At 58.3% G+C, this 57671-nt stretch carries 44 protein-coding genes and 15 pseudogenes (1 of these 59 cut by a window edge); 35 read left to right on the top strand and 24 right to left on the bottom strand.

From position 1 onward, the window contains the following. A protein-coding gene (locus P6U29_RS33670) for a hypothetical protein (protein ID WP_407114575.1) crosses the window boundary here: on the bottom strand, positions 1 to 151 show its beginning. 194 nt of this gene lie to the left of the window's left edge; 151 of the gene's 345 nt are visible here — the first part of the coding sequence; the start codon lies at positions 149 to 151; its stop codon lies off the left edge, out of view. Positions 152 to 2055: 1904 nt separating this feature from the next. On the opposite strand from P6U29_RS33670, the gene P6U29_RS33665 reads away from it, so the two are divergent. After that, a complete protein-coding gene (locus P6U29_RS33665) occupies positions 2056 to 2532 on the top strand; it encodes an Lrp/AsnC family transcriptional regulator (RefSeq protein ID WP_407114574.1) in 477 nt (158 codons plus the stop codon). 1348 nt (positions 2533 to 3880) lie between these two features. Here P6U29_RS33665 and P6U29_RS33660 read toward each other — a convergent pair. Further along, positions 3881 to 4264: a hypothetical protein gene (locus P6U29_RS33660; RefSeq protein ID WP_407114573.1), complete on the bottom strand. Its 384-nt coding sequence runs from the start codon at positions 4262 to 4264 to the stop codon at positions 3881 to 3883. A gap of 254 nt (positions 4265 to 4518) precedes the next feature. On the opposite strand from P6U29_RS33660, the gene P6U29_RS33655 reads away from it, so the two are divergent. Beyond that, positions 4519 to 5316, top strand: a complete 798-nt coding sequence (locus tag P6U29_RS33655; protein ID WP_407114572.1) for a methyl-accepting chemotaxis protein — start codon at positions 4519 to 4521, stop codon at positions 5314 to 5316. Between the two features lie 423 nt (positions 5317 to 5739). Here the strand turns inward: P6U29_RS33655 and P6U29_RS33650 are convergent. Beyond that, a pseudogene (locus P6U29_RS33650) lies at positions 5740 to 6481 on the bottom strand (MFS transporter). Here P6U29_RS33650 and P6U29_RS33645 point away from each other — a divergent pair. Next, complete coding sequence (locus P6U29_RS33645) at positions 6387 to 6812, top strand: hypothetical protein (RefSeq protein WP_407119610.1); 426 nt, start codon at positions 6387 to 6389, stop codon at positions 6810 to 6812. The pseudogene P6U29_RS33650 and the gene P6U29_RS33645 sit on opposite strands and share 95 nt — an antisense overlap. A gap of 184 nt (positions 6813 to 6996) precedes the next feature. Continuing rightward, positions 6997 to 7641 carry a hypothetical protein gene (locus P6U29_RS33640; protein ID WP_407114571.1) on the top strand — a complete coding sequence of 215 codons (645 nt, stop codon included), beginning with the start codon at positions 6997 to 6999 and terminating at the stop codon, positions 7639 to 7641. A gap of 152 nt (positions 7642 to 7793) precedes the next feature. Here P6U29_RS33640 and P6U29_RS33635 read toward each other — a convergent pair whose 3' ends face one another. Beyond that, a complete protein-coding gene (locus P6U29_RS33635; RefSeq protein ID WP_407114570.1) occupies positions 7794 to 7997 on the bottom strand; it encodes a hypothetical protein in 204 nt (67 codons plus the stop codon). Positions 7998 to 8040: 43 nt separating this feature from the next. Continuing rightward, positions 8041 to 8238 carry a hypothetical protein gene (locus P6U29_RS33630; RefSeq protein ID WP_407114569.1) on the bottom strand — a complete coding sequence of 66 codons (198 nt, stop codon included), beginning with the start codon at positions 8236 to 8238 and terminating at the stop codon, positions 8041 to 8043. Between the two features lie 442 nt (positions 8239 to 8680). On the opposite strand from P6U29_RS33630, the gene P6U29_RS33625 reads away from it, so the two are divergent. The 6 genes and pseudogenes from P6U29_RS33625 to P6U29_RS33600 all read left to right on the top strand — a co-directional run. Continuing rightward, a complete protein-coding gene (locus P6U29_RS33625) occupies positions 8681 to 8905 on the top strand; it encodes a VirB8/TrbF family protein (RefSeq protein ID WP_407119479.1) in 225 nt (74 codons plus the stop codon). A gap of 2 nt (positions 8906 to 8907) precedes the next feature. Further along, positions 8908 to 9646, top strand: a pseudogene (locus P6U29_RS33620) (TrbG/VirB9 family P-type conjugative transfer protein); the annotation flags it as partial. Next, positions 9630 to 10433: pseudogene (locus P6U29_RS33615) on the top strand (IS3 family transposase); the annotation flags it as partial. The pseudogenes P6U29_RS33620 and P6U29_RS33615, both read left to right, overlap by 17 nt. A 1371-nt stretch (positions 10434 to 11804) precedes the next feature. Then, positions 11805 to 13085: pseudogene (locus tag P6U29_RS33610) on the top strand (NAD(P)/FAD-dependent oxidoreductase). Positions 13086 to 13795: 710 nt separating this feature from the next. Next, positions 13796 to 14812 (top strand): radical SAM protein, encoded by a 1017-nt coding sequence (locus tag P6U29_RS33605; protein ID WP_407114568.1) that lies wholly within the window; start codon positions 13796 to 13798, stop codon positions 14810 to 14812. Positions 14813 to 14853: 41 nt separating this feature from the next. Beyond that, positions 14854 to 15077: pseudogene (locus tag P6U29_RS33600) on the top strand (transposase); the annotation flags it as partial. A gap of 13 nt (positions 15078 to 15090) precedes the next feature. On the opposite strand, the gene P6U29_RS33595 reads toward P6U29_RS33600, so the two are convergent. From P6U29_RS33595 to P6U29_RS33580, 4 genes are all read right to left on the bottom strand, one after another. Beyond that, a complete protein-coding gene (locus tag P6U29_RS33595; RefSeq protein WP_407114567.1) occupies positions 15091 to 15483 on the bottom strand; it encodes a hypothetical protein in 393 nt (130 codons plus the stop codon). Positions 15484 to 15575: 92 nt separating this feature from the next. Continuing rightward, positions 15576 to 15800, bottom strand: coding sequence for a hypothetical protein (locus tag P6U29_RS33590; RefSeq protein WP_407114566.1), 225 nt, complete (start codon positions 15798 to 15800; stop codon positions 15576 to 15578). A 290-nt stretch (positions 15801 to 16090) separates the two neighbouring features. Further along, positions 16091 to 16540, bottom strand: coding sequence for a hypothetical protein (locus P6U29_RS33585; RefSeq protein WP_407114565.1), 450 nt, complete (start codon positions 16538 to 16540; stop codon positions 16091 to 16093). Beyond that, positions 16519 to 16707, bottom strand: a complete 189-nt coding sequence (locus P6U29_RS33580) for a hypothetical protein (protein WP_407114564.1) — start codon at positions 16705 to 16707, stop codon at positions 16519 to 16521. Before P6U29_RS33580 ends, P6U29_RS33585 begins: the two co-directional genes overlap by 22 nt. A gap of 1069 nt (positions 16708 to 17776) precedes the next feature. On the opposite strand from P6U29_RS33580, the gene ectB reads away from it, so the two are divergent. Continuing rightward, positions 17777 to 19021, top strand: coding sequence for a diaminobutyrate--2-oxoglutarate transaminase (gene ectB, locus P6U29_RS33575; protein WP_407114563.1), 1245 nt, complete (start codon positions 17777 to 17779; stop codon positions 19019 to 19021). 4 nt (positions 19022 to 19025) lie between these two features. Beyond that, a complete protein-coding gene (locus P6U29_RS33570) occupies positions 19026 to 19868 on the top strand; it encodes a hypothetical protein (RefSeq protein ID WP_407114562.1) in 843 nt (280 codons plus the stop codon). A 383-nt stretch (positions 19869 to 20251) separates the two neighbouring features. On the opposite strand, the pseudogene P6U29_RS33565 reads toward P6U29_RS33570, so the two are convergent. The 3 genes and pseudogenes from P6U29_RS33565 to P6U29_RS33555 form a co-directional block, all read right to left on the bottom strand. After that, positions 20252 to 20495: pseudogene (locus P6U29_RS33565) on the bottom strand (ATP-binding protein); the annotation flags it as partial. Positions 20496 to 20964: 469 nt separating this feature from the next. Then, complete coding sequence (locus tag P6U29_RS33560) at positions 20965 to 23472, bottom strand: CoA transferase (RefSeq protein ID WP_407119478.1); 2508 nt, start codon at positions 23470 to 23472, stop codon at positions 20965 to 20967. A 1284-nt stretch (positions 23473 to 24756) separates the two neighbouring features. After that, entirely contained in the window at positions 24757 to 24909 is a 153-nt protein-coding gene (locus tag P6U29_RS33555) for a hypothetical protein (protein WP_407114561.1), read from the bottom strand. A gap of 502 nt (positions 24910 to 25411) precedes the next feature. On the opposite strand from P6U29_RS33555, the gene P6U29_RS33550 reads away from it, so the two are divergent. The 5 genes and pseudogenes from P6U29_RS33550 to P6U29_RS33530 form a co-directional block, all read left to right on the top strand. Continuing rightward, positions 25412 to 25654 (top strand): 3-keto-5-aminohexanoate cleavage protein, encoded by a 243-nt coding sequence (locus P6U29_RS33550; protein ID WP_407114560.1) that lies wholly within the window; start codon positions 25412 to 25414, stop codon positions 25652 to 25654. 77 nt (positions 25655 to 25731) lie between these two features. Continuing rightward, on the top strand, positions 25732 to 27207 hold the full coding sequence (locus tag P6U29_RS33545) for a 3-hydroxyacyl-CoA dehydrogenase NAD-binding domain-containing protein (protein ID WP_407114559.1): 1476 nt from the start codon (positions 25732 to 25734) through the stop codon (positions 27205 to 27207). Between the two features lie 68 nt (positions 27208 to 27275). Next, positions 27276 to 28547, top strand: a complete 1272-nt coding sequence (locus P6U29_RS33540) for a Coenzyme F420 hydrogenase/dehydrogenase, beta subunit C-terminal domain (protein ID WP_407114558.1) — start codon at positions 27276 to 27278, stop codon at positions 28545 to 28547. Positions 28548 to 29019: 472 nt separating this feature from the next. Beyond that, a complete protein-coding gene (locus P6U29_RS33535; protein WP_407114557.1) occupies positions 29020 to 30087 on the top strand; it encodes a D-alanine--D-alanine ligase family protein in 1068 nt (355 codons plus the stop codon). 204 nt (positions 30088 to 30291) lie between these two features. After that, positions 30292 to 31211: pseudogene (locus tag P6U29_RS33530) on the top strand (IS3 family transposase); the annotation flags it as partial. 257 nt (positions 31212 to 31468) lie between these two features. On the opposite strand, the gene P6U29_RS33525 reads toward P6U29_RS33530, so the two are convergent. Then, positions 31469 to 32491 carry an IS110 family transposase gene (locus P6U29_RS33525; protein ID WP_407114556.1) on the bottom strand — a complete coding sequence of 341 codons (1023 nt, stop codon included), beginning with the start codon at positions 32489 to 32491 and terminating at the stop codon, positions 31469 to 31471. An 80-nt stretch (positions 32492 to 32571) separates the two neighbouring features. On the opposite strand from P6U29_RS33525, the pseudogene P6U29_RS33520 reads away from it, so the two are divergent. From P6U29_RS33520 to tnpC, 4 genes and pseudogenes are all read left to right on the top strand, one after another. Further along, positions 32572 to 32667, top strand: a pseudogene (locus tag P6U29_RS33520) (integrase core domain-containing protein); the annotation flags it as partial. Positions 32668 to 32751: 84 nt separating this feature from the next. Next, positions 32752 to 33201: an IS66-like element accessory protein TnpA gene (gene tnpA / locus P6U29_RS33515; protein WP_407114555.1), complete on the top strand. Its 450-nt coding sequence runs from the start codon at positions 32752 to 32754 to the stop codon at positions 33199 to 33201. Continuing rightward, entirely contained in the window at positions 33198 to 33548 is a 351-nt protein-coding gene (gene tnpB, locus P6U29_RS33510) for an IS66 family insertion sequence element accessory protein TnpB (RefSeq protein WP_407112426.1), read from the top strand. The genes tnpA and tnpB (P6U29_RS33510) overlap by 4 nt, the downstream gene beginning before the upstream one ends. A 54-nt stretch (positions 33549 to 33602) precedes the next feature. Beyond that, positions 33603 to 35231: an IS66 family transposase gene (tnpC, locus tag P6U29_RS33505; RefSeq protein WP_407112425.1), complete on the top strand. Its 1629-nt coding sequence runs from the start codon at positions 33603 to 33605 to the stop codon at positions 35229 to 35231. Here tnpC and P6U29_RS33500 read toward each other — a convergent pair whose 3' ends face one another. Beyond that, positions 35232 to 35669: a hypothetical protein gene (locus P6U29_RS33500; protein ID WP_407112424.1), complete on the bottom strand. Its 438-nt coding sequence runs from the start codon at positions 35667 to 35669 to the stop codon at positions 35232 to 35234. A 129-nt stretch (positions 35670 to 35798) separates the two neighbouring features. Between P6U29_RS33500 and P6U29_RS33495 the strand changes: the two are divergent. The 3 genes and pseudogenes from P6U29_RS33495 to P6U29_RS33485 form a co-directional block, all read left to right on the top strand. Then, a pseudogene (locus tag P6U29_RS33495) lies at positions 35799 to 35993 on the top strand (IS3 family transposase); the annotation flags it as partial. Between the two features lie 82 nt (positions 35994 to 36075). Continuing rightward, positions 36076 to 37117, top strand: a pseudogene (locus P6U29_RS33490) (IS110 family transposase). A gap of 585 nt (positions 37118 to 37702) precedes the next feature. Next, positions 37703 to 38623 (top strand): TauD/TfdA dioxygenase family protein, encoded by a 921-nt coding sequence (locus P6U29_RS33485; RefSeq protein ID WP_407114554.1) that lies wholly within the window; start codon positions 37703 to 37705, stop codon positions 38621 to 38623. A 213-nt stretch (positions 38624 to 38836) separates the two neighbouring features. On the opposite strand, the pseudogene P6U29_RS33480 reads toward P6U29_RS33485, so the two are convergent. Next, positions 38837 to 39095: pseudogene (locus P6U29_RS33480) on the bottom strand (transposase); the annotation flags it as partial. Between the two features lie 1050 nt (positions 39096 to 40145). Between P6U29_RS33480 and metK the strand changes: the two are divergent. From metK to P6U29_RS33455, 5 genes and pseudogenes are all read left to right on the top strand, one after another. After that, positions 40146 to 41341 (top strand): annotated as a pseudogene (gene metK / locus P6U29_RS33475) (methionine adenosyltransferase). A gap of 340 nt (positions 41342 to 41681) precedes the next feature. After that, the gene (locus P6U29_RS33470; protein WP_407114553.1) at positions 41682 to 42413 is read left to right on the top strand and encodes an AMP-binding protein; all 732 of its coding nucleotides are present in this window, start codon (positions 41682 to 41684) and stop codon (positions 42411 to 42413) included. Then, entirely contained in the window at positions 42358 to 42588 is a 231-nt protein-coding gene (locus P6U29_RS33465; RefSeq protein ID WP_407119609.1) for a hypothetical protein, read from the top strand. The genes P6U29_RS33470 and P6U29_RS33465 overlap by 56 nt, the downstream gene beginning before the upstream one ends. A gap of 21 nt (positions 42589 to 42609) precedes the next feature. Beyond that, positions 42610 to 43383: an SDR family NAD(P)-dependent oxidoreductase gene (locus tag P6U29_RS33460; RefSeq protein ID WP_407114552.1), complete on the top strand. Its 774-nt coding sequence runs from the start codon at positions 42610 to 42612 to the stop codon at positions 43381 to 43383. 45 nt (positions 43384 to 43428) lie between these two features. Beyond that, entirely contained in the window at positions 43429 to 43620 is a 192-nt protein-coding gene (locus tag P6U29_RS33455; RefSeq protein ID WP_407114551.1) for a hypothetical protein, read from the top strand. On the opposite strand, the gene P6U29_RS33450 is transcribed toward P6U29_RS33455, so the two are convergent. The 3 genes from P6U29_RS33450 to tnpB (P6U29_RS33440) all read right to left on the bottom strand — a co-directional run bounded on the left by P6U29_RS33450 (position 43601) and on the right by tnpB (P6U29_RS33440) (position 45095). Then, positions 43601 to 44188 carry a transposase gene (locus P6U29_RS33450; protein ID WP_407114550.1) on the bottom strand — a complete coding sequence of 196 codons (588 nt, stop codon included), beginning with the start codon at positions 44186 to 44188 and terminating at the stop codon, positions 43601 to 43603. The genes P6U29_RS33455 and P6U29_RS33450 overlap by 20 nt on opposite strands. 166 nt (positions 44189 to 44354) lie before the next feature. Further along, positions 44355 to 44702 carry a hypothetical protein gene (locus P6U29_RS33445; RefSeq protein WP_407114549.1) on the bottom strand — a complete coding sequence of 116 codons (348 nt, stop codon included), beginning with the start codon at positions 44700 to 44702 and terminating at the stop codon, positions 44355 to 44357. 126 nt (positions 44703 to 44828) lie between these two features. Then, on the bottom strand, positions 44829 to 45095 hold the full coding sequence (gene tnpB, locus P6U29_RS33440; protein ID WP_407114548.1) for an IS66 family insertion sequence element accessory protein TnpB: 267 nt from the start codon (positions 45093 to 45095) through the stop codon (positions 44829 to 44831). A gap of 538 nt (positions 45096 to 45633) precedes the next feature. On the opposite strand from tnpB (P6U29_RS33440), the gene P6U29_RS33435 reads away from it, so the two are divergent. The 4 genes from P6U29_RS33435 (at position 45634) to P6U29_RS33420 (ending at position 48920) form a co-directional block, all read left to right on the top strand. Continuing rightward, positions 45634 to 45759, top strand: a complete 126-nt coding sequence (locus P6U29_RS33435; protein WP_407114547.1) for a hypothetical protein — start codon at positions 45634 to 45636, stop codon at positions 45757 to 45759. Between the two features lie 980 nt (positions 45760 to 46739). Then, a complete protein-coding gene (locus P6U29_RS33430) occupies positions 46740 to 47159 on the top strand; it encodes an SET domain-containing protein-lysine N-methyltransferase (RefSeq protein WP_407114546.1) in 420 nt (139 codons plus the stop codon). Between the two features lie 290 nt (positions 47160 to 47449). Then, positions 47450 to 47677, top strand: a complete 228-nt coding sequence (locus P6U29_RS33425) for a hypothetical protein (protein ID WP_407114545.1) — start codon at positions 47450 to 47452, stop codon at positions 47675 to 47677. A gap of 538 nt (positions 47678 to 48215) precedes the next feature. Then, positions 48216 to 48920: a hypothetical protein gene (locus tag P6U29_RS33420; protein ID WP_407114544.1), complete on the top strand. Its 705-nt coding sequence runs from the start codon at positions 48216 to 48218 to the stop codon at positions 48918 to 48920. A 579-nt stretch (positions 48921 to 49499) separates the two neighbouring features. Here P6U29_RS33420 and P6U29_RS33415 read toward each other — a convergent pair. From P6U29_RS33415 to P6U29_RS33405, 3 genes and pseudogenes are all read right to left on the bottom strand, one after another. Beyond that, positions 49500 to 49695, bottom strand: a pseudogene (locus P6U29_RS33415) (helix-turn-helix domain-containing protein); the annotation flags it as partial. Between the two features lie 165 nt (positions 49696 to 49860). Beyond that, positions 49861 to 50064 carry a hypothetical protein gene (locus P6U29_RS33410; protein WP_407114543.1) on the bottom strand — a complete coding sequence of 68 codons (204 nt, stop codon included), beginning with the start codon at positions 50062 to 50064 and terminating at the stop codon, positions 49861 to 49863. Positions 50065 to 50940: 876 nt separating this feature from the next. Then, positions 50941 to 51798 (bottom strand): annotated as a pseudogene (locus tag P6U29_RS33405) (transposase); the annotation flags it as partial. An 81-nt stretch (positions 51799 to 51879) separates the two neighbouring features. Here P6U29_RS33405 and P6U29_RS33400 point away from each other — a divergent pair. After that, positions 51880 to 52063: pseudogene (locus P6U29_RS33400) on the top strand (IS5/IS1182 family transposase); the annotation flags it as partial. Between the two features lie 25 nt (positions 52064 to 52088). Here the strand turns inward: P6U29_RS33400 and P6U29_RS33395 are convergent. Then, positions 52089 to 52973 carry a 3-keto-5-aminohexanoate cleavage protein gene (locus P6U29_RS33395; protein WP_407114542.1) on the bottom strand — a complete coding sequence of 295 codons (885 nt, stop codon included), beginning with the start codon at positions 52971 to 52973 and terminating at the stop codon, positions 52089 to 52091. Between the two features lie 228 nt (positions 52974 to 53201). Next, complete coding sequence (locus tag P6U29_RS33390; protein ID WP_407114541.1) at positions 53202 to 54797, bottom strand: AMP-binding protein; 1596 nt, start codon at positions 54795 to 54797, stop codon at positions 53202 to 53204. 481 nt (positions 54798 to 55278) lie between these two features. Here P6U29_RS33390 and P6U29_RS33385 point away from each other — a divergent pair, with 481 nt between their 5' ends. Then, complete coding sequence (locus P6U29_RS33385) at positions 55279 to 55653, top strand: transposase (RefSeq protein WP_407114540.1); 375 nt, start codon at positions 55279 to 55281, stop codon at positions 55651 to 55653. A gap of 551 nt (positions 55654 to 56204) precedes the next feature. On the opposite strand, the gene P6U29_RS33380 is transcribed toward P6U29_RS33385, so the two are convergent. Beyond that, complete coding sequence (locus P6U29_RS33380) at positions 56205 to 57548, bottom strand: LLM class flavin-dependent oxidoreductase (RefSeq protein WP_407114539.1); 1344 nt, start codon at positions 57546 to 57548, stop codon at positions 56205 to 56207. Between the last annotated feature and the right edge of the window lie 123 nt (positions 57549 to 57671).

The raw sequence follows: 57671 nt of genomic DNA, 5'->3' as shown, positions 1-57671 counted from the left end.
AATCGCTTGTGGAAGGCTTACGAAACTGGCGGAGCTTGTCCAAGCGAAAATTGATTGTTCTGATCTCCCACATCAAAAGCCAGACCGCGCCCTGACACTTTGCTGAGCCAACACCGGGCAAACTTGCTGGACTGGGATGATCCGCACGCATCTGTTCTCACGGTCCCGTTCGTTTGTGGCGCGGAACGGTGACAAGGCTGTCCTCGCTCATCGGGCTCGCGTTGGGCAACTCGGATGCGTTAGGGCAGTCGCAGCATCAGTTGCTCATCCCGGTGGTCATGATCATGGACGAGTCGACGCTGTGAAATTCATCGAAATTTTAGCAATCAATTGTTGAATTCCGGCGTTAGTCCCTTCCTTCACGCGTTAATTAGCATCGGTGAACCGTTATTATGAAGTGTACAAGCGCCACGTTTTCACGAGCAGACGATTCCAGATGGAGGCGGTTTGCGCGGAGACCACCTTGTTTCAGAAGGCGTAAGGGCGAGCATGACCAATTATCTTTATCGAATCCGGATGCGCATGTACGCAAATGCCTTGTGCCAGCGCAGCAAGCGGGAAAAGCAGCAAACCATTTGGCTGCAGTACAATTTGATGCTGCTCGGGGTGCGAGCTCTCGCCGCCCGAGCAGCCCGTCCGCTCCGGCCGGCCTGGGCCAGAGAAGCAGCACGAAATTGCCGGCTTGCTGATGTAAGCTGCAGCTGTCCGTGCGGAGCTCGGGAGAGTTTAGGATGGAGCCGGCCAGAAGCCGCGCTGCAGGGCAGTAAACGCTGGTCCAGATCGTCTGAGGCCTGATAAGATCTTAGGTTGCCAGATGTTCTTGATCCACTTGAATTTTGGAACGTCCAGTACGTACTATCCTCCCTGCGAAAGATTGGGGGAGATCTTAAATGGTGAATGGCTGCACTGCCGCGCTGCTGCGCGCCGTCCTTGAAGAAGTCTGCGAGAATGTTTCGCGGGACGAGACCGGCGTCCGCGCCCATGTTGCATCAAAGCTCCTGGAGGCGGCCAGCGGCGGCGAGATGATGCCCGACTACTCGCGACGAGCGGTCGCGACTGGGCTCAGCGCACGAAGAGATTGGGCGCCCGCGTGCCGAACTTAGACATTTTCTCTCAGAGACTCATTGAGCGTGTAAATGGTGGATGGCGTATCACCGATGCTTTCCGTGCTATCCTCGACTTGATGGAGGGGCGGCCGAATCCTGAGCACGCGATACCAGAGACGGAGCCAGCCGCTCCCGAGCAGCTGACGCCGACGATGACTCAACCCCTCGCTATCGAACGGGCTCGGCGGCGTCATGAACGTCAGCAGCAACGTCGCACCGCGAAGCGAACGCGCGACGCTCGCTTTTAGCCGTGCTCCCAGTTTTCTCGTCTGAAGTGGCCCTGCAGAAACTGGTGCGTTCAGCCAATCGGACGTCGATGCGCCGCGTCGCCAATGCGAGCTAATGCACCCGTGCTTAGACATCAGTATGTCGATGTTCATGTTGAATCCTCAACACCACTCCGTAAGACGGGTCAGTGTCGCCCTTGCCGAATTGCATTCACGATATTGCTGCGCGGCTGCTGAAAGGGCGACAGAGACGAGAGGGAGCGACCTGACGCGACTTACGCTCAGACGGCCTGACGATTTTGCGACTCGACGGTGGCGATGGATTCTTCGTGCTACTACCTGCCGAAATGGCCGCGATTTGGGTAGGCTAGATTGAGTTACTGATACTTGGCGTGAGGGCGCGCTCGCGAACGTTTGTATGCTCGTGGAGATGCAGGGCAAATCCCGCGTTAGACGTTGACCTGATGGCCCGCCGAGACCTCTCGCTGCTTGCTCAATTCCAAAGAATGGGGCTATCGAGCACAACTTGAGCGTCTGGTCCGGCGGAGGGCTCCTCCGGATGGTTCCACAGAGTTCTCCTGTCACCGCATGGTTTCGGTGAGCAATGGGCTGCCATCATCAGGCTTTTTTCGTCGAAAACCGTTGCATTTCGCCGCTGTTAGGTTGATTTTCTGCAATGCAGTCGGATTTCGCGGTGGAGTTCACCCCATTGGTAGCAGAAAATGCGATACGATCGAATAGACGCCCGCATCCTCGAGATTGTGCAGAAGAACAACCGTCTGACTTCTGACGTGATCGGAGAAATGGTCGGGCTTTCCGCAACAGCGTGTCAGCGACGACTGAAGCGTCTCCGCTCGGAAGGCATTATCGAGGCCGACATTTCGATCGTTTCTCCGAAGGCGGTCGGCCGGCCGATTCAAATGCTCCTCCTGGTGAGCCTGGAACGGGAAAGTGCAGAGATAGTCGATAGATTCAAGAAAGCGATCAAATCGTCTGCTGAAGTCGTGAATGGATTCTACGTCACTGGGGATGCTGACTTCCTTCTCTACATTACCGCGACGACCATGGAAGATTATGAGCAGTTTACCAGGCGGTTCTTCTATACGAACCCGAACGTTAAGGCGGTCAAAACAATGGTCGTAGTAGACCGCGTAAAGGTGGGGTTTGCCATCCCAGTTGAGGAATCGCTGGAGGACTGACGAAAGTTGTGACGCATGCGGCTGCGTCCAGGCAGCTCCCAAGGCCCCGCCATATGTGCTCGTTACCAAACGTATACGTGTCGCAGAACGTCCTAGTCATCTGCGGGTTGGACTTTCCTGACCAGTGAATGCCTTTCACACCCGGATGTTGTCGTATCGCTTCGCCGCAAGCTTCCGAAAGAGAGGGTCGTTCGCCCGGAACGTAGCAAATCGACAGCATCGGCGATTATCTGTCGATTCCCCAGCGCCGCCGCGATATCAGCAAATGCTATGGATCTAATTGGAAATCAGCCTGAGGTGCGAGGCTTGTAGCCTTCGTCGTAGCGCTACCTAGTCTCCGGACCAACCAGTTATGCGTCGATGACTTCATGTCGGCCAGTTTTGATGTCAAGACGAGACGATGATCCCTCCTTCAGACGTCGAAGCCAATGTCCACGTACTTCAACGCGGCGCTCGACGGACGAAGCTAAACTCTAGATTAGTCTGATCGGCGCGACGAGCCAAGAAAAGTGGCCGTGCAAGGTCCTCGCACGGCCAAGTCAGGGAGGAAAGGCCCCAAAGAGGGCGACTGAAGGGAGTATCTAAGTGAGTAAATCGATCACCCACCTAGTACTCCAAAACTTCGCCGACGTGTCCGCCTGCACAAGTTGTACATCCGAATACACGATGTTTACGGTGATGTCGCATGTTTTGTGCGCAAACGATGCTTTGACCGCGGCGGTTGCTTAGTGCTTGACACATGTCTCTCGAACCGGAACGCGGAGCGAAGTCGTTTTGACTCGAGACAGCAAAATCGATCTCTGCTGCTATCGCGTGCGCCCTTCGTCACGAGTTCAGGATTTCGAAATCAATCTCAACTAGGCAGCGGCTTGTTCTCGATCGCGCGAACCAAACAATGAAGTCTTGCTCAACGTGAATACACACTTAGTGCGCCAACCGGACACCGCCTGCAGGTTCAACTCATGATCAGATGGACAAGAATGAGCAGCATTGCCGCCGAGCCGCGCGCCCCGCGTTGGACTGCGCGAGCAAATGGCACTGCTCAGGCTTTCCGGGGTCCTTGTCACGGCTGCAATATGTATTGGCGCGTGGAACTACGCGAGCCTGGTCCAACGCGAATCGAGCGCTAGCAATCAACTGAAAGCTCTTGTCGTATCGTTGTCACAGAGCTTCGTGGAATCCGGCCAAATCGCGAGTAACTTCCTCCGCAGGCCGTCCGAAACCCTGGTAGAGAGGCATGCAGATCATCAAGAAGGCCAGTTGGCAACCCTATCTCGCCTCCAAACATTGGTGTCCGCGCTGCCAGATGATAGCCCGCTGACGCAGGCCGGCACCCTGCAGCCGATTATCAACCTCTATGCGACGCGCTTTCAGAACGTGGTCTTTGGTCAACGTACTTGGCTTCAATGAAGATGACGGCTTTCAGGGCAAGTTGCGGAAGGCCGTGCACGCCGTCGAGCAACGACTGGGTGAAGCGAACTAGCCGCGCCTCACGATCTTGTTGCTGATGATGCGTCGGCACGAAAGGAACTTCATCCTGCGGGGCGACGACAAATACGGGGATAAATTGACTGATCTCGAGGCAGAATTCGAAACCGAGCTTGCCAAGTCGAGCCTGCCCGAAGGAGCGAAGGGGGACGTTCTCAAGCTCGTCCGCACTTGCAAGGACAATCTTGTGTCGTTCATGGTGACGTAGCAAACCCTGACCGACCAGGTAAGCGATCTGCAACAAATCTATGATCGTATTCGTCCGGCAATCGTGGAATCACGACTGCTGCTGAGCAGAACTGCGGGCGGAAGACATCCGGCAGAAGTTGGTATGGGGGATCGGGCTAGCAACGCTGCTCATAGGCGTGCTCGCCTTCCTGTTCGGTCAGCGCATTGCCAGAACGGTCGCTTTGATGGCGTTGGCGATGCGCCAGCTCGGCCATGGGCAGTTTGATGTGGTTCTGCCAGGTCTTGGGCCGGAGGGACGAGCTTGGCGAAATGGCCGAAGCTGTAGAAGACTTTAAGCTGAGAGCTCGTGAGAGGATACAGCCTGAGCTCGACGCCAAAGCCGAAAGGGACGAGGTTGCCGCCGAGCAGCGCAAAGCCGGGATCTCTCGGTTCGTCGGAGAATTTGAAGCAGCCGTGGGCCAGGTGATCGATACTGTCTCGGCCGCCTCCACACAACTCGAAGCGTCGGCACGAAGCCTTACTGGTTCGGCTGATCAAAGCCGAGAGCTTTCGATACAGGTCGCGTCTTCCTCGAAAGAGGCGTCCGCCAATGTCCAACGTGTTGCGGCCTCGACGGGCGAAATGGCGACAACTATTGCTGATGCCGGTCGCCAGGTTGAGGCGGCGGCCGATATGGCCGGCGAGGCCGTTCGCAAGACCGAAGTTTGCGATCAGCGCATGGTTGATTTGGCCGTCGCAGCCGAGCGGATCGGCAGCGTCGTTCAGCTAATCGCTGCGATCGCGCGGCAGACAAGCTTGCTCGCATTGAATGCAACGATCGAAGCCGCGCGCGCCGGCGATCGCGGCAGAGGTTTTGCTGTTGTCGCCCAGGAAGTAAAATCTCTTGCGACGCAGACCGCACAAGCGACTGTTGAGATTCGTGAGCAAATCGCCGGCATTCAGACCGCGACGACCGAGGCGGTCGATGCAATTACCGAAACAGGCGCACGTTGGCATTTCGGAGATCGCCAAGGGTTTCGTCGCCTCGATCGCGCAGCAGAAGACGACGAGCAAGAAGGTGGCGTTCAATTTGCAGCAAGCTGCTGTCAGGACCAGTCAGGTAGCTGAAAGCGCCAGTGATGTCATCCATCGCGCCAAAGAAACTGGGCTTCGATGCAGGTGCTGAGCGCCGCCGAATTGTTGTCCGAGGAAAGCTGTCGACTCAAGCACGAGCTAGATAATTTCCTAGGAAGAGTGCATGCAGCCTAATGAGAATCTCAACTCGCGCGCCCGCGTAGTTGAATTGTTTTTCTTTACCACTGGACTCGGCTTTCCGGCAAGGCGGGCAGGGGCCTGCTTTGAGGCCTACCGACCTGCCGTAGTACAATCGGATCATCTGCTCGCCCCTGAAGCCGCGATGGTGGCAGCTCGATCTACAGAGGCTCCCCGACGCAGACGTGCGATGCGCCGAGGTGTGGAGAGACGGTTGGGCCGGCTGCGGAAGGGCTTTGAAACTGTCGCGCCTGGATCGCTTCTCCGAGGAGGCCGGCGCTATCGAGTCCCGCCGGGGGTATTTTCGTTGAGTAGGAGGTGGTCCTCGGAGCGGCTGGAATTGTCGTCCTTCGAACGTAATGATCCAAACGGGCGCTCCAGCATGCGACGAACCCGCACAGGGTCGCGGCCGATGTGAAATGCTGCCGCCTTCCGCTCCAGCGCGCGCTCCGATACCGTCGCGCGGTCACGCTGACGCAGGTAGTCGAACCAGGTCGCAGTGATAACGCTCCGTCCACGATTCCAGGTCGGCAATGTCGCGCGCGATTGACCATGGGGAAGCGCCGTTGCGTTGACGGAAGAGCTGGACTGCCAGCATAGCGTTGTGGAACGCAAGCGCATCCTCCTTCGCAACTCTATATTCGATTTCGATGATCAGAGGGCCACTCCGGCCACGCCAGCTGCACGTCGGGATCCGCGAGGAGCTCGGCTTCTTGACCCCGGGCACTACGTACGGCATCGGCGACCAGAGCCCCATCAGAGGCGAGAGCAGCATTAGCACGCCTGACACCAGAAGTGCATTGTCGACACTGGCGTCGTCAGTCAGCCTGCCCCAGCCTCAACTACCGATCGCAATTCCGGCTGATCCCGCTGCCTGATAAGCTGCGAGTGAGCGCCCGGCAACCCAGCGGGGTGCTGACAGCTGTATGACGACGTTGAACAGCACCCACGTCATCATCCATGTGCCTCCCGCCTGCACCAGTGCGGCGGACGTCAACATCAGATCGTGGCTCAATGCCACAGCGACAAGGCGTCCACCCGTCGACAGTGCGCAGGCGCGAATGGCCGCTTCGAGCGATCATCTCAGCGATGAAAACATCGATCGCTTCCAGGTTCCTCACCACGGTGGCCGCCATAACGTTTCGACCGAACTGCTGGATCAGCTCTTGGGTGAAAGGAAGAAGGTGCAGGGCGGTAAAGCGACCTTCACGGCCGTGATCAGCGCGGCCGAAGCCGATGAGAATCATCCGCGCAAGTCAGTTGTCCGGGCTATGCACCATCGCGGAGCGCATGTCATCTCAACCGAAGGGTCAGACAAGCGAACTGCCAAAAATGCCCCCGGAGCGCGATGACTACAGTCTCGCCGAGTGTTTGCCCTATCCGGACGAAGAAGACTGAGACTTGCGTTTGCTTCTTGAAGCACCTCCGTCTTCCCCCTTATGTTGAAAGAGCATCCGTGTTCGAAGAGGGCGAGCCAATACTATCGCTCGTCTGTCGTGCTGCCCGGACCAAGGTCAACCAGATGAGCTAAGAAGAATGACCAAGAAGCACTCGAAAGAGAAATCACTCAAGAATCAAAACACCTCCTCTTTGATCACAATCCTGGTCGTCAACATCGCCATTTTCGCGGTTGCGCTGAAGACTGATCAGCTTGTTGCGGCCGATTATGAGGAAATGCTCAAGCATTGGCAGGCGCTCATACCTGCTGGATTAGGGGTCGTGTTCATCGGCGTGATCAACGGCCTGCTTGATATCCAAACCAAAGCCAGATTGGTATTCTGGCGCTGGCACGATCGCTTGCCTGGATGTCGCGCGTTTTCCTACTACGTCCATCGCGATCCGCGAATCGATATCGCGGCACTCAAGAGCAAAGTGGGGCCGTTTCCCACTGCGCCGAGCGAGCAAAATGCTCTTTGGTATAAGCTTTACAAGTTAGTGGAAGGCGATCCCCGGGTTCTGCAGGTCCACCGTCTGTTCCTGCTGACGCGCGACTATGCCGGCATCGCGTTCATGCTGCTGATCGTCCTTGGCGGAATCGGCACAATGGCTATGCAGACTTATAGGACAGCGCTGGTGTATGCGGGAGCGCTCCTGGCGCAATTTGTCCTGAGCGCAATAGCGGCAAGGAATTATGGCGTTCGCTTTGTAAACACCGTGCTCGCTTTGAAGGCGGCAAGCTGACGCTTAGAACAGATTCGGCAGCGAACAACATTCCCGCAGTACGCTAGTCATCTCTGATGCTCGTCTTTAGCGAACATGGCTGATCGACTTGGCGCCCTAGCAAGCAATTCTCAACTGCGCTCGAGCACTTTGTGCCCTTACTTAAGGGAGCCTCAGCTAATCCTTTCCAAATCGGCCAAGCACTTTTCGAGGTTGCCCTTGGCTTCGTTCAAAAGCCGTCTCGTTTCGCCCAGTCGCTTGAAGTCAGGCTTCACCGGGCTGCCGCCCACCGCGCTCAGGTGATGGCAAACAGTCGAGAGATCGTTCGACATGTCCTCGAGAACGAAAGCGATATTTTCGAGCGGCACCAGCTCCAAAAAAAAAGGTCTTGGATAGGGTGTCGTCCTGGCCGGTGGGTCCCTAGAACTTCACCTCGACCAGTGGGACTAGGACATCGCTATTGTCACGCGCAGCTTTGCCCATACTCATGACCAGCGAGCTGAATGTCGTTGAGATATATGTGAGCCGGTCGACCAGCGCGCTTCCATACAACATGACGGCGTCGGAATCACTCTGCGGCTCATCCGGCTTCGAAGGACCAAGATCGTCATTCAACATGTTCGGTCTCCTCTCCCTGCGGATGCAGCATCCCCACGGGGAATGAGGCGGGTTTGGGACTGTTCATCGGCTCTATAGTGTAGGAGCCGTGAGCTTCGGCCTTTTTTGGCTGCACGACAGTGACGGAAAAGCCTTGGTAGGAGCTTTTCGTCCTCGCCTTCATATATCCGGGCGCGGCAGGTGCTGGCCCGTGAAAATGGAGCAGATAGTCCTCCATTGCTCGCCGGACGCCGACAGCGCTCGCGTTCAGCGACCCAGCTGTGTTGGCGTGCAACGAGCCCTGCATTGCCAGATCAATAAAGGTACGAAGAACCGTGTCTGCATCCGCCGTTACGTGGAGCGGGTGGGCGGCTGCTGGAAATTTGTCTCGCACGAGATGGGCTGACCAGCCACGCTCCTTCGCTTCGCGCTTTTCGCGCCTTTCTAACTCAAGCTCGTCAAAATACAGGTTGCGGTCGAGGTATCGAGTGTCATCAGGGCCTCGCCCGAAAGTTTTCGCTTATCCTGGATCGAACGTCGCTACGACAACGGTCAGCTTGCCGCAACCGAGCGGTGGAGCGCCATCATGTCCATGGTCGTGGAAGGGCTGCGCGATCCTCGATCGCCTGCGCAAAAATCCCTCGGCATCTATGTCAACGTAATCAACCGGTCAAAGGAGCTGGGCTAGCAATGACGTCAGGTCTTGTACTTGTTCTCAAGAGAGCCTGGCCCAGCCTGCGGCTCGCTGTTCTGATCTCCATGTCCGCTCTTGGCGGCTGCACCATCTTTTAGCATCACAAATCAGCTATGATAGCGATGTTCCGAAGACTTGCCGGCGCTTGCCGAGGAGCGTCCGCACCCACTGCATGTTCCGCCCGGCTGCGGCGCGAGCCGGCACAAAAGCGGAAGCAAAGAGCCGATTGAGCGAACCGAAACCGCGAACAGTGCCGCACGGGTACAGCCTCGCAACTCTGGCTACTTCAATGCGGTGCAGGTGTTCTCATTCAGCCCGGGCGCCCTTCACCAGATCTACGCCGCGCCGGGGCAGATCACTGATATTGCGCTGGAGCCTTGCGAGCAACTGATTGGTTCGAGACCGGTGGCCTTAGGAGATACGGTGCGATAGGTGGTTGGCGACGCCGAGAGCGGCAACGGCGACAGGCGACGCATTCACATCATGGTGAAACCCACCCGCCCTGCGCTTGAGACAAACCTCGTCATCAACACCGACAGGCGTGCTTACCTGGTCGAACTGCGCTCTCGCGAAAAGGTCTATATGCCGTCCGTGGCATGGTTCTATCCCGAGGACATGGCCACGCGTGCCAGAGCTCTGCCGCCCGCGCCTGTCATTCCGCATCTGACACAACGGCGCTATCGTTACAGCATTGAGGGGCATAGCCCGCCCTGGCGCCCGGTCAATGCCTATGACGCCGACGGGCTATTACGCTTGGCGCGAGCGTCCGGTGAGCAGCCGCGCAACCTCCAATGCCGCGTTGCTGGCCGAGATCCGGCAGGTCCATCGTGACAGCGGCCAGCGCTATGGCAGCCCCCGGGTTCACGCCGTCCTGCGGGCGAGCGACGTGGGGCCAGTCGCGGCCGGATCGAGCGGCTGATGCGACGGCATGGCATTCGGGCGATCATGACGCCGCCACGTCGGGTCCGCGCCACCGACAGTCGCCACGATCTGCCGATCGCGCCGAACCTGATCGCGCGCGACTTCACCGCCGCAGCCCCAAACCGGCTCTGGTTGGCCGATATCACCTGCATTCCGACAGCCGAGGGCTGGCTGTACCTGGCGGCCATCATGGACCTCTTCAGCCGCAAGATCGTCGGTTGGGCGATGCGCGACCACATGCGCGTCGAACCCGTCTCCTCCGCGCTTTCGATGGCGCTCCGCCAGCAGCGGCCCGCTGCCGGATTGATCCACCATTCCGATTGCGACCTGCAGTACGCTTCGCACGAATATCGCGCGGCCCTTGCCGTCGCCGGCGTCACCGCATCGATGAGCCGCAAGGCCGACTACTACGACAATGCTCCGATGGAGAGTGTCTTCCACACCCTCAAAACCGAGCTCGTTCATCATCGGCAGTATCGGACCCGCACCGAAACCCGGCGTGATATCTTCGGCCTTCATCGAGGGCTTCTACAACCGAACCCGGCTCCATTCCGCCATCGGATATATCCCTCCGATCGAGATGGAGCTAAAAGCCGCTTAAACCCGTCCACTTTGTTGGGGGAAGATCAGTCAGCTCGTCGTACTGGACCGGTGACGCGTCGCAAGACGTCCGAAGTGATCCCGCTACGGTTCAGAAACGCTCCGCCGCGTCGATAGCAGCTCACTGCCGACGCCTGTCGATTTACGGATAGCAAGTTTCCTCACCAAGTTAGGTAGGTTTCGATGCATTGTTCATGCTGTACCATCAGTGCGTAGATGGCGTGCATTAGGACGCAGCTCATCACGATAGGACAAGATGTAGCATGACGAGTGCAGCTAATCTCCTGCCCCTTAGAGGGAATGTCATGAAATGCATCGAAGGGACGCGGGTCGTCACTGACGTGAACTGCAAGCCAACAACACCACCCGTCATCATATCACGAAATACTACCGCTATCAGATTACCAACAGTGGTTACTACGACCAGCTTAAAAACATTGTGGAGCCCTCGGGTGAGAAGTTCGTGGCAGTTTAGATACGAGCGGCTAGCACGATAATATGGTATGTGCGTTGCTTGTAGCAGACCGGTGCGCTTCATATTGCCGCTATTGCTTTCGTAAACGCGTAGTCGGCAAGGAGTCCGATGAACGACTAGCGGGCAAGTGGTGTTGCTCCTTCATTTCGTGAATGATCCAATGCAGTCCATCAGTGGTGGCGCGGTCGGTCCCAGCGTCACGGCCAAGCGCAGTGGTCCCCGCGAGCAAGCGCACAGAAATTACCGTGCCGCTCGGCGTAGCGCTCGCCAGGCTACCGTTGCTGCCGATCTCATCCGTCCTGTAAGAGTTCCTCTTTGCTCGCGAGCTTGCCCTCCAGTTCCAAGTCCGCCTAGAGCGCGTACTGCTCGCCTTACTGGGGACCGCAAGAGATCGAGCTGCTTTGAAGACATAGTCGCGGCCGCAGGTGCGAATCTCAGAAGGAGCGTAGTAATCTTCTCAGCTCGATCATGGGTGTGGTCGCCAACGATGATCTGGTTCGAGCTTGCGGGTCTCGTCAGGAATGCCGCTCTCGAAGCCGAGCCGGAATATCCGGGGGGGGGATTGTTTCACAAAAGTCTCCGTTCCGGCTGGTGATAAGTATCCCAGAATTCGACCTCTTGGCGAGAAGGGCCTGCAGTGTGTCGATGAAGCATTTGCAACCGCCAAGCCGCCGAGGATGTTTTCAAGTACACACGGTTCCTGAGCGCTGGTTGAGCTCTGGCCACTGCAAGGGGCGCGGCTGGGGCTTAGCTTCGCGCGCGAGTGGCCGGATGGCCTCGAATGTCTTGCCTATGCTGAGTAACGAAACACGTTGCGGACAGACTCATGCTTGACTGTTGCGGGGGCGATCACAGACTGAGAGCAGTGAGGGCGATATCCTAAGGAGAGGGCTGCATATGCGAAACGAACTGAGATCGCACGGATTGTGGGAGATGACTGCTCCACCCGCGCCTTATACCGGCAGTCTTGTGGGCGACGCAGAGGCCGATGTCGTTGTGATTGGGGGAGGATATACCGGCCTTTCTTCCGCCGTTCATCTTGCTGAGAGAGGTGCGCGGGTCGCCGTGCTAGAAGCATCCGAAATAGGGTTTGGTGGTTCGGGGCGGAACGTTGGGCTGGTTAACGGGGGCATGTGGAGCATGCCCAATACCGCAGCAGAAGTGCTTGGTTCGCAATTCGGCGAACGACTGATCGAACGACTCAGTTATGGACCAAAAAAGGTGTTCGAACTGATCGAGAAGTATAGCATCGAATGCGAAGCTGAGCGCACCGGCACTCTGCATTGCCTCGGACGCAGGGGGTTGCAGGAAATCGAGACCCGCGCCGAACAATGGGAGAAGCGCGGTGCTGCGGTAGTTGTGCTCAAAGCCGACGAGACGCGCAAAAAGATCGGCGGCGGCAATTACACAGGTGCGCTGCTCGACAAACGCGCGGGCACGATACAGCCGTTGGCTTACGTGCGTGGCCTGTGTCGCGTCGCGCTCGCGGCTGGAGCTAGCGTCTTCACTCAGAGTGAAGCCATCACGGCCAGTGATACCGGTTCGCGCTGGAGGATTGGCACGGCAACGGGATCTGTAAATGCGGAGTGGGTGATCGTCGCTACTGATGCTTACGGTAAGGGACCCTAGTCCCAGATTCGGCAGGAGCAGATCCGCTTGCCTTACTTCAATCTTGCCACGCGGCCTCTATCAGACAATTTGAAGGGCTCAATCTTGCCCGAGCGTCAAGGGGCGTGGAACACCCATAAGGTTCTCTCCTCGTTTCGCTTGGACCGCTCTGGGCGCCTCGTGTTCGGCAGCGTCGGGGCTCTCAGGGGCATTGGTACCTGCGTTCACCGGGCTTGGGCTCTGAGGTCCCTGCGCAGCCTATTCCCGCAGGTCCGCGATCTGCGGTTCCAAGCCGGCTGGTTCGGCGCGATTGCTATAACTTCGGATAGCCTGCCTCGCTTTCACAAGCTGGCTCGAAATGTGGTTTCCTTCAGCGGTTACAACGGGCGCGGTATTGCACCCGGCACGGTCTTTGGCGCCGTGTTGGCTCATTATATCCTCGGTCAAATCACCGAAAAGGATCTACCGCTTCCGGATACTGCCGTTGCAGTACAACGCTTTCGTGCCGCCCGGGAGGCCTTATATGGGGTGGGGTCCCAACTTGTTCATTTCGCCGAAGCGCGGCTCTGACCATCCAGCGGAGGCGCCGATTTCTACCTTCGATTGCGAGTCCTGCTCCGGCAAGAGGGCGACTTCTCACGCTCTTGTCAGTCTCTCCGTCTCTTCACCGCACAACTCATGTCCATGCACGTCAGCCGTGCTTTCGATGGCACGGATCTAACGGGCTTTGAGGACGGGGATGGTGGCGCATCTTTGACGAGAAACTCAATACCGGCGACGTGACCCGGCCGTCTATCTCTCAAAGAGCTAATCTGCTTGAATTTGCAACCCGAGGAGAAATATACGTGATTGTCACAAGTGTGCTCCTAGCTTGCGAGTGCACGTGCTGGGTACTGCAATGATGTGCTCCGTTGACCGCCCGGGATACAAAAGCTGCCGCAGTTGGCGAGCGCATTATGTCGAGTTCTACGTGACTGCGCTACCGAGTGGCGGGTGGATCGGACTCCTGCCACGTGGTCAACGACCTCTATGGTTTGCATGCGGCCGACGCGCGCGCCTTGTGGCGCGTGATTCCCGGGCCGTCGCGGAATCAGCATGTTGACCTGCTCTAAAGATGTGCAGAGGTCGCGACCTCGGCGGCTTCTCGCGATTTCTGGATCGCCACGACATGGGCGTGCGTCGGGCGCGACATTGTGCCTCAAAGTCCATCAACATTCCGTCGCCTCGTGCTGGCATAGATCCTGCTCCACCCTCGATAGTCCAAAGTTGGAAGGGACGTCATGCCATTTCGCAACTTGCCTCCGCTCGTCTTTGGCCGAGTTAAAATAAGTGTATCCTCCTACTGCAATCTTCATTGCAAACACTGCTATGTTCCCGAACAGTATAGATATCAATCCAAGAGACGTCGGGAGCCATCACAGTTGAGTATGAAGGAAATCACTAATTTTGTGGACCTTCTCGTTGAACGACATAGGTTGAAAAAGGTCATCGTAACCGGTGGTGAGCCGCTTCTCAAAATCGTGTTTCCGCGCTCTGCAGCCCTGATGGTGCACGCTGCAAACAAACGAGGCATTCATGTCCAGTTGAACACTGGGGGACTTGGTCAGGTTCCAATTCGTGATGTCGCATCAATCTTCGACGATCGCGAAAAGCTTGCCTTCCAATTCAATTTTGATCCTGCAAACGCGGAGGCGCTTGATCGCGTTCAGACAAGGCGTGGAGTTCACAAATCGGCACTCCGGCAGATGGCCGAGGCAGTCAATTGCGGGGCCTTGGTGCAGGCGAGGATGATCGTGAATCGGCACAACATCCATGGGGCGTTGGACGCCTATCGCATACTGTCATCGATCGGCGTCGACACTTTCAGAATCATGCCGATGTTCGCCGCAGGTGCCGCTCTCGACTACGAAGACGTATGTTTGGGCTCGGCTGAGGAGGTTAGAGAACTCCAGACGGCACTAATCGCAATGGCTGCACAGGCCTCGACGCGCCTCGAGCTGCTAACGCCAATTCTCGTTGACACGGCAAAGCAGCCACCGAACGTTCAGTTCACCGAATGCAACTGTTGTTTCGATTCGGGCTATCTCGCTACAAACGGCGACCTCTATCCCTGTTCCTGCGCGATCGGTGATCCCGACTGCCATAAGTTTGTTGTCGGAAACGTCCGCTACCCGGGGTTTGACCTAGAAACTGCTTGGGGAACCGCTCTTAAGAAACACCAGACGAACAGCGGCTGCGCCAACTGTCCAATAGCCCTTCTCAATCATACTGAGAGCCGTGCGCTTGCTTGCGCATAAAGATTGGATTTTCAGCCTAGAGGAGGAATCCCGGCAACGGCGTCGATCAAGGCGGCCAGTTCTTATCGCGCGATCTTGACCTATCGGCCTATCAGAGCGGCGTCACGCTGGACTTCTTGCGGCTCGGCAAGCCGACCGACAACGCCTTCACCGAGGCTCTCAACGGCCGCTTCCGGGCCGAATGCCTCAACGCCCACTGGTTCATGTCCCTTGCGGACGCCCAGGAAAAGTGGAGACTTGGCGCAGATGTTACAACCTACATCGGAATACCCGTCTGACTATGTGATTGATGAGAAGAGGTTTTGCTGCTTGGGAGGCGATCCTGCAGGATGCCGTGGGTTTTGCCGCGCCCTTTGGTGATGGATTGAGCGGCGGACGTTGTGAGAGCGGCGCGGGCGAAATCCAAGGACCATTCGACAGAGGATGAAGAATTGGATCTCTCCCGCTTCGGCCGCCAGCCGGAGCGTCTTGGGCGCGATCTTCAGGATTCGTGTGGCCTCGCTAAGGTTGAGCCAAGGCTCGATCCCGTCCCCCGCGGGCTCGAACACCCGGATGCGGCAGTTCGGGCGCATTGATGTGACGCGCTTGCGGGTCCAGCGCTTGCCGTTCGCCGTCTTGAGGCCGTTGCGGTTGAGGAGGCCGGCAATCAGATCGCCGCTAGCGATCAGCACCAGGGCAGGGCTTGGATGATATCGGCAGAGGTGCTGTTGCGCTGTCCGCGCCGGCGCTTGGGCAAGCGCAACTCGCTGTGGGCGCCGCCCGCCTAGTGGACGATGAGAACGATCTTCGGGGCCACATCGTCGATATCGGCCGCGACTTCGTGGTCAGGGTGCCCACGATGCACTTCTTCAGCCGTGCATCGGTCGTCGGCGCCGTTCGGATCAGCGGCCGGCATCGGCCGTGCAGCGTCGTGGGTGGCAATCTTGCGTTCCACCTCTGCGGCATGGGCAAGCGCCTTATTCCAGCGCGCTTCAAGCTCGCTCGCCACCAACCGGTTCGCGGGGTCACCGGCATCGCATTGCCAGAAGGCCCGGTCGGCGCTCTAGCACGCCGCTTCGAGGTTGCGACTGAGCGCATCGCACACCTGATCCCGCCGTTCGCCGGCTTCCTTGCAGCCGCGGTTGCAGCGGCGATAGTGCCCGGACCGACGACGCCAAGCAGTGCTTCCTCGATCGCATCATCGACGCGCAATCCGCCGAAGGCGATGCAACGAGGGCCGCCATTATCCATCCAGGCGCGATTGCAGCTGTAGCGCGGGATATGGTGCTTCATGCCGGACTACTGGGGTGTGAGCTTACGGCCGCAGCGTTTGCACCGGATTAGACCGGCCAGCAGTGCGTCTCCATGCTTGGGCGCGCCGTGATGCCGACCAGTGGGAACATTGCTGCTGACCATTGTGCGGATCGCCTCGAACCTCTCCCAGCTCACATACCATTCGTGCGTATTGGGGGCTTCAGCCCCAGCCATTCGTTCCTCGTCTTGCGGCGGGTCTTTAAGCTCACGTCTATGATCCGGTGGATGGCGGAGTAACTCGATCGCCGCGGCTCTATCGCCGTTGGACTGCTTTACCGGCAGATCGGGGTTGTACTCGTGGAGCCAGCAGAGCGCCTGTCGCGCACTGTCCAGTTCCTCGACCTTGTCGAACACCAGCTTCATCGCTTCCTGGACTCGCCGATTCGGATCTTTCTCATAAAGGTCGCCGGCCTTCACGAAAGCCGGCGCCGCCACAATTGACTCGTCCCGGCGCCCTTCTCGTAGCGGGCCGAGAGCAAGCGCTGGCGCAACAGGTCCAGCTCGTACTCGTTGAGGCTGCCCTTGAGCCCGAGCAGCAGGCGGTCGTTGCCGTGCCTCGGTGCATAGATGGTCTCCTGATCGAACAGAACGATATCGACCACGCGGCACATCACGATGAGTATGCTGCCAATCGGGCTGTTGCGGGCGAAGCGCGAGACATCGCCGGCGCAAACCGCACCGGCCTTGCCGAGGCAAACTCCGCTACCATTCGCTCGAATCCGGCGCGTTGGACGCGGCCGGCGGCTGAACGACCGAGATGATCATCGATCACTTCAATCTCTGACACCCGAGCGCCGTCAGCCGGTCCAGCATGGCGTCTTGCAACGCGCTGCTCTCGCGATTGTGCAATACCTGATGTGCTGAGGATTGGCGCACGTAAAGAATCGCCAGCGCGTGACATGGGCCTCTCCCCGATTCTGGTCGTGCCCGCAGTGGGCTTAATCCCTTCAGGAAGGAGCCGATGGAATTCAAGGCCAAGCCGGCCAGGAAATCGGTTAAAACATCGCCGCTCAAGATGGCTAAAGACGCAGTCGTGGTTTGACGGGTTCGACTGTGCGTGCATAAATTCCGACCAACCTGGGCGGGGGGCCATCGGTACAGTAACGCCGAGCCACGCTCTAGAGAGCCAACGAGGTTTGGACGACGAAAATACGCCAGTGACGTCCGACACACTCTTCCGAAGCGACATAGCCTTCCAATGGGTCGGCAACAGTGCCGAGGCGCGTGTCGCCCGCGATCTTGATGCTCTGACCCTTGGATCATGTCGGCATAGTCGCGCTTGAATAGTTCGCGCCCTCTGGTTGAGGAGGATAAGCTGAGTGTTTTCTAACGCGCCTTCAACCCGCGGACGGCCCAGATGAGCGCAATTTGGTCTGCCCGATACCGCTACCTCAACGTCGGCGGTCAGCCTCGAAGCTCTCATCTAGGAAGAGTGTTACTTTCCGAGATCGACGATGCGACGTTTACTCTGCAGGACGTAGAGACAGCTGTGTAAGAAAGACTATCAGGCTTAGTAGGTTCGTTGTTCGCGTTTCTCGGTTAAGGATTGTCAGCAGTTGAATCGGCGAAATCAACGCCATGGAATGCATCGTAGTGACTCTGTCGCCACTGTCCGGGCCGGTACCTGTTCAAGCAGTGTCCTGAATGATACGCATGCAGAGGGATCCAAGAATGAATACTGACGTTTTCTCTCTTTATGAGTCTAACGTTCGTCGCTATGGGCGATCGTTTCCTGCCGTCTTTACGAGAGCGCTTGGCGGAACGATTTGGGACGAGACCGGTAAGAGCTATATTGATTTTCTTGTGGGATCCGGTGCACTCAACTATGGTCACAACAACCCGAGAATTCTTGCGCCGGCAATTGATTATCTCAACGGTGGAAACATTCTGCTGTCGCTCGATATGCATACGGCGGCGAAACGCGAATTCATTGAAGTGTTTGTCGATACAATCCTGAAGCCAAGGGGGCTTTCCTATAAAATCCAGTTTCCTGGGCCGACCGGGACAAGTGCTAACGAAGCCGCGCTTGCGCTAGCTAGAAAATGTACTGGCCGCTCGAGCGTCATGGCCTTTACAAACGCGTTCCACGGCATGTCGCTCGGCTCCCTGGCCGTGTCGGGTTCAGCTTCAACCAGGGAGCTCGGTGGCGTTACTCGCCACGATGTGATCCGTGTGCCGTACGATGGCTATGCGAACGGAGCCTTCGACTCCACGAAGTACATCGACTACATCTTGGGCGATCCTGGGAGCGGCATAGAAAAGCCCGCAGCAATCATTCTGGAAACTATCCAGGCAGAAGGCGGCATGAACACAGCATCCGCACTTTGGCTCACAGAAATTCAGCGCATCTGCCGTAACCACGGCATTGTTTTCATCGTCGACGACATTCAGGCAGGCTCGGGACGAACCGGTGAATTTTTCTCGTTCGAATTCGCGAAGATCGAACCCGACATCGTCTGCCTCTCCAAATCCCTGAGCGGTTCAGGCAATCCATTATCGATTGTTTTAATTCGACCCGAGATCGACGTATGGAAGCCCGGAGAGCATAGCGGGACCTTTAGAGGTAACAATCTCGCTTTCGTGACTGCCGGCGCTATGTGCAAAATGTGGTCAGACAAGAATTTTACTGATGGCCTCAAGCGGACTGCTGTCAATCTGCAAAAGGCTCTTGATGATCTTGTCGCGAAATTTCCCAAATTCATCGAGGAAAAGCGAGGCCGCGGTCTGATGGCGGGCCTTAAGTGTCGCTCACCAACTGTTGTCGACCGAGTACACGATGTCGCCTTCAAAAACGGCCTGCTGATCGAATCTTCAGGGCCAAATCGCGACGTCATTAAAGTCCTCCCGCCCATAACAATCTCCGACGATGAACTCCATCGTGGCATCACCGTCCTTACGCAAGCACTAGAGGAGTAAGCCAATGGTAACCGTCCAGGTGTCTCAGGCGCCAGTGATTTCGCCAGTCGCGATCAAGGAACGAACCGGCTCGATCAGCATCGGGGAGGTCATCTCGGCGCTGAAAGGTGAGATCACTGGTCTGCACATCAAACGAGCCTTCAGTCCCGAATTGGCCGATGAGATTACCGCGAACTTTAATCGGAATCCCGGTCTTAACGACCGTAAGGATGGCGTTCCCGGACAGTATGTTGGCGCATCTCATTACAGGAAGAATCCAGCTGCTTATTTTGCAGAGGCGGAAAGTGTGCGACCATTCGTAGATGCTCTTTTTGCGGATCTGGTCGATCCGGTCCGCGCATTGTTCGATGCATTGAAGCGCGAACTTCAAAAGCGAGGCATCGAGTTGCGGCGGGCTCGTTCGGAGCACGGTCGAGCTAATATTTGTCGCGCGATTTGCTGGTCCGGCACAGGCACGTATTCCTTGGAACCCCACGACGACGTTGCCCAAGTCCTGTGTGCCGGAAAGGATTGCGAGCTTCCAGCAGTAGCGAACAATACCGTTGTGGCGCTAAACTTTTATCCCAGCATGCCGAACGAAGGGGGCAATCTACGTATATGGAGCCATAAACCGACGGAGACCGACCGAAGATTGCAGGGCGTGGAGACCACAGGATATCCTTATTCGCCAGCTTATCTCGAACGCGTTCCTTATCACGACCTTGAGCTGAAGGCCGGAGATGTTGCCCTCATCGACGGCGGTTTTGTTCACGGGGTCACCCGACAATCGAGCAATGGTAAACCTCGCCTTCTGCTGAACTGCTTTCTCGGGTTTGCGAAGCCCAATCTGGTTCTCTGGTGGACCTGAAGTTGCACGTCGGAGAACCTGAACGGCTTCACGGGCCATCAAGCCGCCGAACAACGTTGCGACGGCCGAAGTCGATGCGTATCTTCGGCACCGATCGGATGATGCTGTTGCCTATGAGCAGCAAAGTGCGGCGACGTCGCAGGAGTGCCAGCAAAGTACCGAATTTCGCGCCGATTTTAGGTAGTTGGCGCCGAGCCTGGCGGGTCTGGGTGGCCTCAAGGCAAGCGGAGCCGTGGAAAGTCAACCGCCGGTAGTCAAGACGAGCCAACGGCAGGTCTGAATTTGGCTCTTACCATCGACGGAAAAGCTCCGCGGCCTTACGAATTGAGAACAGCCGATCACGTCGCGCAGCCTCTCGACAAAGAATGCGGGTACGATGAGGCCAGCGGGCGGCCGAGGTCGCGCGGCGTGCGGTAGTCAATGTCCTCGATGCACGCCTGCTGACGCAGCTTCGCGTAACGCAGGCGGGTGGCGAGCCGCCTGTCGTGGCGCAGCGAGGCTTCATGTTCGAGCAGCAGCGCAAGCCATTCGGCGTGACCGAGGCTTGCGGGCTCGCCGGTTGCTTCGATGTCGGCGAAGGCCTTGGTCGAGGGCGTTGAGGCGATCGAAGGTCGGATGGGTGAGCAAGGGATGGTCTCGTAATTGTAGTAGCGCGGTCCGCGGATGTTGGCATGCAGAATCGGCGCATCGTCCGCGGAGTGCTGATGAGCGGGACGCTGATCGAGGTTGTTGGCGGGGATCGAATTGACCGAGCCATAGGTGCGGGCACCGATATCGATCGCCCGCGCAGCCGCGGCGTCCAGCCGTTCGCGCCCATAGGAGGCGGCAAGCCTGAGATCGTCGCCTTGGTCAGCTTCTTGCCAACTTCGCGACCTGACCTGCGCGATGAGCGACGATCCGCAGCAGGCGGACCTCCAGCGCCGCCGCAACCTAAATTCGCCTTGGGGACATCTGGCCCAACCAAAGTGCTATCGTTCATCAGGCCCGCTCCCATGCTGGAAGTTCGGGGCCCGCCCATCCGGCGCAGCCTCAATAGGAGCTTGAGTGGGGCGGGCCGCCCGTCACCTCAGGGTCGAATATAGAGTCTGACGCGCCATCAACTTGGCAAATATTCGCGACACCAGCTCTCGCTCACGGCACCCGCGGCAAGCAAGGCATCTATTTCAGTTTCGTTGTATTGCAACTGTTGCAGAACTTGCCGCGTCGAGGCGCCGTATTTTTCCGCGGGGGAGAGCGCGTAGATATTTCCAACCCTCGGGCGGATCGCGTAGCCATCAACCTGCGTTACGGCATGCCCGCTGGGATGATTACTAAATATTGAAAAGGAATAGCTGCCCTGTTCGGTCCCTGCATCACCATCCGCAGGCCTTGAATTTGCCGACCGTATGGCCGGCACACTCTCGCAGATTGCGGCACCGATATCGACTGCTCTAAATCTCGACAACCACTCCTCAGCGGAAGCCCTCCCGATAGCACTGGCAAAAAAGGAGATTCGATCCCTCTTCAGCACATCTGTAAGGCCTTCAAGCCCCTCGACCTCCGCAAGACGAGGCAGTTCAGCCTCGAGGGCGCTGACGAGTAAATTGCGACCGGAAGCCGTCTCATACACACGGGTCAGGGCACCATAGCCCTTGGCATCAAGCCCGGCCGGCTCGTCGAACGGTTCACGCCCTTTATGATCGTAGCAAAATGGCACCTGCAAGATGCCCGAGAGTGCTGCCAGCGATATCCGGGCCCGCCCTGCGTGGCCCGTCCTGGCTTTCTGGTACAACGCCGCAGCAAGGCCCAGCGCCATGCCAAATCCACCCATCACGTCGAGCGTACCGACATGCGCGTATTCCTCGGGTGTATCGGCAGAACCGCCGGACCTCAGCATGATGCCAGTCGTCGCCTGAATGTGGTTTTCATAACCGAGATAGTCGCTGCGGGGCCCGCGACGGACGCCGCCAAAGCAGTCCAGTTGGCAGAAAATGGCGTCCTGATTAAGTGCTTTCAGGCCCTCTTGATCGAGCCCCATGCGCTTGACCTTCCCGTCAGTTGCATTCCAGATCACGACATCGACTAACTTCACGAGCCTCTCGAAGACCTCCCGGCCACCGGATGAGTGTATATCCACCAAAATCGAACGCTTGCCGCGCATATGATTCATACCGTAGACGACGGTGATCAGAGGATCGTAGAGCGGGCTTGTGGGATCGACCTTGATTACCTCCGCCCCGAAACGAGCGAGATAGCATGCCGAATGCGGGCCGGCGATCGCATTGCTCAGGTCGAGAACTCGTACGCCGTCGAGCCAACCCGCCGAAGAATTCGCCTGCCGGGCGGTCGGGCGCGTAACAGGAACTGAGAGCGCGGCTAGTGCCTGGTCGAAGGAGACCCATTTCCGCGGCGCCGGCTCCAGCATAGTTTCCCCGCTTTCCTCTAGCCAAGCCACGGGGCCGGGCTGGACCATGCGCCCGTACATGGGATCGTCGATCTCGATCATGAGGCCCGCGCATTTCGCGTGATCGTCTGTGATCCATTCCTGCAACCAGCGCTGCGGCGCGCCGGGGACTTGGCCTTCTCCGAAGATCCGCTCCCATTCTTTTGCAGTTCGGGTGAGAAAGGCGGCCTTCATCCGTCCGGCGATCCTATCGGCCCAGTATTTCGACAAGGGAGAGTACGCAAGTGCGACGTCGGATCGCCATTCGCTAATCGGAAGATAAATATCGTCTTGCTCAACAAAGCCATCGGTCACCAGACCCTCGTATAGCCCAAGAACTTGCAAGCAGCGCTTGGCATGGTGCTTGTGGCTCGTGCAGAGGACATAGAACATGCGACCGTCCTTGCATTTGTAACTGCGAGCAAATGGATCGAGCAGTTCCTGCGCGGCTTCATAGGAGAGGTCCATCGGCAAGCGTAATTCGCGCCGCCGCTCGAACTCGCGTTCACGTTGTGTCTTGTAGCGGAGTGGATAGTCCTCAATGTTGATCGAGTTATAGGCGAGACCCTCCATTACCGCGCATGCAAGAGGCACCTCAATCTGGTCGCCGATGCCGCTGCGTTCCCGCGCCTGAAGCGCAAGCACCGTCGCCGAAGCGGCGAGCATCGTGCCGTAGGCTGATGCCAGAGGTAGGGGCGAGAAGGACGGATTGATGCCCCTCAGCACGCGATTCATTCCGATATCAGTGAACAAGCCCGAGGATGCGGCAATGACGGCTTCGAAGGCGCGCCAATCGCGACGGAGCTGATCGTTGGATGCAAAGCCCGGAAGGGACACGGTGATCAGGTCCGGCCTGGCCTTGCGAAGGGCCGAGAAGTCGATCCCGAGGCGGCACAGCACCCCCGGGCGGAAATTTTCCACGACGACATCTGCTTCTTCGATAAGGGCCCGCGCCCGGGACAAACCGCCATCTGTCTTCAGGTCGATTGAGAGGATCAGCTTGTTTCTATTCAGCGTGGCATTGGCCGGGCTGTTCCAGAGGGGACCGGATGGCGGGTCGATATGCACGACCGTCGCGCCGAGATCGGCAAGGACCATGGCCACCGCGGGGCCGGCAATGTACTGGCCGAAGTCAACAATCTTGACGCCGGAAAGAGGAAGGATCGAGCGTTGCATGGCCATGTCGGTCTCGTGAAGCTGCTTGTTACGTCCGAGGTTAACGTGTTCCATTCTACAGGGGCGGCGGATCACGCCCAAGCTCAAAAACGAGTTGCGCCGGCGCGGAGTCATCGCGCCGATCATCGGCCACCTCAAATTCGAACATCTCGAATGGGCCAGAATGATCTATGGCACATGGGGAAGACGGCCCCCGCTTCCTCGGCGCCGGCGATATACTGGCGATGAATGAAACAGCTAGCAGGAGCAATTACCTATGGAGGTCGCGATAGTTGGGTTGGACATTCCGAAGCACAAATTTTGTGCGTGCAGTTGATCGCAAATCCCCAATCGCTAGCGGCTTCGGCGAGGCGAGATCATGTTGTGCTTTTCCTCGCTCGCGCCGCCTACCGAGATGAGGCGTGCGCCGCCGCTAATCACTAGTGGCGCACGAGATTCGGCGGTCTGGACACGATGTGAGACTGATTTCGCCGGCCTGTGCCTTTCTTGACGCGAGAATTGCTGCTTCGCGGCTTGACATGGAAACGCTAAAACTCGCGTCATTCTTTCGATCTCTTCCAGTGCGTATGGCTCTTGATCGCGCCGGAGTAAGCACTTCAGCCAGGCGCAACCCGGACGTTCATTGCTTCAGAAGAGTGTAAGTCAGCAGCCCAATGCGTCGCTCGTCAAAAATCGATTCGCGCTGCGCTGAGTTGAGGGCGCGGGGCGCCGCAAGACAGCCCAAGCCTGGCACCGCACAGACCAGAATGAATCGCGCTCTCAGTGATCAACTGCTGTCAGGTTAGGTCCCTACTTTTGCGTTTTAGATTGTCGCGCCGGCCTCTCTCCCCTCGGGATTTCGCCCCTTGGACCTCATCGTTTAATTATGCACCTCGCCTCTGTCCGGCTACGCGCCGAACAGTCTGGTCTGGTCATCGTTCGGCTCAGGCACGTGCTGCGCCGGCTGCCGCGCCAGTATTCGATAGCTCCCACTTGTGAGGAACTCGATCCTCGGGATCTTGTTGGCAAGCGCGATCACTATTACCTTGAAAGGCCCTCGCGCCAAAATCGCGACAAGTCACCGCCCGCTTTCTCGTTGCCCTTTAGAGGTCACGTCGCACCACAAACAACCACCGAGCGGAGCGTCGGTTTCCCGCTTTCGATATGCCACCGAGCCGTTCCTTCCCGCCGATAGAATGGGCTTTGAGTCAATCCAAGCCAGACGGCGAAGTCGCGGCCGAACTGAATCTTCGGGTTGCCGGACCAGCGCTTTTACCGAAGCGGCCGTGACCTCCAACGCCCGGATAGTGATCAGCCGGCGCATGTCTCGTCACGCTTCGCCTCGCCGACGATTCCTCGTTCGAGCTTGTCGATCTGGCGCGTCAACGTCTCGATCTGATCGGCGATTTTGGCCAAAGTCAGACGGGCGACTTTTGGCAGGCAGACGTCCTCTTCGTCCCGCACGACCTTCGATCAACTCCGCTACTTTCGCTGTGCCGATGACGGCTATAATGCCCAACTTCGCCAAATGCCCGCGAACTTGATCGCAGGAGTTTCTGGCGGAGTAAAAAAGCACGCGTCTTCAGTACCATGGTCGCCGCCTGATCGGCTGGTTTTGATCGCAACGAAACGCCAGCCGTGTCCAATTGAGGACGGCGACGTCCGATCTCCGACAGAGCGCGTCATCCTTCCAAGAGCTGCTAGCCAAGTGTTTTCTCTAACCAGTCAAGCTGCGTGGGCGATCCCGCGACTGGCACGCCGATTGCTGAGATGCAGCGAACGGTTCGCAGTAGTCCCTGTCGCCAGGAGTTCCCGATCATCCCGGTCAACGCACTGTCATGTTCGGAACTCCAAAGCGATCAACATGATGAGCTCGTAGCTTACGACCGGTCTGGCTCGGTTTGAGGCGGACCAGCTTACGGGAGAAGAAGGTCACGATGATCCCTAAGGTGTTCGTCACCTGCGAGTGGGCGAATGTGGAGCGTGGCCTGCGTATGCCGGTGACCCGGACCAAATCGCGGTCTTGCCGATCGAGACCGCGCGAGTGGGGTGGCGGTGGTTCACATCCACGTACGTGATCCAAAAACCGGGAAGGGCACTCGGCATCGGCGCAAACGTACGAGTAGTGTTGGAGGACAATCTTTACCTCTCTCGCTGGCGGCTGCCAAACAACACCGAGCTCGTGCAGCGGGCGGTAGAGGTTCTCTAGGGTGTGGGAGGTGATGATTATGGATTAGGTGCGCAAGAAGCTCGCGCTCAAGGTTCATGTCTGAGAGGCCAAAGTTCATGTCTAAGACTAAGATGCGGCCGTTAACGGTTGGACTACTGGGGACCGGGGTGATCGGCGGCGGGTGGGCCGCGCGGTTTATTCTCAACGGGGTGGACGTGCGGCTGTATGGCCGGTCGTCCAGTGCGGTCGAGCGCGTGCAGGAGAAGTTGGCCAGCGCGCGGCGGGCGTACCGAAGGCTGACCCAAGTCCCATTGCCGGTCGAGGGGGCGCTGACGGTCGTGAACTCGATTCCGGATGCGGTGCGCGGTGTAGAACTGGTGCAAGAATCTGTGTCGGAGCGCTTGGAAGTCAAGCAGCAGCTGCTTGCGGCGGCCAGCCGCGCTGCGGCGCCAGAAACACTGATCTGCTCCTCGACTTCGGGGTTACGGCCATCGTTGCTGCAGGCGGGTGTGGACTACCCTGAGCGCCTGCTCGTTGCGCATCCGTTCAACCCAGTATATTTGTTGCCGTTGGTTGAACTGTGCGCCGGACAGAGCACGGCGCCCGAGTCGCTGGAACAGGCCGCGGAGATCTTTCGGTCAGTGGGGATGCATCCGCTCGTAGTGCGCAAAGAGGTGGATGGGTTCATCGCGAACCGGCTGCAGGAGGCGATGTGGCGCGAGGCGCTGTGGCTTGTGCGCGATGATGTGGCAACGGTGGAGGAGGTTGACGATGCCGTCCGCTACTCCTTCGGGCTCCGCCGCGCAATCGTAGGTCCCTTCCGAATCGGTGGCGGAGGAAACGCCATGCGCCAGTTCATGCAGAAATGGGGACCCGAGCTGACTTCGCCCTGGACGAAGCTCACCGACTTTCCCGAGTATACCGACACGTTCCTTGACAAACTAGTCGAGCAGTCAGATGCACGGGCCGACAATCTGACCGCACCTGAGTTCGAACAGAAGCGCGATGATTGCCTGATCGCTGTGCTGCGGGGCTTGCGGGCAGAGCGGTATGGCGCGGGCGAGACGCTCGCGCGCTGGGAGCAGGGGCTGCGCGAACGCGTTGCTGCCCTGCTCACCAACAGTTCAAGCCCGCTTCAGATGCCGACGATAGAGATGCCGTCCGACTCGATCGATGTTAATGGGCAGATCAAAGAGAGCCGTATTATCGAGCTCTTCGGCGTCGCGACAGATGCCCTGCTTCATTTAATCGGTGTCGAAGGCGAGTACCTCTCAAAGAGTGGCCGTTACAAAACGATCGAGACGCATGTGTCCCATCTTCGGGCCTTGCAAGCCGGCGACCGCGTTCAGATCCATACGCAGGTCCTGGGCGTCGATGACCAACGCCTTCACCTTTTCCACGTGCTCGCGCGCGAAGGTGACGAGGAGCCGGCGACCACGGGCGAGCAGATGCTGCTTCACGTCCGCGCCGGTAACGATTGCAGCGAAATCGTGCAGGGAAACGTGCGCGAACGCCTGCTGGAGCTGGCGCGGCTGCACACCAACCTGCCGAGTCCGGAGCACGTCGGCGCACGCGTTTGGGCTAAAATATGAACTCGCCGGCAGCACGCACCCCACCAGCCAGCCGCTTACCAGGCTCAAGACGTTCAGGAGGCCCCCGAATGGCCCGCAAGAAGTTGCGCAGCAAGCGAGCGTTCTTCGCCGCGCCCGCCCGAAACGTCGAGGACGTGGTTGGCGCCGGCCTATGCACCGGCTGCGGCCTGTGCGAGAGTATCGTCGGTCCTGCGATATCGATGGGCATCAATATCGAAGGCAACATGCGGCCTCTAGTCCGAGATGAAGTGCTAGCCGAACAGAACGAGCAGATCATCGCCGTCTGCCCGGGTGTGTCGGTCCAAGGGCCCGGCAGACCTCAAGGGGTCACCCTTCATCCGGTGTGGGGACCTATGCGCGAGATACACAGATCCTGGGCGAGCGACCCGATCGTCCGTCACAAGGGCGCCGCAGGCGGCACGTTGACGGCGCTCGGGCGATATCTCCTTACCAGTGCCCGCGTTCATGCGGTGCTTCATGTCCGCGCGGACGATCGGAAGCCGTGGCTGACAACGTCCACGATATCGAGGACGCCGGACGAAGTGCTGCGCGGCGCTCAGTCTCGCTACGGTCCGTCGTCGCCTCTCGTTAATGTGCACCGGCTGCTCGACGACGGTAAGCGCTTTGCCGTGATCGGCAAACCTTGCGACATTTCGGCCGTCCGTGCCCTCGGACGTATCGATCCGCGCGTCGAGCAGATGATCCCCTACATGTTGAGCAATTTCTGTGGCGGCGTTCACTCCGAACATATTGCCAAAGCGGTCATGCGCCACCACCGCGTCGACGAGCTGGATGTCGCCTTATATCGATATCGTGGGGAGGGATGGCCTGGCCCACTCCGGGTGCAGACCCGCGACGGGGCCGTTTACGATCTGCCTTATGCAAATGCCTATCGCATGGGGAAATTCGGCTACGAATTCCCGTTTCGCTGCAAGATCTGCCCTGATGGAGTGGGCGAAGTCGCGGACATAGCCGTGCCCGATGGCTGGAACCTTCGGAACGGCAAGCCTGTTTACGCGGAGGCACCGGGAACCAACGTGGCGGTCGTTCGCACTCCAGCCGGCGAAGAGTTGCTCCACGGCGCCATCGACGCAAGATGTCTTGAGGTTGCACCGGTTTCGGTCCAGGAAATCGAACAGATGCATCCCAACCATCACAGAAAGGCTGCCGCATCCGTCGCTTTGTTAGCCCTCCGGCTCATGGGGCAAAGGACCCTCAGGGTTGTTGGGTACCGCACGATAGACGGCCTGAAGCGTGCCGGCGTGCGCGGCATCTTACAGCAGTTCGTAGGAACGGTCAGGCGCGTGCTCACCAGGGAGAACCGGGAGCACCTGATCTAGGCTCAGCCCTTGAAAGTCATACCTGGTGCCAACTCGCGCCAGCACCAACAGACCGCGCATGCAGACGCCTGGCCGGCGCGACCTGCCGATGGACCTAATGTCCTTGGCTTGGCGATGCTCAGTTCCTACATCCCACGCGCAGCGTCGATCGGTCTCTATCGGACTCGCCGGTAAAGTGCAGCAGCCTTGACTGGCGAGCTTCTAACGGCGGCCAACTGCTCTAAAAGATTTAGTCGTTGACTTTAAAGGCAGGCCACCCACGTCGTTTTACCATGATCGCGTGAAATGGCTATCCAACTGCGGAAATCACGAAATCATCGCCGCTCGAGAATGTTCCACCTGAGGCGATGTTTCACCATCACAACCCCTTTTCTTAGTAGTTGCAGATCATCGTTGCCGGTGCTTCCTTCGCGCTGTGACTTATTCACGTTGGCACGTCGAAGAGTTTGTTCGAAGCGGAGGGACGTTGATCATGACCATCCTAAACGTGGCGCTAATATTTGGCGGCCGATCCGCCGAGCACGACGTCTCAACGATCGTTGCTCGATCCGTTTATGAGGCCTTGGACCGGAAACGCTATAACCCGATCCTCGTGGGTGTCTCACGGGATGGTCGCTGGTGGCTACACGAGAATACGGAGGAGTTTCCCTCACAAGTGGATTCGCCAGGTGTTCAAATAGCCTTCCTGCCGGGAGGGGGCGGCAAAGCGCTTGTCCATGGGCGAAATGAGGAAGGCAGAGTACGTCACGTTGACGTAGTGTTACCGATCCTTGAGGAGGGCATTGTACAAGGCGTACTGGAAACAGCGCAGGTGCCGTTTGTAGGATCCCGGATACCGACGCCGGCGATATCGATGGATAAGGAAATCACCAAGCGAATATTGCGTGACGCTGGCTTCCCCGTCGCACGGTCTTTGGTTCTGGGGGCTCGAGACGAGGTCAAGTTTCAGTTTGCCCAACAAACGCTCTGTAGTCGCTCGCTATTTGTAAAGCCGTCGCGCCTTCATTCTTCTATTGGCGTTCGCAAAGTAACCTGCGAACCAGAGTTTCAGGCTGCTGTCGATCACGCGTTTAGCTATGGCAGCAAGGTTTTGGTGGAGGAGCACGTACAGGCGCGCGAGCTCGAGTGTGCGGTTTTGCAGGACGTCGATCAACCGAATAAATTGCTCTGTTCATGGCCGAGCGAGATCATTCCGAAGGACATTGACGCCTTCTTCACGTATGAGGCGAAAATGGATAATGAGACGGGAGTCATAGTTAAGACGAAGGCAGATGTCGATGAAGCGACGGCTGATCGAACGAAGGCATTATCTTGCGAGGCGTTCGCAGTGATCGGCTGTGAGGGGTTGGCAAGGGTGGATTTTTTTATGCGACCCAATGGGGAACTTCTGATTAATGAGGTGGGCACTCTGCCCGGCCTTACTCCCTCAAGCTTGTTTCCGAGGATGATGCAGGAATCGGGTATCCCATATAATGTCTTGGTACAAAGGCTGCTCGAATACGCGATCAAGCGCTCTGAGAAATCGAGGGCAGTCCGATGACTTGGCCCCTGAGGATTGCGAGAGGGCGGTTCGGAATCAAGAGTGTGTAAAAGCTTAGACTTGATCTTAGGCATGGTTCGAAACCTGAAGGGGAACGGAGCTGCGGGCGACCAGAAGCGCTCAACAAACGGGCGCTCTGGTGACCTTGCCCCACGGGCTTAATCCAGTTTGAAGTTCGTTCTGGCCCACGACAAGGACCAGAGCATGAAGCGCAGCCGCTTTTCGGAAGAGCAGATCATCGGGATTTTGAAGGAGCACGAGGCCGGCGTTTCGGTTGCCGACCTGTGCCGCAAGCATGGCGTCAGCGACGCCAGCATCTACAAATGGAGGGCGAAGTTCGGCGGTATGGAGGTGTCGGAGGCTAAGCGGCTGAAGGCGCTGGAGGATGAGAACACGCGGCTGAAGCGGCTGCTGGCGGATGCCATGCTCGACAATGTCGCGCTGAAGGACTTGCTGGGAAAGAAATGGTGACGCCCGCGAGGAGGCGGAAAGCTGTCGCCCATCTCATGGATGCCCACGGGATGAGCGAACGGCGGGCGTGTAAAACCATCGGCAGCTGCCGCATGACTGTGAGATACAAGACGATCCGGACGGACGATGGCGGCCTTCACCAGCGCATGAAGGCGATCGCGCACGAGCGCCGCCGCTTCGGCTATCGGCGCGTGCATGTCCTGCTCAAGCGGGAGGGCTATAGGGTCAACCACAAGAAGCTGTTCCGGCTGTACCGGGAAGAGAAGCTTGCAGTGCGCCGCCGTGGCGGCCGCAAGCGCGCCATCGGGACCAGGGCGCCGATGACGGTGCCGATGGGGCCGAACGAGCGCTGGTCGCTCGACTTCGTGTCGGATCAGCTGACCTGCGGCCGCCGCTTCCGCGTCCTCACCGTGGTCGATGACTGCACCCGCGAGTGCCTGGCGCTGGTGGCCGATACCTCGCTCTCCGGCATCCGCGTGGCGCGGGAACTGGACCGGCTGATGATCGAGCGCGGCAAGCCGAAAATGGTGGTCAGCGACAACGGCAGCGAGCTGACCAGCAACGCCATCCTGACATGGGCGGATCAGAGCCGCGTCGCCTGGCACTACATTGCGCCGGGCAAGCCCATGCAGAATGCCTTCATCGAGAGCTTCATGTATAGACGGCCCCGCGGATGCAAGGGATTTCAGCAGCACTTTGGATACCGGTCGGGTGCGTTCATGTATACGGCCTGTTTGTGCGACCGATGCCATGGCCGCTGGCCCTGATGGAGATCGCGGATCGAGGCCTCATCAACGGGTCGCGCTTGTTGCGCTTAAAGCTCTTCGGGCTTGCTCGATCCCCAGCTCCGCCGGTGTCCATCATGCTGTCATCTGCCCTCACACCATAAGGTGGCCAACATACGCGACATTCAGGTCGCGAGCTTAGGCCGATAGAATTCCCCGGTCGTCATCATCGCCCAGACGATCCGTGCCAACTTGTTGGCAACGGCGATGGCGACGACCATGGGCCGACGCCGTCCAAGCAGGGCTTCGATCCAGCCGTCTCCAACCCGGGAGCGTACCTTTGGGTACCGAACGACGTTACGCGCTCCGATGACAAGCAAGTGCCTGAGATAGGAATCGCCCTGTTTCGTAATCCGGCCGAGCCGATCCTTCCCGCCGGTGGAATTCTGCTTAGGCGTCAGGCCAAGCCAGGCCGCGAATTCCCGCCCGGAGCGGAACATGGTCGCGTCCGGCACGGTCGCGGCGAGAGCCGTGGCCGTTATGGGACCGATCCCGGGAATCGACGACAGCAACTTCGCCATCGGATTTACTCGCTGGATCTGAGCCAGCTCGCGCTCGATGGCCTCGACCTGCCGGCCCAATTCCTTCAGTTGGTTCACAAGGACGGCCAGTGCGATGCGGGCGTGGGCCGGTAGTGTCAGTTCCTCGTCATCCAACAAGTCGACCAGACCATCCACCCGTTGCCGGCCTTGTCCGACAATGATTCCGAACTCAGCAAAGTGAGCCCGAATGGCGCAGGCTGTCATGGTGCGTTGGCGGACCAACAAGCCTCTTGCACGATGAAGCATCAAGAAGCCCTGGTTCTCCACGCTCTTGATTGGAACGAACCGCATATTGGGACGGGTGACCGCTTCGCAGATCGCGGCCGCGTCAGCGGCGTCATTCTTGGCTCCTCTTCGTACGTAGGGTTTAACATAGGCTGGCGGGATCAATCTCACATCGTGTCCAAACTGCCGAATCTCCCGCGCCCAGTGGTGAGCAGTCGCACAGGCCTCAATGCCGACTAGGCAAGGTGCGAGCGAGGAGAAGAACGACACGATCTCGCCTCGCCGGAGGCGTTGGCGACCGGCCACTTGGCCTTGGCCATCAACTGCATGGATGTGAAATACGTGCTTCGAAATGTCCAACCCAATTGTCGCGACTTCCATTGGTGAATTGCTCCTGTTAGCGGGTTCGTCCATCGCCAGTATATCGCCGGCGCCGAGGGAGGGGGGCCGTCTTCCCCATCAACGGCCGGCTGCGGGATGAATTGTTGAACGAGACGCTGTTCACGTCACTGGCCCAGGCGCGCGTCGCACTCGGATGCTGGCGGGCCGATTACAACGTGAGCGTCATCCAGGGACCACGCACTGAGGGCTGATCTGGTCGGCTAAGAATATCTCGCGGAATGGTTTGTCGCGAGGTCACAATGTCCAAGGATAGTCGTAAGGATAGCGATAAGGATAGGCATACGTCTATCCTTGAAGACGGCGCCGACACGCTGCAGCGCATCGAGATCATCACGGGGACGGGCCGGCGTCGGCGCTGGTCGACCGACGCGAAGGCGGCGATTGTTGCGGAGAGTTTTGCGCCGGGGGCGAGCGTGTCCGCGGTGGCGCGGCGGCACGATATCAGTCCAAGCCTGTTGTTTCTCTGGCGTCGCCAGGCAACGCAGGCGCAAGTCGCGGGGCGCGGGGACAGAGGCATGCTACCTGGCTTTGTGCCGGCCGCGATCATCGGCTGCGGGAGCAAATTGCCGAGTGGGGAGCAGGCGGCGATCGAGATCGAGGTCGGCGCGGTTCGGATCCGTGTCAGGGGGACAATCGACCGGCGGGCACTGTGCGAGGTGCTGGCGGCAGTCGGGGCGATTGGTCGATGATCGGGCTTCGATCTGGGTTGTCGATCTGGATTGCGACGCAGCCGGTCGATTTCCGCCGCGGCATGGACTCGTTGGCGATGCTGGTGAGCGAGGCCTTTGGAGCCGATCCGTTCGACGGCGGACTTTATGTCTTCCGCTCCAAGCGCCGAGATCGCGTGAAGATCCTGACCTGGGATGGGAGCGGCCTTGTCCTTTACTACAAAAGAATCGAGGGACAGTTCACCTGGCCGCCGATCAAGGGAGGCGTCATGCCGCTATCTCATGCTCAGCTCTCGGTGCTGCTCGATGGCTCGGACTGGAAGCGTCTGCCGATGCGAGTTGTGGATCAGCCAGCACGAGCTGGTTGATCCTTATTAGAAGTCGTTCGTCACTCATGCGGAGTTGTTGTAGAAACACTCTGCATGAGTGATTTGCCTTTCGATCCAGCATTGCTCCGTCAAACCGTGATAGTGCTATCGTCACGGCTTGCGGCGTTGTCGGCGGAATGCAGCTCGCTTTCGGCCGAGCGTGATGCGGCAATCGCCCAACGCGACGCTGCGATCCAGGAGAACGACAAGCTCCTGATGATCCTGTCCCAGTACAAGCGCACGATCTTCGGTCCCCGCTCCGAGACACTGGATCTCGGACAGCTGTCTCTCTTCACCATCACGGCACAGGCGGTTCGTGCCGCCGCCAACGACGACGTGACCGGAGGCAGGCTGCCCGACGGAGCGGAGGACCGTGGAAAGCGACCGGCGCGACGCAACCGTGGGAAGCTTCCGGAGCATTTGCCGCGCATCGATGTCGTGATCGATATGGAGAGCCAGATCTGCCCCTGCTGCGGCGAGCAGCTGCACAAGATCGGGGAGACCGTCAAGGAAGCCTTCGACGTCATTCCGATGCAGTACCGGGTCAAGCGCATTGTGCGCCCGCGGTACGGCTGCCGGGGATGCCGCCAGGGTGTCCTGCAGGCACCCGCGCCGGCCCAGGCGATCGACGGTGGGATGGTGACGGAAGCGTTGCTGGCCCACATCGCGGTGATGAAATACGGGTACCAGCTGCCGCTGTATCGCCAGGAACAGATGTTTGCCGCCCAAGGCATCACGCTCGACCGGCAAACGCTGGCCTCGTGGATGGGCCGCGCCGCCTGGTGGCTGAAGCCGCTTCACACGTTGTTGCGCGACACAGTGATGTCCTACCCGCGGCTGTTTGCCGACGAGACGCCGCTGCCGGTTCTCGATCCCGGCCGTGGCCGGACTAAAGTCTGCCAGTTCTGGGCGATCGCCACCGATGACCGTCCGTGGGGTGGCCCGGCGCCGCCGGCGGTGGTCTACATGTTTGCCGAGGATCGCAAGGCGATCCGCGCCAAGCAGCTGTTCGGGGACTACCACGGCATCCTGCAGGTCGACGGCTATGCCGCCTACAAGGGCCTGATCAAGAACGGCGGCCATCTGGTGCAGCTCGCGTTCTGCTTTGCGCATGCGCGGCGGAAGTTCTGGGACGTTCACGTCGCGACGAAGTCGCCGATTGCCGCGGAAGCGCTGCAACGGATCGCGATGTTCTACGCCATTGAGGATCGCATCCGCGGTCTGCCAGCGGCGCATCGGGCTGCGGTGCGGCAAACCGACACCAAGCCGCTGATCGAGGACTTCAAACCCTGGCTCGAAGCGCGACTGCTGGAAGTCTCGAAGAAGTCCGGTCTGGGCAAAGCCATCCGCTACACCCTCAACCATTGGGACGGCCTGACGCGCTTCATCGATGACGGACGCATCGAAATAGACAGCAATACGGTCGAGCGCAGCATCAAGCCGATAGGCCTGGGAAAGAAGAACTACTTGTTCGCCGGCAATGAAGGCGGCGGCGAGACATGGGCCATTCTCGCCTCGCTCATCAACTCGGCAAAGCTGCAAGACATCGACCCGCGGCACTATCTGACCGATGTTCTCGAGCGCATCGTCTCTGGACGCACCAAGATCAATCAGCTGAACACGCTGCTGCCGTGGAATTGGAAGGCCGAACGCGACGGTTCGGAGGCAAAGCTCGCCGCTTGATCAGTTCGACGGCAAGGCGTCAGGAACTTCCTGCGCATCGCTGGCGTCGTCGTAGATCTCTTCGCGGATCACGCGCAGCGTCACCTCGTGCAGATACACTTGCAGCGCACCATCCAGCTCGGTGAACTCCGGCAGCAGGACTCGATCGACGAAGCCTCGTGATGCACGGACCATCACCGTGTTGCGTCGCTGCCGGTGATAACGAAACGGCCGCAGCCCATATCGGCGGCAAAGCGCCAGAAAAAGATGCCGAGACCATTGGTCGGGAAGTGAGAATTGCTGTTCGATCGCTGGATCGTGGCGAGCGAGTTCCTCGACCCTAGCTCGCACCCGCTGCAGCGCGGCTTCCGCCGCAAGGCGCTCACCAGCAGTTCCGGCACCTGCGAACAAGGCCTCGATCTTCCGAAGCTTCTCGCGCAGCTGCGACTCGCTGGTCATTCTGATCTCGTTACCCGCTCCGAACCAGGGTCACCCCATCACCGCGCGCCGGCGGCGTCAATCATCCCGACCGCGCTATCCAAAGCATTCCGCGCAAGTCAAGCCCGGGCACCGGTGATACTATCGTGACGCTCACATTACAACGATGCCCGACCCCACTCGCAGCTCGGATGGAAAACGCCGTCCGAGTTCGCCTTCACCTGTCACCCGCGCCGGGATCTGGCGCTGCGCTATGCCGAAGGCTCCGCGCCAGCTCCCGTCGCTCCCACCGCCCAACCGGGCAAATCCAACGACCGGAGCGAACTCAGGATGGATAAAACTTGATGTGGTGGAACGGCCCGCTCCAACAGCATCAAAGTGCTAGAACGTGGTCGTTGTTCGAACGCCACAAAGGAGGGACCGTTCCGTGAAACAGGTTAGTACCATCGGGTTAGATTTGGCCAAGCACGTTTTCCAGGTTCACGGCGCGGATGCGGAGGGCTCGCCCGTGTTCAACAGGAAATTGCGGCGCAGCGAGGTTCTGCGCTTCTTCGAGAAACTGCCACCATGCCTGGTGGGGATGGAAGCCTGCGGTAGCGCCCACTATTGGGCGCGCGAGATCGCAGCTCTCGGTCATGAGGTGCGGCTCATTCCGCCGGCTTATGTCAAACCCTTCGTCAAGCGTGGTAAGACAGATGCGGCGGACGCGGAGGCCATCAGCGAAGCGGTGACCCGAAAGACTATGCGCTTCGTGCCGATTAAGACGGCTGAGCAACAGGCTGCCGCGATGGTGCTGAAGACCCGCGCTCTTCTAGTGCGGCAGCGAACGCAGGCGGTCAACGCGTTGCGCGCGCATCTGGCAGAATTGGGGATCATCGCCACCGCCGGCCTGGCAAAGGTTGAGGCGCTGGTCGCAATCATACGGGATGAGACAGATGCTCGCCTGCCCGCAGCAGCGCGCTTCGCGCTGAGGGCTATTGCCGACGAGATTGAAGCTTCAGCCGACCAGATCGAGAGGCTCGAGCGCGCAATCGTCGTGGAGGCCAAGCGCGACGAGGACATGCGTCGGTTGACCACAATCCCTGGCGTCGGCGCCATTACGGCGGCGACCATCAAGGCGCTTGTGCCGGATCCCGGCGGGTTCAAGTCGGCTCGCCACTTTGCCGCCTGGCTGGGATTGACGCCGCGGTCTCATTCAAGCGGAGGCAAAGAGCGGCTGGGACGAATATCGAAGATGGGAAATCCGGAACTCCGCTCTCTGCTCGTTGTCGGGGCAACGGCCGTCTTGCGGGTTGTCCGAAACGACGCTCGGGCGCGGCCGTGGCTGAAGGCGGCTTCTCGCCAGACGGCCCTTCAAGGTTGCCGCGGTCGCGCAGGCCAACAAGACGGCGCGGATCATCTGGGCGCTTCTGAACAAGGGCGGGACGTACCGACGTCCCGACCCGCTGACTGCCGCGGCCGCCGTCTGATGGACGCAGTGACCGCCAAAGCGATCTGACCGGCGCAGGCCGGCAGAGGGCAAGGTGCAACAACAGCCGATGACCCCATGGGACGACATCCCGAAACGAGTGAAGCTACTGCCCCCAATGCGCTCAAACGCGTAAACTTGATTTAGCTCCTCGTTCCGCGGATCTCATCGAGGCCAGCGGCCATGTGCCGCGCGCAAAGGCCGGACATATGACCGCACCGTCCCAATGTGTGAAATCGACTGAAGAAGCTCTTGCCTCGCGGGCCGTTCCACATATGGGGGCAAGGTCACTGGTGACGAGATGAACTCGAGACAGCGCGAGTCGGCGGCCTCGATCTCGTCGAGGAACTTGCGGAACTCTGAGGCGCCGTGCGGGAATTGCAGATGACCTGCTCGTTCTAATTTCGAGCGTCGCTAAGAGCGAGGTCGTGCTGGCTGGCCAAATTGCACGTTGTGTTCGCGACAATACAGATAAGCTTGAAATACGCATAGTATTTCCTTCGGAGTCAATCGCTTCACTCGTATTTTCGTGGCTGGCACAGTGATTGCTTGGGAGCAGCCAGAACAAAAGTTGGAGGCAGTCGCCATGACTAAAACCACCGTGATCAACAATGTCATTCCTCGTGCCGATATTGTCAAACGAGCACCGCGCATCGGCGCTGAACTCAGGAATATCAAGCTGTCGGGCGATCTGCCCGACGAGACGATCGCTGCAATCAACGGCTTGCTGCTCGAGCGCAAGGTCATCTTCTTGCGGGATCAGGGTCATCTCGATGACGCCGAGCAAGAGCGATTTGCCCTCCGTCTGGGAAAGCTTGTGCGACATCCGACGATGCATGTCACCAAGGGAACAGCGTCCATCATAGAGCTTGATTCGGGCCGTGGTGGCCACTGGGCTGACGTGTGGCACACGGATACGACCTTCGTCGATGCTTATCCCAAGATTCTAGTGCTGCGAGGCGCTGTGATTCCGCCATTAGGCGGCGATACAGTCTGGTCAAACACCGCGGCCGCCTATCTTGACCTACCACCGCCGCTGCAAAGGCTTGCCGAACAGCTCTGGGCCGTTCACAGCAACTCCTACGATTACTCCATAATGAACCGGCCCACCGAGGCTGATAAGAAGTATCATGACGAGGTCTACACCTCAAAGATCTATGAGACAGAGCATCCCGTCGTGCGGGTGCATCCCGACACCAGCGAGCGTACGTTGGTGCTCGGCTATTTGGCGCAGCGCTTTGTTGACATCCCGAAATATGATGGCCAAAAGCTGTTCGACCTGTTCCAGTCTCACATCATAACGCCCGAAAACACAGTGCGCTGGAGCTGGAAGGAGGGCGATGTCGCGATTTGGGACAATCGGGCGACGCAACATTATGCCGCTAAGGATTACGGCGATCAGCGTCGCGTTGTTCGTCGCGCCGCAATCGATGGCGAAGTGCCCGTCAGCGTCGATGGCCGATACAGCGTCACGCGAGTCAAGCAGCCAGCCGCCAAGTCTGTGTAGCTGCCGGCTTTCAACAGGGCCCATCCGCCTCCGGTTGCGAAGCTGTAGTTATCGAAGCTTTAGCACCGCGCGAGGAACCGATTGGGAGAGCACGTTGCGCGGCTGGTGCCGAGTGGGCAGACGCCGGGGGCTGCCGCATGCGGTGTAGGCGTCTGCCCGCGAAAATGGATTGAACGGCATCGCCAAGAGGATACTGCGGGATCCCTGAAAGCGATCAAGGTTGCCGCCAATCGCGCTCCAGAGGCCATCGACCGTTCGTTCTGCGGCCTGACGCAAGAGCGCCCTGAGCTTGGCGAAGGCGTTCTCGACTGGATTGAAGTCAACGCTGTAGGGCGGCAGGTAAAGCAGGCTTGCACTTGCTGCTTCGATCATCTGCCGCACCCTTGTGGTTGGACAGGTTATCCATGACGACTATGGCGGGATGAGAACCTTCCTCGACATAGAATTCGAACACGTCGCGATTCATCGGTCCAAGGACAAGGGTGCAATGATGCCGCTGGAGGTGATTCCGTCAAGCGATCGGCCAAATACCGGATCTTACGCGCTAAGCACTGTCACGCTGGTCATCGCAGATGTAGGAGCTCATAGCGGTCACCTTCTACTTGCAGTGAATACCGAGGCTCGACCGCGGCGGCGGTCTTGATGATCGAGCGAGCAACGGTCGCCTAAAGCTCGGAAACTACCGAAACAACCGCCTCGTATAAGCAAGCCGCCATCTCGCGACAAGAAGGGCTTGCCGAGAGCAGTCGGCACCAGGTGAGCCTCCTATCATGCGAGCTGTATCCAACTAAATACAGCGACGTCGAAAATCCGACAATCCGCAGTGTCATTCCAAACGCAGGCCGCTGGATACACGTGCTTCTCTTCAGGCAAGACACGCCGCGAGCGGCACGTCAATTGCTGGGATGAGCCGGAGAGGCTCGCTGCAAAGAAGCTTATACCCTGGACCGGACTTCCCGGTGAGACTCGTGGATGCCGGTCAGGTTGCGGGGAATGCAAAAGCGGTGAAGAGTGAGGATAATGTGTGCCGGTTAGTCACGCCAAGGCAACGTGCTCGAGCACCAGAGGTAACTCGCATGAATAGTCTTTCGGCCCCTATCTGACAGTCGGTCGGGCTCACCCGCGTAGCGCCTGTTCGCTCGAAGGCGGATTGAGACGATGGCGAAGATAATCGCTGCGGCTTGTGCTGCCGCCGACAGTATTCGACGATCTCACATCCTGCTCATCCGAACGACCGCAGCGCCCTTTCTCGTTCTCTTGAGCGAGACCATGTTCGCCTCGGATTTGCGTGGCTCATGGTCGGTTGTATGCGACACTTTTCGTGCTTCAGCTGATCGGCAGGATGTCGACAGAAATGGCTCAAAACGGCCGCACTCTGGATGCCGCCAGGGACGTGCTGCGAAAGTACAATGGGCTCTGGTTTCTCGACGAATCCTACGTCATCTCGCGTCGGCGTGATTGACATCATCAAAAGTAAACATCGCAAACGCCCGCCGGCTAGCGGCGGAACAAGGGGTTACTAATGCGCGCGTCCTATCTCTTCACCAGCGAGTCCGTGTCTGAGGGCCACCCGGACAAGGTCTGTGACCGGATCTCCGATGAGATCGTCGACCTGTTCTATCGTGAGGGGCCGAAGCGGGCATCGATCCTTGGGCCATCCGCGCCGCCTGCGAGACTCTGGCGACCACCAACAAGGTGGTGATCGCTGGTGAGACCCGCGGTCCGAAATCGGTGACCAACGAGCAGATCGAGAGCGTCGTCCGCAGCGCGATCAAGGACATCGGCTACGAGCAGGAGGGCTTCCACTGGAATACCTGCGATATCGAGATCCTGCTGCATCCGCAGTCGGCCGACATCGCCCAGGGTGTCGATGCGCTTCAGCCGGGCGAGGTCAAGGAAGAAGGCGCGGGCGACCAGGGCATCATGTTCGGTTACGCCACCAATGAGACGCCCGATCTGATGCCGGCGCCGATCTTCTACGCTCACAAGATCCTGCGCCTGATCTCCGAGGCCCGTCACTCCGGCAAGGAGAAGGTGCTCGGTCCGGATTCGAAGAGCCAGGTCACCGTGCAGTACGAGAACGGCAAGCCGGTCGGCGTCCGCGAGATCGTGGTTTCGCACCAGCATCTGATCGAGGACCTCACCTCCAAGCAGGTGCGCGACATCGTCGAGCCCTATGTGCGCGAGGCGCTGCCGAAGGAGTGGATCACGCCGAAGACGATCTGGCACATCAACCCGACCGGCAAGTTCTACATCGGCGGTCCCGATGGCGACTCCGGCCTGACCGGCCGCAAGATCATCGTCGACACCTATGGCGGCGCGGCCCCGCATGGCGGCGGCGCGTTCTCCGGCAAGGATCCGACCAAGGTCGACCGCTCCGCGGCCTATGCCGCGCGCTACGTCGCCAAGAACATCGTTGCCGCCGGACTTGCCGACCGCTGCACGCTGCAGCTCGCTTACGCCATCGGTGTGGCGCGTCCGCTGTCGATCTACATCGACACGCACGGCACCGGTAAAGTGTCGGAGGACCAGCTCGAGAAGGCCGCCGCCAAGGCGATGGATCTGACGGCCCGCGGCATCCGCACCCATCTCGACCTCAACCGCCCGATCTACGCGCGCACCGCGGCCTACGGCCATTTCGGCCGCACGCCCGACAACGAGGGCGGCTTCTCCTGGGAGAAGACCGACCTCTTCGAGCCGTTCAACCGCGCGGTCTGATAAAGTCCGTCATTCCGGGGCGGCGCGCCTGCTCTGGATATTCTGGTGCGCGAGGACTTACCCTGGAACGCCGCGAGCGTCGGATACCCCCAGAAGACTTTGCGCAAAGAGTTAAGCGATTTGCCGATTGTCGGCCAGGTTCGCGATGGGCTGATGGCACCTGTCGAGTGCGTCCCTGATCTGTACAAGAAGAAAGGCTTTGCCCCGAGCTGGAAGATTGGCGCTCGCGTTTTCCCGCCACCGCTCACGATGATCAAGGGACAGTAAGAACCGCGAAGGATTCGCTTAGGCCTAAACTCGTCACAAAAGAAATTGGCGCGTCGCCCGCGCACATCTGGTTATGAGCAACGCGAGCTTATGGGCTGCGACTGGCTGCAGTACGTGTACACTCAAGTGCATGTCGGAGGTGGGCCACCGACAAGGGCTACTAAATCGAGTAGGAGCTCCCGCTTGCGCGCGACGAAGCAGTCTTGTTAAAGACCGATATCCGCACGCCGGAAATCTATTTAACGAAAGCTCCGAAGTTCGGCGCTTGCTCCTTTTGATGGGACCTGCCATGACTTTGCCGGGACGACGGAAGCTTTTCGAGCGCGCTGCACAGGCATTGCGCAGCATCGAGCCAATCCCCGTACGAAACCACCACGATGAGCCAACGAGTTTCCCTGCGCGGACGAACGGACAGCGCCACGCTCGCCATCAACATCTTCGACCGCAAAAAGCGCGCCACCTACGCCGCGATGGACCGGGGTCCAACAGGTATGCGAATGCGCTGCGGGCATTCGGCGTGAGAAAGGGCTATTGCGCCGCGGTGACGTCGCCGAGTCGCATCGAGTTTCCTCTCCCATTCTTTGCATTTGCCAAGCTCGGCGCGGTGCCGATCAACATGCGCTACCCGCCCCGGGAGACCGTATACACGCTCTCAGAGTCAGCGGCGAAATTCGCCATTTTCGATAAGTTGGCAGCCTATGTTCAGAACGATCTGGTCAAAGGAGTTGGCCCGGATCCGAGTCACTCTCATGGGTGCTGCCGAGAGAGTCGGCACGACGTTAGATGCGCTGTTGAAGCTCACTGACGGGCGCGTGGCCGGCGCCTTCAAGGTGCCGCGGTACATCGTCTTCATCCCTCCAATCAGAGAACGGACACGAGTAACAAGGTTACCAAGACCTCATCGATTTATGCCCGAGCCGGCGGGCGGCACTTTCGATAGCGAAAAAACCGGCGTTGAAGCTATCGAGAAAGCTCATTAGAGCTCAAAAGGAGTTAGAGACATGAAACTTGCAGGCAAGGTTGCATTAGTGGTTGGCGCCAGCGAGGCGGTTGGCCGCGTGATCGTCTTGACGTTCGCGGAGGAGGGCGCTCGCACCGCGATCTGCAGCCGGCCGCGGCCGAAAGAGCCGGAGGTCGTGGCGCAGCTTCGCGAGCGCAGCCTCCCGGCCATTTGGGCTCCGGGCGATATGTCGGATCCGGCCAGCATGGTCGCGGTGGTCGACAAAGTGGTAGAGCAGTACGGAAGGCTCGACACCCTGGTCGTCAGTGGATCTCCCCCCTCAAGGGGCTGGAACCTCTTCGAAGCCACAGAGCCGGCGAACTATCGGTTGATGCTCGATTCACAGCTGATTTCGCGCATGAACTGCCTGCGGGCCGCGATCAAGCCGATGGCCGCGCAAGGCTACGGCAAGGTCGTCTTCATCTGCACCGACGCTGGCCGCACGCCAACACCCGGCCTGTCGGTTTCCGGCGCGGCCGCGGCGGGCCTCATCTTCTTCACCAGGGCCGCCGGCAAGGAGCTCGCCCGCAAAGGCATCCGGATCAATTGCATCCCCATCACGGTGACCGCCGAAACACCCGCGTACGAGAAGATCAAGGACATGGATCCCGACAATCCCGTGACCAAGTCTTACAAGAAGGTCGAGGCCAAGACGCCGTTCCGGATGACCGTCCCGACTGATATCGCACAAACGGCACTCTTCCTCGCCGCACCGGAGTCGGACCAGATCTCGGGCGCGGTCATTAGCGTCAATGGAGGAATCTCTTTTCCGTGATTAAGTATCGCGTGCCCGGAAAGGAATGATTGATGGGCGTTTTGGATGGAACGACGGCCTAGAGTTGTCGGCCCAGACAAGTTCTACGGCAATCCTGCGCTGACGGCGGCAGTTCTCGCACCTCGCGCAGAGAACAATATGGCCAGATTACCGGTGCTGTTGCGTTTCGTCAAATTCGTCAAACCGTTCGAGAAGATCCCGATCATGCGCCCCTTTGCTATGGAGCGCCAAGCGTGAAATGCTCGCCGGCGATAATGCGGTCGCAGAGCGATATAATCTCTGCGGAGTGACACCAAGCGCGGCGGCGGCTTGCTCGATGGTCAAGAGATCGCCGGCAGCTTGCGGTTTTGGCATCGGCCTGCAGGATGCCGGCGAAGTTCTGAAGATGCCGCGCGGGATGCTCGCCGCGCCGATCACGTGAGGCGTAGAACCGCGCCGCCGATGCATCGCCCGCCGAATGGCCGATCGTCGCGAACGTAGGTCCAAATCCGGCCGGTATCTGCTTTCCCTTTCGCCAGGATCGGTATCTTGGTGTCATCACCGTGGAGCCTGTCGAGAGCACATAGGCTTCGATCAGTTCAAAGATCGGCCTGACCGCAAAGGCTCCGGCACCCACCTGATCCGCCAGCATCGAGACCGACAGGGCGATCCCCTCACATTTGAAGCGCTGGCTCTCTCGATTTAGCGGCTGATGCTGACCAAATTGTCGAACAGGATCGTCGCTAGAAGCTGGGGTCCGATATAGCCCCGGAGTGTGGCGTGGAACGGCGCTGGCGGCTGCGTGATCGCCTCGCAATCCCGACAACTGAACTTCTCCCGGACCGTGTCGATCACCTTGAAGCGCGTGGGATCTCCTGCAGCGTCGAGGTCACGCTTTCGCCGAGCTTCGACAGCCGGGCCGACCCGCAGCAGGGACACTGCGTCGGGGCCGGCAGCACGACGCGCTCCCGCTCGATATCATCGGGAAAGGGCTAGCGCTCCGGCCGCCTGCGCTCAAACGAACGCACCGTCTGCATCTTCCCGGCCGCCCTCTCGGCAGCGAGCTCATCCTCGGTCGCGCCCGCCTCGAGTTCCTCAAGCTCAAGCTCCAGCTGATCGAGCAGCCGCGCCGACCACTCGGAGGGCGCGCCATATATCGTGCGTCGTAGCTTCTCGATCTCGAGCTTGAGATGGGCAATCAGCGCTTCGGTGCTCGATTGCTTCTGGGCATTGGCCGCTTCAGCAAGCCTGGCTTCCGCAGCAAGCCTGGCCGTGCGCTCGGCCAGGATAATTGCATGTGCGGCGGCAAGATCAGGCGGCAGGTCGGCGCTGGAGTTCATAGCCAGATGGAATCACATTCGCGGCCAAACTCAAATAACAAAGTCTCAGCCCACACTGGTCGGACGCCAGGACTCTTGGGGATTCCGCCAGTCGATGCCGGACAACAGATAGCTCATCTGCGCTTGCTAGATCGACACGACGCTGTCCGCCAGCGACGGCCGGACAAAATGACCTCTCTCGAGTTTCTTCGTAAACAGGCATGCTTCCTGGCCGTCATGCCAGATCACTTTCAATAGATCGCCTCTGCGCCCGCGGAAGCAGAACAAATCACCACTCAGCGGATCGCGGCGCAGCACCTCTTGCACCTGCAGTGACAATGAGGCGAAGCCTTTACGCATGTCGGTGTGGCCCGCCGCCCGCCAAACCCGAACTCCCGTAGGAACCGGAATCATCGCGGATCCCAAACCTCGATGATCCGGCGAAGCGCCTCAACGTCGACGCCCGCATCAACAATGACCCGCGCCTGCCGGTTAACTCAATCTCGATCCGACGCTCCGTCGAATGTGCGGGCGCGCTCTCCGATGATGCCGCCACCGACGCCGCGGGCACCCGCTCGGCCACAACTGCCCTGACAAGCCAGCCTCGGATTTGGACCGCATCGCCCCGAAGGCTCTTCGCCAAGTCACCGATAGAGAACGCGACAAGCCGTATCGCCGGGCTCTCGCCGCAACCAGGCGCGGCTCGGGATAGGCTCTCCAAAATAATCCGCGCCTTCTCTTCCTCAGACCAACGCCGCCGCCGGCCTGTATCAACTACTTCCAGTCGATTCAACGTACTGATCGTAGGCTGTCGATACGTACAGTTCTCAACCATCAGGCCAGCTCCCCGCAAGGCGTCTCCCCCCAGAGGCTTACGGCGATCAACGCGATTCGCGGGCGTTTGTCGGAGTTGGGCATTATAGCCGCTATCAGCACGGCGAAAGTAGCGGAGTTGATCGAGATCGTGCGGGACGAAGAGGACGCTTGCCTGCCAAAAGCAGTCCGTTTGGCTTTGGCTAAAATCGCCGATCAAATCGAGGCGTTGACGCGCCAGATCGACAAGCTCAATCATCGGTGAGGTGAAGCGTGACGAGACATGCGGCGGCTGATTGCAATTCCGTCGCGGTGGCTAATCGCCTTGGCGCGCCGGCTTTCAAGGTGGTTACGATCGCGCTTGCCAACAAGATCGCGAAGAATCGCGCTTCTCACCAAGGGCGCGGGACCTATCGAAATAGTGCGGCAACTGGTGCGGCACGTGCTGAGCCGACGGACGACCAGAACAGATTGCCCGGCGCCTAGCCGGACAGAGGCGAGGTGCATAGTTTAGACGATGAACTCCACGGAACGATATCCCCAAACGGAGAGGGCAGCGTCCACGACCACGCTAAAAGAACGGACATATGACCGTACCGCTTCCGGACGAAATGTCTAAAAAAGCACTTTGTCCGCGGGGACCGTTCCACAATGTCGCACCTTTTTCCAGCCGAAAAATTGATTGGAACTTATCTCCCACATGAACTGCCAGAACCTCTTTCTACATAAGGGCGACCAGATAGACCAGCCCCCGATTGTTCTCTACGCAACTGGTAATTCCACCCGCATTCGTAGCTGCCCCCCTGGGTAGGTGTCAGGAGCTTGGGAAAGATCTATTCAGAAATTGAAGTGTTGGCTGGCAAGAGCGTTTAATGAAAGACTTGAGTTTTGTGCCGGAGACAACGAGGAAGCGGCCGGTCGCCGGCTCCGGAGATATGCTGCTGGCCTCAACAGACGACGAGCTGCATGTCCGGTGCGCGTGCTGCGAGGTATATAGGCGATCCGCTCGAATGTCCCGCCAGCGGCGTACAACCTAAAAGGCCGTCGGAGCGCTGATCTCGAGCGCGCATCGGGTGCCGCAGCCTAAAAAGCAGGTGAACAGAATCGTACTCTAACCATCGCGCAAACGATCTTTTTCGGCGCCAGTAGGAGCACCCATGTTTGCGAATAGGCCAGGCGCCAATGACGATGCCCTCAGTGGTGAACAAAGGAATCATCAACTCATCGAGCGAGAAGGCACACACGATGGTCGAGAAGGTCTTTGATCGCAGCAACGCCCTCTATGTCAAGACATTGCCACGAAAAGGTCGCGGTGTATTTGCGAATATTCGATTTAAGGTTGGAGATGTGATTGATCGCGCTCCGACGTGGGGATTTGATGACGCTACAGCCAAGCTGCTAGATTGTACGGGAGTGCTTGAGTACTACTTTGTGCGACACGATCGGCATCCTCAAGAGGCTCCTCTGACAGGCTACGTTGTTTTCGGTTTGAGCTCGCTAATGAACCACTCCTCGAACCCAAATGCACAAAGAGTGTGGACCGATAAAGAGTCCGGGGCGTGGGTGACCATTGTGGCAATAAAGGACATAGAAGTGGATGAGGAAATAACACACCGCTACATCAATATGTCCGCGTACCCTCATACTATCAACTTCATTGACTAGGAGATATCGACTGAATCGATCTAAAACGACGTATGGTGCTCGGCGATATTTGACCGGCTAGAGCCGAGTGTCTACGGCGATAATGATCCGTTGATCGGGTGTTGAATACCGTCCGGGACCACGGGATTGTTCGTCATTCGATCTTCACCGAAGATTTTGGATATTTTCCAGCGGTAAATCCTTGTCCCCCATAAGCTTACCGACAAGATGCAACGGATGCGGCCCTATGCCCCCAAGACTAAGGCATCATGGATCGCCCGATCATACGACCACGCGGAGCAGGGCGGTCCATGGAGATATCTGCCGCCGACGTTTTGGCAACTCGAACACGTTATTCAAGCGGTCGGGTGAAGGCCAGCGTTTTCAAGCGGATTTTCGATGCAGCATCGGATGATGCGGACATGGAGTTCGTCACAGTCGACGCGACAGTCGTCAAAATTCAGGGAGCAAAAGCGGAGACCCAAAATCAGGCCGTCGGCAAGTCGAAGGCGGTTGGACCACAAAATTCGTCGCGCTGACCGATGCATTTGTGCCTACCGCAAGCGTCGGGTGCAAGTACCAATACGTGGCGGTTACGTACGCATGACAGTGGTAGGCGCTGAGCGACGACATACCGAGCGACTGCAGCGCGACCGTGGCGGCACTGCTCCAGCGATGGGACCGCGAGGGTGTGGCCCAGATCGTGGATGCGCGCGTTTCGTTCCGGGTTGACCTGCCACTGCGTATTTCCTCCAGATCGAGTTAGAGCCCGGCCTGAATGATCTGAGGCCGGCAAACTGGACCATTTCTGGCTAGAGTTTGCGCTGCGTAAATCCACCCGGCTGGGAGGAGCGACGACGATGATCTTTCGCCGCAAGCCGCAACTCCGATCGGCCACGGGGCGGATGAAGGACGTATTACCGCCATTGATGCTGATCCGTGCCAGTAACATTTCGGGGCCGCACCACCATCTCTCCCAGAGTAGGTAGTGTATCGTCCAGTGCTGATGCTGTACCACGATCAGTAGCTCGCCTTGTAGGCTAGGACGCAGCTCATCAGGTAGGCACAGGTGTAGCAATGACAGGTATGGCTAATCCGTTGCAAGTCTCGCGCTTCCTTCAAATATATGACGCAGCCGCCGCCGAAAGAGGCATCAAGCTTTCGATAGGATTTGATTTTGATGATTATGTCTCGATCGCAAGGGCCGTTCCAACAAAGTCGCCGATACAGCCAAATTTCAGGCCAGATCGCTCGCCAATTAAAGCAGGCGAGGGCTATTGGATTATAGGTGTCGACAAGAACAAGGAGATCATGCTTTCAGATGCTGCTCGCCTGTATGACCTTTCACAGAGCAATTTTGCAGAGCATCTTCAATCCTTGAAGGCATTTTATGCTAATCCGATCATACATGCACATCCTGAGGACCGTTGTACCTGCATAGCGCCAAATGCAAAGAAGATGAGCGGGAAAGTAGCCTACAACGGGGACCTTTGGTTGCGCAAAGACTTTAGAGGACGGGGCATAGCCCAAATCATAACGCGAATAGCACACGGCGTGTCTTATGCGATGTGGGCTCCCGATTTTTTATGTGCGCTTGTAGCGCGCTGGCGAGTGGATAAGGGCGGCGTTCCGCAATACCGTCATCATGAACCGGGCGGGGCGATATTGCGGCTGGTGGAAGAGGATATTGTAGAGGACGATTGGCTTGTTTGGCTCACCGGCCAAGAATTGAGGGGACAGGTTGAGCGACACGATAGAATCGAGCTGATTTTAGCTTCGTGATTGCTACCCCCATGACCGAGCGGTATTTAAAATTGGTACTGGTCGCTGCGCGGGATGCGCGGCGGCAGCGACGTTGCTGCTATCGCAGCTCCGAAACACTCGGAACACTGTAGCACAAGCACATCGGGAGTTGGCGAACAACAGAATGTCAGTGCCTCCGTAAGAACGGCGCGGTCCAGTTCGCTTGTAAAAGTGGGGACTTAACCTGACAGCAAATGCTTCGTCGCGGCAGATGTCGATCTGATATCTGACCTCATGCAGCCGGCAGCAATTTCACCCTCGCCAAAGGCTATGCCAGGTCTGCATCGGCGTCTTGCCGTAGCACCAGCGGCCCTGATGTGGACGCGCCTCATTGTAGGCGCAATCCACTCATGGTGCTCGGATGGATACTCTTGCGGGACCCGACGCGGTAGAACTCTCCGAGCACGGTGCGATGAAAGAGCGCGGCAATGCCGTTGGTCTGCAGACTCTTGGTCGTCGTGCGGGTGTGATCGACGTCGTACTTGTGATGCTCGGATTGCCGTAGTACTCTGTGCCGCGTCCGCTCAGGATCCGGCTCAGCGGGATGTCCTGCGCGATCGCCAAGTCCACCTCCGCGGCCTCGATCTCGGGCACTACAGGGTTCTTCAGGAGCGGTTTCTTGCCGCCGATCTCGTCAGCGCCAACTCACCGCCTTTGCGCACAGTTCCTTGAACCGGTAGAAGTTGTCGCGGCTGTAGCCCATCATCCGATAGGCTTGGCTGACATCGCCAAGTTGCTTGGGCAGCTCCAGCATGCCGACGTTCGCGCGAATGATCTTCTGCTCTTTGTGTCATGGGACGTCTGCCTTGAGACGCTGCGGGCTGCGCGGGAGCGCCGTCTTGGTGAGCGCTCCTGCTCTCGCCCGCCGCTTTGTTCCCCTGCCAGTTTCGAACCATGCGGGAAGATGAAGTCGAAACTTCTACAGGTCCGCCTGTTCGATGGCACTGACACCAGCCTCATTCGGATGAACATCCGCTGCAACTTTCGTAGTTCTATACAAGTTCGTTCTCACCGCCGACGAATTGGTGCTGAGGGAGGATGGACTTTGCGCAAGCGCGGCCTCAACAAAATCTGCGCGCTTAGAGAGATCGCCGTCCATGTTATTGCTGCGGGTGGTGATCACGCTTCCAACCTGAATGGGCGGAGCCAGGTATGGCGATCTGCTCCTCGTGGGCGCGAAGCAAAGGTCACTCGACACTCAAAAAATGGGCTGCCGTGTCAGGCCACGCGCCTGGTGTGGATGATCTGCGGGCTGGCCGGATTATTGGGTCGATGTTGAGCGACCCTTCGATCGACAGTGGCCATTTCGAACAACAAGTACTTGAACGCCGGGCGCGCTTCAGGAACAGGGCGCCAAAGATATTGTTCTGTTCGAGTGCAACCCAAGTATTGCGATGGTTCCTAACTCTAAAACGTCAATCCGTTGGAGCTGCACAAGCGTGGTTGAAGGGTATGCGTCTCAGGCGACACCTGCCAAATGCATCTGTGACTGTCCACACGTGTCACCTGCAGGATTCTCGACTTACCGCGCTCCAATATTTGTTCCGTCGAAAGTGAATTCGAGCAGAAGGGGGGCGATCTCATAAGAGCAGCATATGACAAATTTCGGGAGTGCTCTCACGGCTCGACAAGCGTTTCTCAAATTGTCACCGAAAGTAGCGCGCTTAAACTCGCGAAACTGTGTTCGGTTTTGATGACGAATACAGCAGGTGCAAAGAGAAATTCCACTCCCATTTCGGGGGAAGAAGATCGCTCGCGCTTACATAATCACCTAATGTGCATCTTAGCAGCGCGAGCAACAGCGCCCTCGCCGCTCATCAGATCGTATTTTCAGGTCGATACATTTCTCACTCTCATGATCAGCATGGCGGCCGTGCGCGTTGTGCAGCGAGGCCGAACTTCGAACCGCCCTTGATCACGTTGGCGGCTGGATGCGCCGACGTACAGAAGAATCGGCTGTCTGTTGCCGATCGCCCCATAGCGCCGCTCTTCGTTATGAACCATGCTGGTAGTCCCATAGGTCAAGGTAGCGCGACACGAACTCGCTGCCTTGATCGACGCGGATTGTCGCCGGGCATCCCACTTCCGTGGCCGTTTCCAGTATCGCCACGAATTGCTGCCGGGGAAGGTGAACCGTGGCTGCAGCACCGGTTAGAAACGGGCGAAAATATTGACGATCGGGAGCACGCGCAGCTTATGTCTTGTCGCCAACTGATCGTGGACAAAATCTATCGCCGAGGTCTCGTGCGCCCGCGTCGCAGGCCAGCGATCATTGCACAGTGTCGCCTTGACCCGGCGCTTCGGAGTGTTGTTGCGCAATTGCAGGACCAACTCGCGATAGATCCGCCGCGTCTTGATCTGGCCGTGGCGCGATCCCCTCGCGGCGCAGCAGAAACTGGACGCGGCGGTATCCGTAGCGAACGCGAACTTGCAGATCTCCTTGATCCGATCTTTGAAGGCTGCCTGGCGGGAGCGACGTGACTTGCAATGGTAGGTCGACCGGTCGAACGCAGGGGCTTCATAAGCTTGCGGATCGAGACCTGCCACTCATTACAAACTTCGTCGACCAGCTTGCGCTTCCCGGCCACGCTTCATAGCTTTCCGCGGATCACGTCCTGCAGCATCTCCTTGTCGAGCGACAGATCCGCCACCAGCTTCTTCAGCTTGGCGTTCTCCTCCTCGAGCTGTTCTAACCGGCGCATCTCGGTCGGCAGCAGACCGTCATACTTCGTCTTCCAGTTGAAATAGGTCGCCTGGCTGATTCCGGCCCTGCGGCAGATGTCCGCCACTGCAATCCCGTCATGGCTCTGCTTCAGGATGAATTCTCTCTGGCGTCCAAAAACTTCGATGCCTTCATCGTCGTCCGCTCCTCCCACCGAGGGGATTCGGCCACGAAACTCAAGCCAGAAAAATGGTCCAGTTTGCCGGTCTCAGATCAGGTCACCTCAAATCCGAGCACCGAACGTGCCGCAGCTACTCTGGTACAGCCAGGGCCCAACGCCATCAGCGCGGTCCGGGCCGCCGCAGGCTACAATTTCCGTCGCCTTATGCGCTGGCTGAGGCTCTTTCTGTTCGACATCCTGGCGCCAACGGTCGCTCGCCCTCAGTTCATGCCGCGCTGAAATCCACGTTCTTGAAGACCGACGGCTATCCTCGCTTTACAACGCCAAGAATTGCCCGCGCCTCAGCTGGCGTGGCGACGCTGGAGCCCATGCGCTCAATGATCCCAACGGCATTGTCCACGAGTTCGGCGTTGGATGCCAGCACGCCACGTCGAAGATAGATGTTGTCCTCCAATCCAACGCGGACATGGCCGCCCATTGCCACTAATTGTGCGACCATAGGCATTTCGTCGACACCGCAGCCGAATCCGCCCCAGACGGCCCCTGACGGCAGAAGCTCTCGCATCGCTTGCACAGCAACGGGGACAGCGGGAGCGCCATAGCCGGTACTGAAGCAGAATTGGAAAATGGGAGGAGCGTCAATTGTGTCTTCCGATATGAGCTTCTTAGCAGTTTCAATGTGACTCAGATCAAAGCACTCAAGCTCAGGCTTGACGCCGGCTTCTCGCATGAGCTTCGCAAGCTCTCGCAGATCCGACATTCGTGCCACAAAAATCCGTTCCCCGAAGGCCATGGTACCACAATCCAAGCTAGTAAGCTCTGGTTGAAGTTTCACGGCGTGGAGGCACCGCTCCGTAGGTTTCTTAAGTGTAGTTGCTGTACCAATTTTTATCGGATCGACGGAATCGAGCGCCAGTTCTCCGGCGGCTCCGCTAGTCAAGTTGATGATGACATCAGTAGATGCGTCCCGGAGCCTCTTGACGACTTGCTCATATAGCTCAAAGCGGTTCGAGGGGGCTCCGGTGTCTGGATCGCGAACGTGAATGTGGACGACCGCAGCCCCCGCCTTTGCTGCCTCCAGCGCTGCATCCGCAATTTGCGGCGGCGTCTTCGGAATATTTGGGTGCTTCGCAAGGACCGCAGCGTTCCCACCGGTGACTGCGCACGTGACTATGATTTTCCGAGACATCAAGAACTCCTATTATATGCCCGTTTATATGCCGTGAGAGCCAACCCGTGCCGGTGGCGAACGCATGTGGATGCCCGATTGTGTAGCCATGGCGGCGCTGTTGCCATCCGTTCCGCGTGTTTAGTGCGGCCGCGAATCCGGTGTCGACGGCAACCAAGATCGAGGAAGGTGATCTCCGGATACCTATCGACCACTGCGTCGAGCGAATGGACGGACCGCTGGCGCTGATCATGGCAATACTTTTGATCGTTGAATCATCGCATTGGCTGCTGCGGGCGTGCGCGAATTGAGGTGAACATTCGGCTTCACCGCAGCGTGTCTCCTCGCTGTCGTACATGCCGCCACCGGATCATTTACGGCGATCAGCTCCCGTTTGAGCACTGTATTGCTGGGGTTGGCTCTAGGAATCGTCGGTGTGAATGCGGCGTACCGCGGCGTCTTGAACGCGGCAAGTGCGCACGAACATGCATTGAAAACGCGCGCCAGTACCAGATTGTCTGGCTTGATGCCGTCCGTCAGTTCGACGTGAATGTTGGCCTCCTCGCCGCGCTTCACATCGCAAATGGGCACGGCGGCCCAAATCCGCAATCTTGGGGATGACCGCCTCCGCTTTTGCAGCGATGTTCTTGCTCGAGCGGCGCGCCATGCCTTCCTGCGTCCCACCGGCCATTGCTCGCCGAAATCATCGCGACGCATCGGATTGGCGGCCTTGAGCCATCCGCCTGCAAATGACGCGGCATTTGGTTCCGGTCCATTCCAATAGCACTTGAGGATCCCGCGCCCCTTCATCCACAGATCGCCGACGTCGCCGATCGGCGTGGGGCTGCCATTTTCGTTCACCAGCCGCAGCGCCCGAAAAGGACCGCGAATCCCGGCCGAACCCGAGTCGGCCAGCTCGTCAGGCTGGTTCGGCCTTTGTGTGCCGAAACCGATTTCCGTCATTGCGTACGCTTCGTCGGTACGCACTCGAAACCGATTTCGGAATTGCCATACCGTATCAGGACGCCAGCCCCATTTCAGGATGTGCTTAAGGCATGGCGCTCCGTCTTCGTCGGCGGCCTCGGCCCGGCGCGCTATCATCTCGGGAACCTGGCACCACTCGATACGATGCTGCTTGACCCAGCAGACGAAGCGCATCGAGCTGAGTTGCGGACCGAGGTAAAGCGTGCCGCCGTGTCGACACGACTTCAGAAGATGCACTGGCGGATCGAAATAGAAGAAAGGCTGCGTAGATCGGCACTTAAAGTACGGCTGCTCGCACCAACACGCTTCCTGGCACGAAAACACACTCCAGTAGTCGGGGGCCAACATGCAGTCCTCGGGAAATCTCGTTTTCCTCCAGGTATTTTGAATGTTCAATTGGTCGTCGGAGCGGATGTCTTCCTGCACCGAAGAACCGTCGCGACCGTTGAGCAATGCATCGAAATTCGTGACTGCCCCGCGAGAAGGCTGTCTAATGAGAATTATTCGCTCCTTGGCGAGGTGGTACGGCCAACGCTCAATCGTCGAAATCACTGACCATGCGGCCCCGTCCACGACAGCGGACTTGGCCTGCGTATTTCTGAGGACGTATTCAATCACCCTAAACGTGTAGCGGATGTTGATCGGCACCATCACCTCACTGCGTTTCGCAAACGCGAACCACATGAGTGGGAATTCGATGCGACCACTTTTGCGGACGCCGAAAGCGCGCAGCGCATTTGCATATTCGTTGGAACAAAGGTCCGTTTCGGAGTTGGGGGCACACCCGCCGCGCTCGAAGACGTCAGTTGCGGTAAGCGAGCTGTACGGTCTCGCCCGCATTGAAACCATCTGCCCGATCATGACAGTCTCACATGTGGATTCCAATGCCTCGCCTTGAGCAACGCATTTGCTATGCGCTCTTGCAAATGGGTTTGCGTCAATTTTGTAGGATTTAACATTCGAAAATTGGGGGAGCCTCAGATAGTTTTCCCGACGGCTTGCCTGTATAGCAGATTAGTAATTGATCTACCTCATTAACGAGGATCGAGACACTACCTACTCTAGTAACGAATGTAGTATCGACTTATTGTGTCGGCATTCAGAATTCAAGGTGTGGCGGCGCTTTGATCGAGGCGTTGCCCGCAAACCCGACGAGTTGGTAATCGTTGTCGATCGCTGTTCTTCACGAACCGCTAAGCGCACGAAGGCCGGCTATCACCATCGAGGAAGTTGAGAAGGCTTCTTCGCCGAACATCGCCGTCGAAAGGCACGCGACCCCGCCGACTGCGAGACGACAATAGTCGGAACGGGGCGATCCCGAAGACGATCTTGATGGACGACAGTGAGATCGAGATTGCGATGCTTCGCGACCGCTTCGGCGGCTTCGCCGGCGTCTTATTGGCTTCGACAAGTGTTTGAGAGCCTGTACGCCCACGGCCTGAATAGTGCGGAGATCCAGGGTCACCTGGCCGAACTGTATGAAGCAGAAGTTTTGCCGCCTCGGCCAGCCGGGTCGTCGGCGCGCTCCTCGACCAAATGCGGAGATTGCAGACCACTCGACGCGATATATCCAGTGGTCTTCTTCGACGCATTGCGCGGCAAACTACGCAACGAAGACATGATCAAAACCAAGAGGGTTCCACGCGGCCGCTTGCGCTTAAGACGGACGTCGACCGGTGATGAACAGCTCCAGCTTGATCGCTTCGGCCCCGACTAGCGTCCTGCCAACTTTGCGAATCAATTAGAACCGGCGGGATCGGTGAATCAAACACCGCAGACCTCTGAGCCCATCGTGCACTAATGCGCAACAGCAGTTCGGCAAACATTTCCGGGAGCGCCCCGATGACAAATCATATTACACCGACAGCAATGATCGCTTAGCCAGCGCCGTCGCTCTAAACTCTCTCACCTGCGGCGCGCCTCCGGGGCTCGGCGCGGACAGCAAACTCGTCGGAACACTGAGAGTCTCATCCTTGCTCACCGATCCAATTCATTCTTCATAGGACCCTCACCAGAGCGCGCTGGTACTCCTGTTCGCGCAGTTTCTGTTTCCATCCGCGAGAGCTTCGCCCGCGCCGTAGTACTAAGCGCTGGGTGTTCAGTCCCGGCATTGCTGGAGCGGGTAGAGTGTGAATTGGTTGTGGCTGGGAGGTCTAGCATTTTCAGATGGGTATTAGGCCCTTCAGGGTCGTCAACGGCATCTCAAAACGCACACTCGTGAAAAGCTGGAAATCCGCTCAACGGCTTGGACAATTGATGGACGACTGCTTATGCCTGACTGCTGTACCGATTAGGTGGCCGCTTGAGACCGAGGTTCTCTCGTAGTGTCTGTCCGGAATATGCTGGCTTGAATTTGCCTCGTCGGCGCAATTCGGGAACGACGAGCTCGACGAAATCCTCAAGTCCACCGGGAAATGTAGCGGGCATAACATTAAATCCATCAGCCGCCTGGTGATCAAAGGCATCCACCATGGCATCGGCAATTTCGTCCGGCGTTCCAACAACCATCAGATGACCTTTGCTGTCAGATATAAAGCGGATTAGCTGTCTCCAAGTGAGCTTCTGGCGTACGGCTAGGTCGAGAAGCACCTTCTGACGACTCTGGATGAAATTCGTCTGCGGTAGCGCCTCGGGGACCAATGAGTCGAGGTCCGTTGAACGTAGGTCGGTGACATACCCAAGCAAACGCTCGGCCGTGCCAATTAGAACGTCGATGTGCGTATACGACTGGAATCTTTGTAGCTTATCGGAGGCTTCCTGCTTGGTCCTGCCAACGATCGGAACGATGCCTGGCATGACCAGTACCTGATTGTCCTTCCGTCCACGTGCGCGCGCTTTCTCTTTGAGAGTTTCGTAGAATTTCTTGCCGTATTCCAAATAAGGCGCGACAGAGAATACAACCTCAGCATGCTCTGCAGCGAATTCTGTTCCGACATCAGATGCGCCGGCTTGAACCAAGACAGGATATCCTTGAGGCGGTCTTGCGATGTTTAGCGGGCCTCTGACTGATAAGTAGTCCCTTCTGTGGTTAAGCAAATGCATCTTCGTTGTGTCAACAAAGATACCACTCCTCTTGTCGCGGATGAAAGCGTCGTCTTCCCATGTATCCCAAAGACCCTTGACAACTTCTACGAATTCTCTCGCTCGATGGTAGCGCGTGTCATGATCAGGAAGTGCCTCTTCCCCGAAATTTGCGGCTTCAAACTTAAATCCCGAGGTGACAATATTCCACGCCGCACGTCCGCGCGATAGATGATCAAGTGATGCTAACATGCGCGCAAGGTTATAAGGCTGGCAGTACGTCGTCGTCGCTGTTATGACAAGCCCGATGTCTTGTGTTCGCGATGAAAGCGCCGACAATAGCGTGATTGGCTCGAACCCATCATTGCGGCCCACACGAGCTATGGTAGCGTGATCTGGGTCCATTACGCTTGGACTATCGGCGAGAAACAGAAAATGAAATCCCGCGGTCTCCGCAAGGGCCGCCAGACGAGCATAATGGTCGATATCAACGCCGCCATTCGCTGGCACGTTCGGATCGCGCCATGCGCCTTCGTTGTGTCCTGCCTGAACGATGAACAATCCCAGCTTCATTTCGTGATTGCGCTGCATGTCGTATCTTTCTCTTGAATTGTATTGTCCTCGCCACTGCGTTCAGCTGATGAGTTGTGTGGCCGGCGACAATGCAATGTTGTAGCGGACCTATAGCCCCCGAGTCACCCACCCGACGCCTGT

The organism is Bradyrhizobium sp. LMG 9283, assembly GCF_045571415.1.
GTDB lineage: Bacteria > Pseudomonadota > Alphaproteobacteria > Rhizobiales > Xanthobacteraceae > Bradyrhizobium.
The sequence above is the reverse complement of the archived record's forward strand: the minus strand, read 5'-3'. Positions and strand labels throughout refer to the sequence as shown.

Bases quoted from the DNA above. Each gene is read 5' to 3' on its own strand.
- P6U29_RS33665 (WP_407114574.1), top strand. From the start codon at position 2,056: ATGCGATACGATCGAATAGACGCCCGCATCCTCGAGATTGTGCAGAAG.
- P6U29_RS33655 (WP_407114572.1), top strand. From the start codon at position 4,519: ATGGCCGAAGCTGTAGAAGACTTTAAGCTGAGAGCTCGTGAGAGGATA.
- P6U29_RS33645 (WP_407119610.1), top strand. From the start codon at position 6,387: ATGACGACGTTGAACAGCACCCACGTCATCATCCATGTGCCTCCCGCC.
- P6U29_RS33640 (WP_407114571.1), top strand. From the start codon at position 6,997: ATGACCAAGAAGCACTCGAAAGAGAAATCACTCAAGAATCAAAACACC.
- P6U29_RS33630 (WP_407114569.1), bottom strand. From the start codon at position 8,238: ATGTTGAATGACGATCTTGGTCCTTCGAAGCCGGATGAGCCGCAGAGT.
- P6U29_RS33605 (WP_407114568.1), top strand. From the start codon at position 13,796: ATGCCATTTCGCAACTTGCCTCCGCTCGTCTTTGGCCGAGTTAAAATA.
- ectB (WP_407114563.1), top strand. From the start codon at position 17,777: ATGAATACTGACGTTTTCTCTCTTTATGAGTCTAACGTTCGTCGCTAT.
- P6U29_RS33570 (WP_407114562.1), top strand. From the start codon at position 19,026: ATGGTAACCGTCCAGGTGTCTCAGGCGCCAGTGATTTCGCCAGTCGCG.
- P6U29_RS33560 (WP_407119478.1), bottom strand. From the start codon at position 23,472: ATGGCCATGCAACGCTCGATCCTTCCTCTTTCCGGCGTCAAGATTGTT.
- P6U29_RS33545 (WP_407114559.1), top strand. From the start codon at position 25,732: ATGTCTAAGACTAAGATGCGGCCGTTAACGGTTGGACTACTGGGGACC.
- P6U29_RS33540 (WP_407114558.1), top strand. From the start codon at position 27,276: ATGGCCCGCAAGAAGTTGCGCAGCAAGCGAGCGTTCTTCGCCGCGCCC.
- P6U29_RS33535 (WP_407114557.1), top strand. From the start codon at position 29,020: ATGACCATCCTAAACGTGGCGCTAATATTTGGCGGCCGATCCGCCGAG.
- P6U29_RS33525 (WP_407114556.1), bottom strand. From the start codon at position 32,491: ATGGAAGTCGCGACAATTGGGTTGGACATTTCGAAGCACGTATTTCAC.
- tnpA (WP_407114555.1), top strand. From the start codon at position 32,752: ATGTCCAAGGATAGTCGTAAGGATAGCGATAAGGATAGGCATACGTCT.
- tnpB (WP_407112426.1), top strand. From the start codon at position 33,198: ATGATCGGGCTTCGATCTGGGTTGTCGATCTGGATTGCGACGCAGCCG.
- tnpC (WP_407112425.1), top strand. From the start codon at position 33,603: ATGAGTGATTTGCCTTTCGATCCAGCATTGCTCCGTCAAACCGTGATA.
- P6U29_RS33500 (WP_407112424.1), bottom strand. From the start codon at position 35,669: ATGACCAGCGAGTCGCAGCTGCGCGAGAAGCTTCGGAAGATCGAGGCC.
- P6U29_RS33485 (WP_407114554.1), top strand. From the start codon at position 37,703: ATGACTAAAACCACCGTGATCAACAATGTCATTCCTCGTGCCGATATT.
- P6U29_RS33470 (WP_407114553.1), top strand. From the start codon at position 41,682: ATGAGCAACGCGAGCTTATGGGCTGCGACTGGCTGCAGTACGTGTACA.
- P6U29_RS33465 (WP_407119609.1), top strand. From the start codon at position 42,358: ATGGGTGCTGCCGAGAGAGTCGGCACGACGTTAGATGCGCTGTTGAAG.
- P6U29_RS33460 (WP_407114552.1), top strand. From the start codon at position 42,610: ATGAAACTTGCAGGCAAGGTTGCATTAGTGGTTGGCGCCAGCGAGGCG.
- P6U29_RS33455 (WP_407114551.1), top strand. From the start codon at position 43,429: ATGGAACGACGGCCTAGAGTTGTCGGCCCAGACAAGTTCTACGGCAAT.
- P6U29_RS33445 (WP_407114549.1), bottom strand. From the start codon at position 44,702: ATGAACTCCAGCGCCGACCTGCCGCCTGATCTTGCCGCCGCACATGCA.
- tnpB (WP_407114548.1), bottom strand. From the start codon at position 45,095: ATGATTCCGGTTCCTACGGGAGTTCGGGTTTGGCGGGCGGCGGGCCAC.
- P6U29_RS33430 (WP_407114546.1), top strand. From the start codon at position 46,740: ATGGTCGAGAAGGTCTTTGATCGCAGCAACGCCCTCTATGTCAAGACA.
- P6U29_RS33425 (WP_407114545.1), top strand. From the start codon at position 47,450: ATGGAGATATCTGCCGCCGACGTTTTGGCAACTCGAACACGTTATTCA.
- P6U29_RS33420 (WP_407114544.1), top strand. From the start codon at position 48,216: ATGACAGGTATGGCTAATCCGTTGCAAGTCTCGCGCTTCCTTCAAATA.
- P6U29_RS33395 (WP_407114542.1), bottom strand. From the start codon at position 52,973: ATGTCTCGGAAAATCATAGTCACGTGCGCAGTCACCGGTGGGAACGCT.
- P6U29_RS33390 (WP_407114541.1), bottom strand. From the start codon at position 54,797: ATGATCGGGCAGATGGTTTCAATGCGGGCGAGACCGTACAGCTCGCTT.
- P6U29_RS33380 (WP_407114539.1), bottom strand. From the start codon at position 57,548: ATGCAGCGCAATCACGAAATGAAGCTGGGATTGTTCATCGTTCAGGCA.